Raw genomic sequence first — 57,671 nt, 5'->3', positions numbered from 1 at the left:
TGCAGAAGGTGCACCAGATGATTGGAAGGAAGTTGTGATATACGCTTGGTTTCCAGGATTCGCAACAAGGGTATCTCTTGCTACATTCAAGCCTTGTGCCGATCCATCGTATTGTGCTGCTGGTCTTGCATCGATAATTTGTTGCTTTGCTGTGATACCAAAAAGATTGGCATTCCCGCCTGATTTCGCAATTTCGTATATATCTTCTAGTCCCAAAGTAAGGACTGTGTTATCGACGCGAAGTTGTTTTACGGAGAATCCACCGTTTCGTTTCAAGTTAATATCGGAACGGCTTGCTGAAAGTGGGATTCCTGCACCTGTTGCTTTTTTGTTTAGGTTCCCATTGAGAATCGCTAGGTTTTTGATGTCTGCTCCCCAATACCGTAACCAATACACACCTCGAGTGATATCTTGGACAGCACCAGCCCCGACAGCTTTGCTTGGATAGGCACCACCTGAAATTCCATTTCCCGTACCTACCGCAAATACAACTAAATCTTTCGATAGATTGATACCAAATGTTTTGAGCCAATCATCCGCAAATTGACCATTTGCTTGGTAGCGAACTGAGTTTGAAAATAAACCTGTATCTCTTGTTTGGTTGAATCGAAAACCACCGCTTGGTAAACTCGCTGGTTTATAATCGTCAAGTAAGTAGACATAGACACCTTGGGCAGGGTTTTCTGCGATATAAGGGGAAGCCGCTCCTCCTGCAACGCGATCGGCCGCATCGGTTTGTAGGATGATCAAGTTTCCCGTGATATGATTTGGTTTGTTTGCGGGCCAATTCGTTACAAATCGAGCCAAGGTCTGCGGAGTGATCAGTCCCCAATTGTTTTGGTTGTAATCATCTGCTGATTCGTTCACCAGATCACTAGCGGTATTCACTTTGATTTGGTTGGCAGCAAGGAAAAGTAACCCCGCCAGTAATACATTATTGTCCTCTTTTTTATCAGCGCAAGATGCGAAAAAAGAAACGAGGAGGATTGTGGAAAGAGTTTTTGTCCATTTCTGAATCATGGAATTCTCCTAAAATTAAAATTCTTAAGAACGGTTTCATCAATTAGGAGCAAAAGGGGAAGCGGTATTCATTATAACGGATCTTAAATCTGTTAAAATGGATCAATCGATTGGAAATCGGCGTAAGATATTATCATTGTCTGAAATGGGAAACGGATTGGTTCTTTTTTGCAGGAAAGAAAGGAAGTCTTTTGGTATTAATAATTGTTAGGTGATGTTAGAACGATGTCAAAGGTTTCAAGAGGAAAATAATCTATTTAGACTTGCCAAAAATTCCGACAATTTCATTTTAAAAAAACGCTAGGCGTACATATATACCTGGCGGAAAACGATTTAACACTTGCCCCACTGTTCACAGTGGCCTGGAGGATATAAAATGGCAGATTTCGAAAAAATTAAGTCAATCATCGTAGAACAACTTGGTGTTGATGAATCAGAAGTTACACCTGAAGCTCACTTCATCAATGATCTTGGTGCTGACTCTCTTGACACAGTTGAACTAGTGATGGCTCTTGAAGAAGAGTTTGGTGTGGAAATTTCTGATGAAGACGCAGAAAAAATCCAAACCGTAGGCGATGTAATTAAATTCATCGATAAACTTAAGGGGTAATTCCCAATCCAAAAACCGGGTTCCCCGAATAGAGGAACCCGGATCTTTTTCCTTTGTCACAACCCATTCGCATCAAACTTTCTCCTGAAAGAATCAGTTCTCTAGAAGAACTACAATCCCTTACTCAAACAAATTTTAAGGATATTTCCCTCCTCCACCTAGCTTTTGTTCATAGGTCATTTGCCAACGAAGACTCGGATCGTTATCTTTCTGATAACGAACGACTGGAATTTTTAGGAGATTCAGTCCTTGGAATCCTTGCTGCAGAATACCTCTACAAATCACTTCCGAAAGGAAAAGAAGGGATCTTAGCCAAACTCAAGAGTAAAATGGTCTCAGCACCCGCCATTGCGAAATTGGCACGTTTATATCACTTCCCAGACTATCTTCTTCTAGGAAAAGGTGAAAAAGAAAAAGGGGAAGCCAATCTGAACTTACAAGCTGATTGTTTTGAAGCTTTTCTTGGTGCATTATATCTAGACCAAGGTTTAAACAGTTGTCGGATCTTTCTCACTCCCCATTTCCAAAGAATGGAAAAGGGAGTGGAAACGGCAGAAGAAACAAAAGATTATAAAACCATTTTACAAGAATATTGCCAAAAGAAATGGAAAAAATTGCCCGAATATGTTCTTTTGAAAGAAGAAGGTCCAGACCACGATAAAGAATTTTCTGTATCAGTATCTTGCGAAAATTACTTTCAATCGAATGGTGATGGAAAGAATAAACGTAGAGCAGAACAAATGGCTGCAAAGTCTGCCCTTCGAATTTTGAAATTATTATGATCGATTTTTTATTAAAATCAAAGTCTATGCGTGTCCGAGTGGCCGCTCTCATACAAGACCCTAAAGGGAAAATTTTACTTGTACAACAGCAAAAAAAACAATCAGGGTATTGGTTATTACCAGGTGGTGGAATTGAATTTGGAGAATCAGGTGAAGAGGCACTCAAACGAGAACTTAAAGAAGAATTGTCTCTCGAAGTCAGTCATTCTGAATTTTTGCTCCTCAATGAATCCATAGATCCAAATCAAAAAAGACATTTAATCCAAATTGTATTTTTGACTAAGGTAAAGGAATTATTACCAGTTATCAATGCTCAAGAAAAAGCAATCTCAGGTTTTGGTTATTTCACTCCTAAAGAGATTTTGGAGATGGATCTCAGGCCCGATATAAAACATTACTTTCGTGCTAAAAGTACAAATAAACCTCGATATATTTCAAGCCCATGGGTGAATGAACCATGAAGTTATCAGAACGAGAAGTTGTAGGCTCGGGTTTTGTTTATCCCGTTGAATTACATGAAGACTTTGTTGGTCTTTCTGAAAAACTTGGATCACTTAAAAAAATCTCACATGCCTTTGTTTTGACAAGTCGTGAAATTGCTGGCATTTACGAAAAATATTTAATCAAAGAACTAAAAGCAAGTTCCATTCCATTTTCCTTTATCTACCTAAAAGGTGGTGAAAAAAACAAACACATTGACCGCGTGAAAAAAGTATATCACCAACTGATCGAAGCCGATGCTGATCGGAATGCCGTGATCATTGCATTTGGTGGCGGAGTTGTTGGGGATTTTGCAGGTTTTATTGCCGCAACCTACCAAAGAGGAATACGATTCATCCAGGTGCCTACGACTTTACTTGCTTGTGTAGATTCATCGGTAGGTGGAAAGGTTGCTGTGAATGTAGATTCTGGAAAAAATATGGTAGGTGCATTTTACCAGCCTGAATTTGTATTTGCTCCACTTTTTACTCTTTCGACTTTACCAAAAAAAGAGTGGAGTTGTGGCCTTGCAGAAGTCGTCAAACATTCGTTTTTGGATGGTGGGTTATTTTTTGATTCAATATCAAAATCCAAACGTTCAGATTTTTCTGAAAAGTCAGATATTCTCCGTTATGTGATCGAAGAATCGATAAGAGTGAAATCATCCATTGTATCCCAAGATGAAAAAGAGTCTGGATTACGTGCAGTTCTAAATTTGGGACATACAACTGGTCATGCGATTGAGTCACTCACCCTTTACAAAAAATACTCTCATGGAGAGGCTGTTTCTGTAGGTCTTGTCACTGCTTTATTATTATCAAAAGAAGTATTAGGTTTTTCAGAATCCAATTTTCAAAAGGCAATCTCATTAATGAATCAGCTTGAATTGCCAACGGTTTTAGATGAAAAACCAGAATTAGTATTAAAACATATGGAACATGACAAAAAAAAGGATGGGAATACTTTGAAGTTTGTTCTATTGGAAGACTTCGGTAAACCAAAGTTTGGTGTATCGGTTGAACGAAAAACCATCCTTGATGTCTTAAAACGTCACAAAGGAATGAAACTCCATGGGTAGTGGAAGTATAAAAGAATTTTATTTAGACTTAAATCCATTAACACTCCTTAGAAGTTCTAACCGAGAGTTTGCAGAAACTCTTATACTCTTTGCCTACATGGTTGTTTTTGCAGTGATTTGTTATAAAATCACTATGTTTCTTGTGGAGCGAATCAAACCCGCTTTAGATCCAGTTCACGAATACAATCGTAGAAAAGTTGCAAGGATGGGTTTTTTACTCGTTTTTGCTATTGCTTATCTCCCCGTTATTTTTTCTAGTTTGTCGTTATTACCCACTGTACTCGGACTTGCTGGTGCTGGTATTGTCATTTCGCTCAAAGAAGTATGGCTCAATATGGTTGGGTGGTTTATGATCATGGGTGCCAATGGTTTTAAAGTTGGAGATCGAATTGAAATTGATTCCATCAAAGGTGATGTCGTCAATATCGGGTTCTTTAAATTTACATTACTTGAAATTGCGCAAGATCCAAGATTTGAACAATCCACAAATCGACTCATTCATTTTCCAAACTACAATATTGTATTATACCGATTTTTTATCGTTTCAGAAACAATGGATTTTGTCTGGGATGAATTCAAAGTTTATTTAGAATTAAAGTCCAATTGGGAAAAAGCTGAAAAAATTTGTACCCAAATCTTAAACGAAGAATTAGTTTTGGCTCCCGAACTTGTGGAATCGAAAATCAGAGAAATGTCAAAAAACTATTTAGTAAGACTTGGAAAAACCACACCAATCGTTTATACTTCTTTAGAGCCAGAAGGAACGATTTTAATGTGTTTGCGTTACTTAACACCAATTCGATCAAAACGTCTTAATCGTATTTTAATCTCAAAAGAAATTTTAACAAAATTCAAAGAAGAAAATGACATCTACATCTACACCCATTAAAGACAATTCCATTTGGATATTTATCTCACTCCTCGCATTTGTTATGTTAGCTGGGATAGTGTTTGGTCCGTGTAAAGGCAGTATAGAAAGACCAACATCAGTTCCCAAAGAAGCTAGTTTTGAGAAAAAAACCAATCATTACAAAATGATTGGAGAAGGATACCTACGTGAATGGTATGAAAATGGAAATCTTGTAACCATTGTTCCGATTAATTCTTTGGGTCAACCGGATGGGTATGGAAAAAAATTAAACTATCTTGTCGGAAATACCATCATGGAAGGGAAGATGGTGAATGGGGAACGAGATGGTTTGTGGAAATTTTATTTCTCAGATGGAAAGATTTATATAGAACAAAATTACAAAGTTGGGTATAGGAAAAAACAAATCTGGATCCATACTTCTGAGATTGGGAATGAAAACGGGGCATATCTTCGATACTTTCCTAATGGCCGCTTGAATGAGAAAGGATTCTATGATGGTGGGTTACGCACTGGTGATTGGGTGAGGTATTACCCAGATACAAAAGTGGAAGCAAAAGGTAGTTACATTGAGGACAAAAAAGTTGGGGAGTGGTTTTATTATTATCCTACCGGAGTGAAGGAAGCTTCAGAGTTGTATTCTGATGAAGGTGAGTTACTTTCGAGAAACACGTATTATCCGAATGGAACGAATTGGTGTGTTGTGAAAAAAAATAAAACACCTGATTGCCAATAAGATTTTATTAAATGAAATCATTTGTCTTAGAAAAAAGAGGTAAAGATTACCTCTTTTTGTATTAAAATTGTTTTAGAACTCGGTTGTTTTTCCAAACAAACCAAGATTGTTTTGGATTACATCTATGTTGAAAAGTAACAAACTGAACAAAAATGTAACAAACAAGATGATGAGAATGGTACTAAAAATAGATAAAAAACCATTTCTTAAGAATCGATATTGTAAATAAGCAAAGCTAACTGCAAGGTTTTGCCAATTTGCATTTTTTGACTCACCACCAACTTTTTTATAATTAAAAATATAAAAAACAGACAATAGTCCAATCAAAAAGAAAATAAAATAACTAAACTCACTTACGTAGTGCTTTTGGAGTAGGAAAAGGGGAATGTATACCAAATTTCCAATTAAAATTCCAATCAAAATGATCACTAAAATATGGAACACCGGTGCAAGATACGTTCCTGTTTTCGTATTACTAGGCGATCTTCCTTCTTCCTCTAATGAGGATGAAAATTGTAATGATTGGAAACCTTCAAATGGCTCTTTATCTTTGATGATGGTTCTATAGGATATGATCATAGTGATATATGTTAGAACCAAAAAAACAAAGTAGAAATACGATAAAGTATCCTTTTGTACCATCAAATTTAACTGGAAAAAAATCTTCGGCAATAAAACGATAAGAGATACTGGATACAAAACATGTGCCATTGATTTATGAAACCAAGCACGCAATGAGTATGTGACTGCTGTTGAAAAAGTAAGGAAGAGATAAAAAATTAATAATCCAAGCAAAAGTTTTTGTCCGATTAACACCCGCTTGACGCTATCTTTTGTCTCTTCCATTTCTGTGTCGATAGGAAGTTCTTTCGATTCTAACTCGACTAAAAATGATTCAAGATAAGATATTCTACCGATCACTCCATTTTCAGTGATCACTTGAGGTTTCATGGTTTCAATACTTGACTCCGAATTTTCATTAGTGACAAAGTCTGGAAACTGTACTGTGTAATCTACAAATAAAGAGTGTAAAACAACAAGTGCAATGAAGAGAGGGGAAAGGATAGGTAATTTTTGTTTGAATTTGGTCATTTTGGTTAGAGAATCACAAAGATTGTCATCATTCCAATGGCAAGAACCACAAGCATAATGATATAAGGCATCAAATGGAAACTTTCATCGGCAGCTAAATTAGGATTTTGTTTGGATTTCGAAATTTTTGCTGTTGGTGAAGCAACTGAGTTCATGATATTAGCAGCACCTTGGCTACTATCGGTCGTTTTGATTTTCACCGAATTTTCTTCTTCGATGATTTTTCCGTAGATTTGTTCATTGATTTTGATTACCACTTCCGAAAAATTTTTGTTATTCGAAATGTTCACTATCTTTGCAGGGATTTGTTTGATGGCACCAGAATCCTCTTTGAGTTCCAATGTATTGATAATGGAATCAGTGATCGAATCCCCAGGCACCAAACGAACATATACATTATCGCCTGCTTTTAGTTCTACGAGTGGTACACCATTCACTGGTGAAAGTTGGAATTTAAACTGAACAATTTGTTTGTCAGCAGGGATGAGAAATCCCGAAGCTTGTGGGACTGGGGTTACAGGTGGAGCTTCCTTCTTCGCAATCTCCTCCTCATCCACTGTGGTTTTGGTCATCTCATTTGGATCAATCAGTTCAAAGTGGATTTCTACTTTTGGTTCGGAATTCCCGGCAGTTCGTTTGTGGATTTCACTGAAAACAAAGTCGAGGCGGTCTGTGAGATTGTGGTCCATGTAGTGGAGGATCTCTTCTAAAAAACTTTCTGAACCAAATTTGGTTTTGAGGAGTTCTTGTAAGGACTTAGTGATGTTCTTTTGTTGTTCACCCTTATAAATGACCCTTTGCATCCGGTTGTAAAAGTCTTGAAAAGTGGACCTTACAGGCAAAAGGGAAAGGGGGCTTGTACAAGAAACTCCCTCAAATTTCACCGATTTGATTTCAACCGGGTCAATGATGGCGGAAACCATGGTGTACACCATATTGGCTTCGTCTCGTAGATTGACTTTGACAGAATAATAGTTTGGTGTTTCAGGCATAAGGTTCTTTTTTGACAGTATCCATCTTTCAAAGAAAGCTGTCAAAAAGATTAGGTCATCATGGGAATCGTCTCTTTAATCACAATTCGTTACATCCGAGGATCCCGCGTTCTGGGATTCCTCTCCATCAAATCCAGACTTTCGTTCATCGTGATGGCAGTGGGGGTGGGCCTACTTGTTGTGGTGCTCTCCATTTTTAATGGATTCCAAAAACAAGTGAAGGAATCTCTTTGGCAAGGTGGTCCACACATTACCATTGAAAATTCCTATGGATCCGGGGCCATTTATGATTTCGAAACCGTAATCGCACACTTAAAATCCGATCCAAAACTTGCCGAATCCTTTGTTTCAGTCGAAGGAAATATCACAAGCCACGGCCTCATCCAAAGTAATAATAATTTTAATCCAATTATGATCCGTGCCGTCCCCATTGATTCGATCGAAAAATTAGTCGAAAATGGACTTCCCAATTTTCCAAGAATTTTGCAATACAACCGGGATGAAATCCCGGCCATCAATACCAAAAAACTCGTGGTGGTGGGAAAAGAAATGAGTGCCATTTACGGGTATGGAATTGGGCGAGAGATCACAATGGCGGTGCCAGGGGGAAGGTTCACTGTGGAACGAGGGGTACAGGTAAACGTTCAATCCTTTCGTTTGGTTGGTCTTTTCAAAACCGGTTATTACAATTACGATTCTAAGTTTGTGTTTTTATCACTCCCACAAGCCCAAGAGTTTTTTAAAATGAAAGGAGCCGTAAACCAAATTGCAATTAAGGTTCGCTCACTCGATGATTTAAAACTCACCAAACATAGAATCTTATCTAGGTTAAACGAAGAGAATTGGAACCAAAAAATTCAAGATGATACATCTTGGTCGGTACGCACCATTGCAGAGGAACAAGAAAACTTCCTTGCGGCACTGCGTTTGGAAAAAACCATTATCTCCATCATTGTCTTTTTGTTCATTGTCCTTGCCGCCCTTGGAATGGTCGCAACTGTGCACTCTCTCATCCGTGCAAAACGTAGGTCGATAGGAACCTTAAAAGCACTAGGACTTGCATCGAATGATATCTTACTTATCTTCACACTCAATGCGATGATTGTGGGAATTTTGTCTTCTCTTGTGGGAGGGATGACGGGAATCTTTATCGCCACAAAATTGGAAGTCATCATCAATGCCATTTCAGAAATCATCAACGGAGTGGGAAGCATCCTAAATCCGGGTGATTGGGACCCTGTCGAACTCGTCCCCAAAGACATTTATTACTTTGATCATATCCCAGTGGATATTGATATATCCTTTATCTTTATGGTGACAACTGCTGCTACCATTCTCTCTGGCCTTGCTGGGTATTTCCCTGCTCGGATGGCCGCCAATCTAAACCCAGTGGATACGATTCGCAATGACTAATTCTGAACTCAAACCAACAGTCTCCGTACGAAAACTTGAAAAGTATTACCAAGTTGTCGACAAACGGTATCATATCATTTCTGGCCTCGACTTTGAAGTGTTACCTGGTGAAATTGTTTCTGTGGAAGGGGCTTCAGGTGTTGGAAAATCAACTCTCCTCAATATCCTAGGAGCTATGGACTCGTTTGACGATGGTGAGGTGGAGGTATGTGGTGTTTCACTCAAGAACCTAAACGAAAAACAAAGAGAGAATTTTCGTGCCGAAAAAATTTCTTTTATCTTCCAACAACATCTGCTCCTTCCTGATTTTACAGCTTTGGAAAATGTGATGATGCCACTTCTCATTGCAAGGATGAATCCAACCCAAGCAAAAACACAAGCTATTGACATTCTAAAAAAAGTAGGGCTTGGGGAACGAACGGAAAGTTTTCCGTCCCAATTATCAGGTGGTGAGAGCGCCCGTGTGGGAGTGGCACGTGCCCTTGTAGGAAGAAGGCAACTTATCCTCGCAGATGAACCAACGGGAAACCTTGACCGAGACAATTCACGGCATCTCATGGATCTGATCAAAGAACTTCAAAATGAATTTAAGTTTTCTCTCATACTTGTGACACATGATTTGGAGCTTGCATCGATGGCACATAAAAGAAATCGGATTGTGTCTGGTAAGTTAACGCCCGTAAGTTTGTGATGTTTTGCCGATTCTGTGGGACAACAGATTCACAGTTTCGGATCTCGGGAAAATTTGGGTGTGAACACTGTGCCTTACAATTTTCGTATCCAATAAAAAAAAATCAATCTCTCATTCCAAAATCTCTAATTGACGAGATCGAAAGAATTTTCACGAAATCGGATTCCAAAATTCGAATCCTTTCGGTTCGCACACGATTAACACGTAACCTAAGGCATAACCTCTTTCCTTTTTATGATGTTAAGGAGGAAGAAGTAAAACGGCTGTTAGATGAAAATCGGTTTCTCGAACTTTTAAATCTAGGTACGAATCCTATTTTGGAAAAAATAAATCCAATGGTTCGTTTGTATCTGGGAGGAGAAGACCATTTGCGTCTTGAAATCATTTGGACAGCTGAAACGGAAAACACTTTGCAAACGTTCCCCATACAACAAGTGTCAAAAGAAAGACACAAAAATATCAAATCGCTCCTACGGTTTTTTTTCCAAAAACAACATTGGGCGTTTGCAAATGGATTTGGTTATATTGCGTCTTGTCCAACGAATTTAGGACGGGGGAGGCGAGATTCCCTTTTGCTTGGGATAGAACCAGGGGTGGATCCTAGTTTCTTTTCACTTTTTGATAAACTTTCTGAATTTGGTATAGAATTTGCTCCTTCCACCGATCATAGAAGAGAGTCCCTGGGAAACTTCCGAGGGCTTGTCGTAAAAATCTCGTGGAAGAACGCATTCGCGGTCCAAAAACGTAAGTTTTACAAAATTCTTGGTTTACGAGGCTCCCTTTGACCCAGTACGGTCAAGATGGGAACAAGGACGTTCGTCTAATTACTAAAGGCAGGGTGCGGCATGTTGGAATTCACAAAAAGAGCAAAAAGAGTCATCAACGAAATCGCCCAAGATGAGGCTAAACGTTTGGGTTCCGATTTTATCGGTCCTGAACACATTCTACTTGGGCTTCTCCGGGAGGAGGACTCTGTCGCGATTAAGATTTTAACAAATCTAAATATCAATTTAAACGAACTCCGTAAGGAAGTAGAGAAACGTACCCGAGAGGGTTCAGGGGCTTTGTTACTCGATGTCAGCCAAGGGCAAGACAAGTACCAAAAAATGATCGAAGTTTCCAAAGAAGAGGCAAAACGCCTCAAACATAACTATGTGGGAACCGAACACATCTTACTCGCATTACTGCGTGATAATAATAATATCGCTGGAGGATCTTTATCTTCCTTTAGTGTGAATTATAATGTCATCAAATCGGAAATTTTACGCCTTCTCGGTGCTCCACCTTCAGGGGCAGTTGGAGGGAATACGGGAACACAGTCTGCAGGACAGAGCCAAACACAAACGGCAACACCGAGACAAGAAAAAAGTAAAACTCCAATCCTCGATGAGTTTGCACGTGACCTCACTCAACTGGCACGTGAGAAAAAATTGGATCCTGTCATTGGCCGTTCCAAAGAAATCGAACGTGTGATCCAAATTTTATCTCGTAAAACAAAAAATAACCCTGTTCTCGTTGGAGAATCAGGTGTAGGAAAAACGGCAATTGTGGAAGGCCTTGCGCAAGCTGTGGTCGAAAAATTAGTGCCTGATCTCCTTTTCGATAAACGAGTGTTATCGTTAGATTTAGCAAGCCTGATTGCAGGAACCAAATACCGTGGTGAGTTTGAAGAACGATTGAAAAAAATCATGAAAGAAATTGTCACTTCCCAAAACATCATCATTTTCATTGATGAGTTGCACACTCTCATTGGAGCAGGGGCTGCAGAAGGGGCCGTAGATGCCGCAAACATCTTAAAACCCGCACTTGCACGTGGGGAACTACAATGTATTGGTGCGACAACCAATAACGAATACCGTAAGTACATCGAAAAAGATTCTGCATTGGAACGTAGGTTCCAAATGGTGAAGGTTCTTGAACCTTCTGTTGACGATGCCGTTCTCATCTTAGATGGTTTGAAAAAAGCATATGAAGCTCACCATAAGGTGCGTTATTCGGAAAAAGCGATTGAACAAGCTGTGAAGTTATCTCACCGTTATATCAACGATAGGTTTTTACCAGACAAGGCGATCGACATCATCGATGAAGCAGGTGCAAAAGCTCGTCTTGCCAATTGCCAAAGACCTAATGAAATCAAAGAGATTGAAGAAGAGATTAAAGCACTTTCAGTCAAAAAAGAAGATTTGGTTCGTAGCCAAGAATACGAAAAAGCTGCAGCCGTTCGCGATGAAGTGAATCGTAAAAAAGGTGAATTGGAAGAAAAAACCAAACAATGGCAAGAACGTATGGAAGGTTATGCGGTTTCCATTGAAGAAGAAGATATTTTATCCGTTGTGAGCCTTTGGACTGGAATTCCTTTGAAAAAAATGGAACAATCCGAAAACACAAAACTTCTCAATCTGGAAGAAGATATCAAATCTCGTATCGTTGGTCAAACCGATGCCATTGAAAAAGTAGCACGTGCTGTCAGACGTTCTCGTACTGGTCTCAAGAGTGAAAAACGCCCTACGGGATCGTTTATCTTCCTTGGACCTACTGGTGTTGGTAAAACAGAACTCGCAAAAGCACTCGCCGAGCAGCTGTTTGGCTCCGAAGACAATATGTTACGTATAGATATGTCAGAATATATGGAACCACATGCAGTATCCAGACTGATCGGAGCGCCTCCGGGTTATGTTGGGTATGATGATGGTGGTCAACTCACTGAATTTGTGAGAAGAAAACCATATAGTTTGGTATTACTTGATGAGATTGAAAAGGCGCACCACGATTTGTTTAATATCCTACTCCAGATTATGGAAGAAGGAAATTTAACAGATACCAAGGGACGTAAGGTAAACTTCAGAGATACCATTATCATCATGACATCAAACATTGCTGCTAAGGAAATTTCCAAAGGTGGAAGATTGGGTTTTGAAGATTTTGCTGAAGAAAGAGAAACTTACAAGGCAGAACAAGCGAGAGAACAACTTAAAAAACACTTCAACCCTGAGTTTTTAAACCGCGTGGATGAAGTGGTTTACTTTGCTCCGCTCAAAAAAGAAGAAATCGTTAGCATTGTGGATATTATGTTAAAAGATTTTAACAAACGTTTGACGGAGAAAAAAGTTCTCGTGGAACTCACTTTAGGTGCAAAAGAACATTTTGCAACCATAGGATACGACCAAAACTACGGAGCTCGTCCACTCAGACGTGTATTCCAAAGAGAATTGGAAGATTATATGGCAATTCAGTCGCTCAAAGGTGTGTATGACAACCCTACTAAAATTTTGGTAGATTTGGTCGATGGAAAGCTAGTATACTCCGAAAATCCTTGGTCTGACTTCAAAGAAGTTCCTAAAAAAGATGATGGATCTTCGCCAAACACTGAGGAAAAAGACTTAGCTCTCGTTTAGAGAGCATTTGGGAAGGCGAAAGGTAATGGCAATTCTCATTCCACTCGTCTTCCTATTTTCCTACTTTTTCATTCGTAAAATTTGGTTCCAACTTCGGAAGATCCGAACCGTAGGAACCATTGAACGCATCGAACTCGGTTATATCCGACCCAATCTAATCCTTCCTGAAGTCAAAGTTCATTATAAATATTATTTCCAGTCCGGTTTGTATTTTGGGTCTGGGTATCTAGGTTTATCAGATTTTTTGCCAACAGAAGAATTCCACCTGCATTTAGGCCCAGGAGAAAATCCAATTCTCTATGTGGGGGATATGGAAATCATTACCGAGGAACATATCGAACATTACTTGCTTTCCAAAGGGGGAAGCGTTTTCCTATACCTGGACCCTATTGAACCTTACCATTCCAGGATCGATACGGTCAATTTGAACTCCATTACGGTTCCCTCGGATCTATTATGAAACATTTACTTCACATCATGGCTGTTATTTGCCTACTCGTATCCTCAGTTTTCGCACAAGATAAGGAACAGGTTGGTTCTGCATATTTCCAAGCAGTTGATGAATACAAAACAAAAAATTATACAAAGTCAATCGAACTTGTGAAAAGCCTACTTGTTGATGGAAAATCATCTTACGAATTTTATGCCTTACTTGCTTATAATTACGATAAGTTAAACGATTTTGATAATGCTTACAAAAACATGTTGGAAGCAAGAAAACGTAAACTCGATGATGAGGACCTCTTACAAGGGAGCCTTGCAATTCTAACACGTCATAAAAAGTGGAAACCTGCGATCGAACTTGCGGAAAAAACAATTCCTATGTATCCTCAGAATCCAGAGATACGGTATTTTTATGCATTGGCTCTATCTGAAAAAGGAGCTTCTAAAACAGCACTTTCCCAAATTGAAAAAGCAAAAGCGGGGAGTCCTAGTGATGCGCGTATGCTTGAGTTAGAAGGTAAAATTTATTACCAATTAAAAAATTACGACAAAGCTGATATGAGTTTACGTTGGGCAGCAAGCATCAACCAAAACTCAAGTGAAATTTGGAATAACCTAGCACTTGTTCAAGAATCACTATACAAATCCAATAAAAAATTGGGTAAAAAAAGTCAGGCGAATACTTATTTGGAAGAAGCGAAATCCTGTATAGAAAAAGCATCTTCTTTAAATGGGGAAAGTAATACGATCAAAGAAAATTCAAAAAGGATTTTGGCACTCACAGCCCTGTGAAAATAAAGTTTCATACACTCGGTTGCCGATTGAATTTTTTTGAGACAGACGGTATGTACTCTGTACTCAAAGACAAGGGGTTCACTCTTGCATCTTCAGAAGAAAATGCACAGTATATCGTTGTAAACACATGTACTGTGACAAACAAAGCGGACGTCAAAAACAGAAACATCATCCGTAATGCCATCAGGTCAAACCCAGGTGCGAAAGTATTTGTTACAGGTTGTTATGCGGAGACCGATAAAGAAGTATTACAAAATATCCCAGGTGTGTATGGAGTGTTTGGGAATACAGAAAAGAGTTCCTTACCTTACCAAATCTTAGCGGATTGGGAAGGAAAATCCTATTCAGAACCACAGAAATTAGATCGGTTTTCTTATTCGGATGTTTTGCCAGAAGGTCACACGAGGGCTTATTTAAAAATCCAAGACGGTTGCAATCGAAAATGTTCTTATTGTAAAATCCCTGCAGCTAGGGGGCTTGGAGTTAGCCGAAACTACGGAGATATTTTAGACCAAGTCAAATACTTACAAGATAATGGTGTTGGAGAAATCCAGTTAACGGGCGTTAATTTGGGTTGGTATCGTTTGGAAAATGGTGAAAAGGGTTTTTTAAATTTACTCGAAGATATCCTTAAAGTTTTGGAATACTCACGCATTCGTTTGTCTTCCATTGAACCTCCAGATGTTGGATCAGGATTACTTGATCTCATGTCACATCCAAGGTTTTGTAAATTTTTACATGTCCCAATCCAAAGTGGTAGCCGTAAGATTTTAAAAGAAATGAGACGAACTTACCACCCCGACGCTTTTCGTACCAGGATAGAACTTGCCAAATCAAAACTTCCCAATTTGTTTTTGGGTACGGATGTGATTGTAGGGTTCCCGTCTGAAACAGAAGTGGAGTTTAGTGAAACGAAACAATTGTTAATTGAACTTGGGTTTGCAAAATTGCATGTATTCCCTTATTCTGTGCGAAAGGGAACAACAGCTGAACTTTTAGGGGATCCAATCCCAGGCGATGAAAAAAAACGCCGCGTTTTGGATCTTATGGCACTAAGTTCCATATTACACCAATCTTATGCAAAAACAGCAATTGGGAAAACATTTGAAGCCATTTTGGAAAATGATGGAAGGCTTGTGACTGATAATTATTTAAAAGGACACCTCCCACAATCGTTCCCCATTGATACCTTACAAAATGGTCAGTTTGTCGATGTTAGGTGTGAAGAATATTTTCCCGCCAAAGACAAAGAAGGTGAATTTCTCTTCACGTTTGCCAGATAATCCATAAGAAAAAGTATTTCCAAATCCAACCAAATCTTCATGATAAGGTCATCATGAATCGAAATCAATTGTACGGATCAATCGCATCGATTGTAATCATTCTAATTTTAATTTTATTGTTTTTATTTCGAGGTTCGAAATCTGATCGTCTGACCATCCATAAAGGTTCACTTGTTGAAGCAGTATATGCTTTGGGTACAGTGAAACCAGTGGATAGTTTTGTTTTGAAGTTTGGAATTGCAGCCTCTGTCCGAGAAATCTTTGTTGAAGAAGGCCAATCTGTCAAAAAGGGGGAATCTCTCCTGATCAATGACTCAGGGATTACCTTTCGATCTCCTTTTGCTGGTACGATTACAAAACTAAGCATTGCAAAAAATGAAACTGCAATGCCAGGGTTACCCGTACTCGAAATTCAAAACCTAAAAGAAGTTTATATATCCGTATCCCTTGACCAAGAGTCTGCCTTGCGTGTAAAACCAGGCCAACATGCCCAACTAAGTTTTGAATCCATTCGCGGGAATGTTTACAAAGGTGAAGTGGAACGAATTTATCCATCGAACGGACAATTTTTGGTCAGGATCTTTCCTAATGAATTACCACAAGGGATTTTGCCTGATATGACAACCGATGTCGCAATCGAAGTTTCTTCCAAAGACAATGTAATCCTTGTTCCACTTGTTGCAGTAGAAAGGGGAAAACTCACACGTTATCGAAATGGAAAACGAGAAAAAATTGAAATCCGAATCGGTGCCATCAATTCAGAGTTTGGTGAACTGATCCAAGGCGATTTACTCGAAGGTGATGAGGTTCTCGTTAAAAATTAGATGTTATTCCTTGCCATTCGCCAAATTTTATCAAGACCACAACAATCAGTACTCACATTGATTGGGATTATTCTTGGGACAGCCGGATATATTGTTTTTTCTGGGATTATGTTAGGTTTTCAAGCGGTGATCACGGACCAACTGGTAAACTCTGACGGCCAAATTAAAATTTCACCTAAAGATGAGCTGATTACCGAACGTACATTTGATGATGTTTTTTTTCAAGGAAAAGAAGTGCGTTGGCTTTCACCACCTTCCGGCAGAACCGATAACTCTCGTTTAACTAACGTTCTCGGATGGATGGATAAATTATCGAATGACCATAGGGTTGTGTCTTTTGCACCGCAGCTCACAAAAGAAGTGATCTTTGTGAATGGGAAAGCAACTGCACCTGCAAGATTTGTAGGTGTGGATCCGAGTATCCAACCAAAGGTTACCAATCTGAGTGATTATATCGTTGAAGGAAAATTACAAGATCTTTCACGTGGGACATCACTTGCCATTGCCGGAGAAGGTGTTCTCAATAAATTGGGAGCAAAGCTTGATGATACAATTTTTGTTTATATCCCAGGGACTGATCTTATCCCCATCAAAATCGTTGGGATTTTAAGTACGGGTAATCGTCTTGTGGATGAGGTGACAGTTTATTCCTCTTTATCTTCAGTGCAAAGTATCACAAAGTCTAGTGGTGAAATTTCGCAAATCATTGTTAAAATTAAAGACATTCGATTGGCAAAAGATATTGCAGAAGATTGGCGATTTTTTAGCAAAGATAAAGTAGAAAGTTGGGATGAGGTAAACGCAAGTATTTTACAAGTTTTTCGAACACAAGACATTGTTCGGAATTCAACAACCTTTACGATCATACTCGTCGTCGCATTCGGAATCTATAATATTCTCAATATGGTGGTGAACCAGAAAAAAAAGGAAGTCGCTATCCTTCGTTCAATTGGTTTTGATGAAAAGGATACAATCCAATTGTTTATCTTCCAGGGTTTGTTTCTAGGGACTCTCGGTGCCATCATCGGGATCTTGGTGGGTATCCTTGGTTGTTATTATATTGATGGGATTCCCATCGGTGACCCAAAACAAAATTCAAAAGCATTGATGAAAACAATGATGATTTCCTGGGATGTGATGATTTATGTAAAAGGATTTTCTATAGCAGTCCTTAGTGCCTCCATTGCAAGTTATATCCCTGCACGAATGGCAAGTCGGCTTTCACCAGTTGATATCATCCGAGGTGCCACATGAATGTTGGAATTTTGGCAGAAAATATTTTTAAATCATTTGGGGAGCCAGCTCAAGTTGTGTTACAAGATGTTTCACTTTCCATCAAAGAAGGAGATTTTGTGGCTCTCACTGGTAAGTCCGGTTCTGGAAAATCAACTCTATTGTATATCGTGAGTGGGCTTGATTTTCCTTCAAGTGGTGATGTGAAACTCAGTGGGAAATCATTACAACAAATGGACAGTAAAGAACTCCATGCCTTACGAAACCATTCGATTGGATTTGTTTTCCAATTCCATTATCTATTACCTGAGTTAACGGGCTTAGAAAATATCACAATGCCAGCTCGTAAAACAGGGAACCATAAACAAGTAGAAGAGTATGCTTTGCATCTGATGGAAAGTTTTTCTGTTTCCCATTGTAAGGATAAGTTTCCAAGTCAAATGTCTGGAGGGGAAGGGCAAAGGGTAGCCATTGCTCGTGCCCTTGTTCAAAAACCTAAGTTTTTGTTTGCTGATGAACCTACTGGTAATTTAGATACAGCTAACGGTGACAAGGTGATGGAAATCTTTAAAAGGATCAATTCGGAAGATGGAACAACAATCCTTTTTGTAACGCATGACCCTGATTATGCGGCGACTGCCCACCAAAGGATCCATATGATTGATGGAAAAATTGCTGAAATTTCATAAAAATTCTGTTATAGTGGTCTAAATCCGATTCTATAGCAGATTTATTCCAAAAAAAATGATGAATTCGTATGCTCTTCACCAAATTTGGTAACAGACATGTTTGAACATTTTGAAACCGAAGCCATCCGCATCCAAACCAAACGTACCGGGGAAAAAGAACACTCCACCCCGTTATTTTTAACATCCAGTTTTGTTTTTGATGATGCCGAACATGCAAGGGCACTTTTTGCGGAAGAGGTTACGGGAAACCAATACACTCGATTTTCTAATCCCAACACAACAGAACTCATCGAAAAATTATGCGCGCTAGAAAATACAGAAGATGGGATTGCAACTGCTTCCGGAATGTCTGCTGTTTTTACTTCTATCTTTGGGCTTGTGAAATCAGGTGATCATATTGTGTCTGCTAGAGCGATCTTTGGTTCTACTCATCAAATTTTTGCGAACATCTTACCACGGTTTGGCGTGACAACAACTTATGTTGACATTGATAAACCACAGGATTGGGAAGCCGCCATTCAGGAAAATACAAAAATAGTTTATATTGAAACACCTTCGAATCCAGGTCTTGATATTGTAGATTTGGAATGGGTGTCTGCTTTATGCAAAAAAAAGAATGCGATCCTCATCGTTGATAATTGTTTTTGTTCTCCATATATCCAACGTCCAGCAGACTTTGGTGCAGACATTGTAATCCACTCTGCAACCAAATATTTAGATGGCCAAGGGAGAGTGATTGCTGGTATAATTTTAGGGAAAAAAGAATTCATTCAACCCATTCGTTATATGGCAAGGAATACAGGTCCTGCCCTTTCACCTATGAATGCTTGGATCATCTCGAAAAGTTTAGAAACTTTAGCAGTCCGTATGGACCGTCATGCTGAGAATGCCTTTAAATTAGCAACCTTCCTAGAAGAATCAGCAGATGTAGAGTTGGTTAGGTATCCTTTTTTACCGAATGATCCTGGTTATACGATAGCAAAAAAACAAATGCGATCTGGTGGTGGAATAGTTTCGTTTGTGATCAAAGGGGGAGTGGAACGAGCAAAGAAATTTTTAGATGCTCTTAAATGGTTTTCTTTGACTGCGAACTTAGGAGATACAAGAACCACTGTAACTCACCCTACAACGACCACACATTCTAAACTCACTGAACCAGAACGATTAGCGGTTGGCATTTTACCGGGTCTGATTCGCATTTCAGTAGGTTTGGAACATATCGACGACATTATTTCGGAAGTGAAACAGGCACTGGCAAACTCGAAGTAAACAATATATAACGGCTTTCTCTTTTTTCTGAAAGAGAAAGTTGTAGTAACTTTTTTGTCGTTTCAGATATAGAATTACTTTTTTCTCTCAGACTTTCTTCAAAACTGCGGATGTAGTGTTCGTCCGGATCTACTTCAATCACCCAATCTATTGTTTTGATTTCTTTCTCTTTGTCGGCAATACGAACTGATACAACATGCGAATTTCCTGGTGTAATCCTTGTATCAAAGTATTCTTCTGTTAGGTTCGTGTTGACAAGCCTACCCACGATTGATTCTTCTATCAATTTACGTTGTCCAATTCGGTTAGTAACAAAAAACCGTAAGTAAACTTTTGGGATGAGATAAGTTGGAAATTTATGTCCAATTGCGATTGATTTGAGTTCCGCATTGATTTGGATTTCGCCATTCAGAGTTCTCGTCAAACTCCATATAGGTTGTAGTCCGCCCCGAACAAACTCTGGATCATGGATGCCTTTCCAAGTATGTTCTCTATTTGGCATATGGCAATTTTGACATTGAATTCCATTTTTGGAATAAGATGATTCTTCCCATTCTTTATAAACTTCCATCAGATTTTTGCCATTTAGTTTTTGCCCAGATTTTGGGCTTTCATGACAAGATTTACAAAATGAAGAGGATTCAAACTCCATCTGCACCTTGTATCCGTTATGTGGCATTCTTATACCTAATGATTCAATTTGATTGTTTGATTGTTTAGTAGAAGGTGGTCCATACCAAATTTGATTCCGGATATGACAACTCGCACACTGGATAGACGGATTTGAAATTCCCTCTGGGAAATGTTTGTTTTTTGATCCTAAGATCTCTTTGTTTTGGTAGGTATCAGAGACTTCTGATTTAGTTTCAGGTAAGGGAGAGTGGCAGTGTAAACAACTGTTCAATTCATCTTTTGATAAAATTGCTTTTTGCCATAAAAGACCATTGCCAATTGACTTAGCATGGAAACTCGTCTTCCAGCCTTTGTACTGATTCATATGGCAGTTGGCACATTGATCCGGATTATAGTTAGATTCACTCTCCGTAATGTAAACATCTGGATTTGTTTGGATAGGAAGAGGATGATTCCAATGTTCTGATAAAAATGAGTTTTCTTTACAACTAACACTCTGAAATACAAAATATATCCAAAATGTTAGCTGTAAAAATTGAGATCTCATTTCATACAAATCATTTCAATTTCATCATCCACCACAAGCATTTCCTCCACCCCCTGTTGGTCCGCCGCCACCGCCGGAACCAGCGCTGGAAGTACTTCCCCTTAAAAAAGATTTATCTTCAGTCCTAATCTTATTGGAAGATTTGATAAACTGCCTAGATAAATCGAGTTGGTAATTGGGAACATTTGCATCTGCATTGGAGGTAATGGCATCAGCCAATTGTGAGGTATCAGTCCGCCAATAGGAAGCAGGTTGTGTGATAGCGCTTGGGCTTGAACCGGAGGAGGGTGACCTTAAACCTAAAGCACCATATTGTTTCCAACCTGCTTCATAGAATCTTGTAGGTTTTCCAAGGATTTGGTGTAGTGCAAACCAAACAACTGAAGTCCGAATACCTTCTTCTCCATATAAATAAATCAATTTTTGGTTAGGATAACCAGTGTTATTTAAAACTGTCGAGAGTTGTGTAAATGATCTGAATTGGAAACTAGTTCCATCATAAAGATCTGTCGGAATTAGATTCGAAGCCGATTTGACTCTTCCTTCATACGTTGTGACACAGGTATTTGATACAAAACTGGCATTGGTTTTAGTAGTACAATTCGAATACTTAGAACCAGAAGCGGTAGAGTTTGTTGTTCCTGAATATGCAGCATTCGGTCTTCCATCAATGAGAAAATACCCCTCAACGGGAAGTGGGTCGACTTCTTCTAAATTGCTCGTACCATTTTTTATCGAATGGATCAAGTCACCAATTGTTAGGTGCAAGGAAGTATGGTCACGAAATAAAGTTTTTATGGAACCTGCACGATTGCTGTTGGCATAAGTGTAGGAAGGAGTTGTAAACAGAGTGTTTGCCGTTGTTAGATCTGCAATCGAACCATTTAAAACGGCAAGCCTTTCCTTTGGGAAACCCCAATAGAGTAAGGAATAATAAGCAAATGTAGCTGATGATAGATTTGCTAAGTTTGATGAGTCTCCCGCAAACACAACGTAGTCGATTGCAGGATCAATACCGTAAATCGCAAAAAAATCAGAAATCTTTTTACCTTTTCCAACAATGCCATCTGTTGCTAAAACACCATCATCCCTTGTTTCTGATAACAATTCGTTCAGATTGGTGACAGGATATGCAAAAGATTGTTTACCGTCAAAAAATACATACCTCCCACTAGCACCTGATGTTTGGATTTGGAATACAATCAAATTTCCAAAAACATAACTAGGTTTACTTGTGTTCCAATTCGACAAATACCTTGAGAGTTTTGTGCCAGTGATGAGTCCACTTTCATTTTGATTATAATCTGAATTCGATAACGTTGCTAATTCTAAGGGAGTATAATTTCTAAATAAAAATGGAGTTAGATCAAACTTTAGGCTTTGAGGTAAAAAAGCATACTCTGGTTGGCCTTTGCAACTGAGTAATGCGATAAAAATGTTGGCGAATAATAAATATTTTTTGAGCTTCATAAGATCCTCTTATAAATTGTACGGAAGTGTGACTGCAAAACCGACTGTTTTTAGTCTTGCGGTATTGTAACCTGCTAAGGTTTCCGAATAAAACAACGTGTAGAAATTACCAAAACTATCAACATAACTAAATCCAACTTCTGCATTATGAAATATTTCTTTTCTACCCCATGCAGGTCGTTCATTTTGTACGTACACATCATATGGATTAATTCCATAAATAGATGGTTGTGGGTAACGAACTAAATTCCAAGGGGGTTCTTGTCTTGGGTCTGCATATGCATAACCACCTTGTCCAATTTGCCCTCGCATACCAACTGTTAAAAACAACGATTCAAAGAATCGTTTGTATAGTGCTCCGTAATATAATATATCATCTGGTACTGGATTTTCGCGTTTACGATAAGAAAATTCGCCAAGACCACCAAGTCCCCACACACCAAAATCTTTAGCTAAGTACAAATTGACTTCGCCTCCACTTGCACCATCACCTAATGATTGAGGATTACGATCATAATCACCTCGTTTGATTCCACCGACTCGCAAGGAAATTGTTGGCATCCAGCGGTATTTTGAATCAAATTCATCAACGAGTTTATAACGTAGTCCAAAGCGAGTGTCCATAAACCCATATTTATCTGGCACTTCCGGTGTTTGTTGTAATCCGAAATAACGATTGAATACTCTATGTCTTCCCAGTTTTCCAAAACCTATCGTTAAGTCAGCTGTTAGTCGGTCGGTAATTCCGTATTCCAATGCCAGGTTTGCGACTGAAATCCTAACATTATCATCATACTTCGCTTTTTGACCTGCCAAGAAGGCACTATCATACTCTGAAAGAATGAATACGGGGCGAACCCAAAGTTGTCTTTCATACGGTGCCCATGCCTGTTGAGAATATAAGTTTGTCGCAACGATTGAAAAAAGTAAAAAAGCGTATTTTATAGAATTAAAGTTTAATTTCATTATTTGTCCTTCTTCTTCTCAGGGAGTTTGATATTGAATCGAACTTGTATGAAATATTCTAATGCTTGCAGTTGTTCTTCCGTGAGTTTGCCTGACAAATCAGGTAAATTTACTCTTCGTTTTTCCGTATTAGGCAAACTCCCTTGGAGGTATTCTAGTCTTTCATCTTGGTCATTTATATTGATATTTGGTTGTTTCTCTAAAGTTATTTCTTGGTTGAAGACTGCTTTTCCAAGGTGGTATTTTTCTCGGTCTTGGCCTTGCTGAATGTTTGCGATTCCGCCTCCACTTATGCCTCCCGAGGCAAATAATATATTAGTAAAAAGTAGACTAACTAATAATAATCGAATAAAAGTTTTCATAATATTTTCCCTGTTTGTATATATGTTTTAATATCCCAGAGAATAAGATTTATATCTTACTCTCTGAGATTAATAATAGTTAACGTTTGTAAGCTTTATCTTCTTCGATGATTTTTCGAGACGTAGTCGCAAACGAATTCAAGTTTGTAGGAAGATATGGATCCACATCTCCCGCCACATTATATGTAATCACTTCCGACAACTCAGGAACATCCGTTCTAAATGGAGAATCAGAAGGAAGTTTTGGTGCAGGTCCTCCCCCGGTCAAACTACCCCATTCGATCCAACTTCCATCATAATAAGTGGAAGGGTATCCAAGGATGGCAATGTAGGAAAAGCCTGTCACCTGAGAACGGTTATTTGTTCTACAAAGTTGGATTGCAGTTTGACCTGATTGGTAACCACGAACATCATAATATGCTTTTAGATCCGATTTGGGTTTAAATCGATGTTCGGAATCAAGGAGACCTGTCCAAGGTACATCCTTAGCACCTTTGATACGACCTTCGAAACCAACATACTTACCTGATACTTCGGAAGTTGTGCTCCTGACAACGCCATTATATTCATTGCTGCTACCAGAGGAAGATCTTGCGTCAGAGATAAAAACACTGGAGGTTAGTCCTGAAATGTTTACATTGTTTGGATCTTTTACCGCTTTAATCACATCTTCGACTGGCAACATTAAAATTGTATTGTCTACCCGCAGACTTTTCACAGTGTAACGGTTGCTTAGATTAGGAGGAGTGTCTGTTGTTGAACGAAATGGAACAAAATTTCCATCAGTATTGACAAGTCGTGGTAGTGTGCCATTTAAGAATGCCAAATTTTTATGATCGAAACCCCAATACCTAAACGAATAAAAACCACGTAATGTTCCTTGGACATGGTTTGCAGCATTGGCAGAAGAAACAAAGACAACTAAGTCATTCACAGGATCAATTCCAAATCGATTCAGAATTGTATCTATTTTTGGACCATTTGCGATGATCGAAACAGTATCACTAAGTCCACTATTTCGTTTTTGACTAAAACCATCTCCACCGTCTAACGCATTGGCTCCGTCGGAGAAAGTAAATGAATATACAACAACATCATTTCCATTCCCTGCGATGTATTCCTTCCCAACAGTAGCGCTTGGTCCATTTTGTAGAATGACCAATTTTCCGTTGATCCCACTTGGTTTAGTTCCTGCCCAATTGTTCACCCATTTCCCTAGTGTTTGGGGTGTGATGAGTCCGTATTCATTGAGGTTGTAATCGTCGTTAGACTCTTTTGCTAGTTCCACTGCTGTGTTCACTTTTATCCCATTGGAAAGTGCTAAAGCAGCGAGAATTAAGCTGTTGTTATTGTTTTGTTTGTTCCCACCGCAGGCTCCGAGAAACCCCGCGGTAAAAACTCCGATCAACAGTTGTTGAAGACTTGTTTTCATATTGTTTCCTTACTTTTTTTTCCATTCCTTTCTCTGTAGGGGTTGCACCAGAGAATGAGGAGGTTGGTAAATGTTAGGCTAAAAATCGGTGTTCTGGGAAAAAGTTTGAATTTAATTTAACGGACGAAAACTCTGTAATAACGTATACTATATTGGAGAAATCTCCAATCAACTTTACAGAGCACAAAATGGGATTGATTGGAAAGTTTTTTAAAATTTGTTTACCGAAATTTTTTTGAAGAGATCCATAAAAATTTGGAAGGCCCATCGGATTCATTTTCAATTGAATCAAGTTCGGAAATTGGGAAAAAAACACTTTCTCCAACTTCCAAAAGATAAGTTTTATTTTTTAATTTTATCTTAGATGATCCTAACACTTGGTATATTTTAATATCATGTGCTTGTGGTAAATGTTGGAATTGGTTTAGTTTTCCGAGCTCTAATGTCCATTCGACTAAGTTCAATCTTTCCCTTTCTTCTTGGAATAAAACCCTTGATTTTATTGAGTTTTTTGAATTCGTCCAAATTTTACCTTCGTTTGATGGAATGAATCTTGGAGACTGTGAAAATAAATCAGGGATCATTTCGGCAATTGGTATGCGTAAAGTTTTGGACAATTTCCACAAAATTCCAATGCTCGGTGTGGTTTTTCCCGATTCTATCAGGCCAAGCATTCCTCGGCTGACTGTGGATAACTGAGAAAGTTTTTCCATAGACAAGCCCAGTTCTAATCTTCTACGTTTAAGTGTTTCTCCAAGTACAACGGTTAGGACTTCATCTACATTTTGGTCCGTTTCGTTTTGTCCAATTGATTCGTCTTTTTGTACATCCATACCATCATCCTTTGGAGCCAATGTTCGATATATTGGATATTTTGTAAAGTAAAATGAATATTTGGCGGAAATATAGGAAGATGCAAATTATCGAAATGAAGGCTTCGCTGAGAAGAATTGGGTTGGGTATTTCATAAAAATATTGGAAAGGTATGTGTAGTCTAACATTAGTTAAATAGGATAATTGCAGGATTGAAATGAGTATCCAAGGTAAAATTGAAAGGGACCTTGAGATAGTGATGAGAGGGACTAATGTGAGAAAATACCACGGATTATAAACTGGAAGCATCGTGAGTGTAAAATACCCAAAATAAAATGGAAAATGCTGGTTCTTACAAATAACCAAAAATCGTTTAGTTCGATTCTTCTTTGGAAGGAGTAAGTAAAGATAGGTGAATAATAATAGAAATTGAAAGAAAAAAGGGAAACTTCTCAGATTGTTTGAAAAAAAATAATTCCAAATAGGTTCATAAAATTGATTGAATGTGAATGTTCCACCAAATCTTTGTAAGTTGATAATTCCGAAATCTGATGTGTTTGGGAAAATGATTAGATAAATGATATAGAATAGAAACAAACCAATTGTAAAAGATAATATAAATGAAAGGTAATGATGTTTTTTTTGATTTTGAAAGTTAAGGAATGGAAAAAGTAGAATTCCGTATATAAAAGTGATCAATTTTGTATGGATTAGCAAACCAAAAATGATACCACTCCTATTGAATTGTTTAACTTTTAAAGTATAGAAAAAAATCCAAAATAAAGCGACTATAATGACTTCAAAATGAAAATTGAGATATACTTCTTTGATGAGAACAGGGTAAACCCAATATAGAATTATGGGAAATTTATTTTCTCTATATCGCCAATGAAGAACAGTTAGTATCTCAATTACCAAATAACTGCATTTTAGTAAAATTGCAGAAAAACCATATGAAAATAGTGCGAAATACAATAAAATGAAGGGACTATATATTGTGGTCCATTCTGGATGATTGATTTTGGAGAGTAACTCAATTGATTTTGTATCCAAAGAATTGTCAGAAAAAAAATGGATAGGTGCTATTTCATAAGGTGATACCGAATTTCGGATTAGGTTTCCTTCCCATATATACCTTGCCCAATCATCTTCCCAAACGGGTGACAAAAATATACAGATGATTCTAAGAAGTAGTCCAACGAAAAAGAAGGTTTTGAAATGAAGCTGAAAATAATTTTTGGGAAGTGTTACTACTTTCAGAAAGAAAATAGTAACAAGGAGAGTCGTAGAAAATAAAATCCATTCAACCAAATGAATGTTTCTATTTAGTAAAATTCAAATTGTTGCAACGTTCGCAAATTTCTTCTGGGATCACTCCAATTTTCATTAATAATCCAAACATAAAACAACCTGCACACCATCCAAGAAATGATTCAAGTGATGCAAAGAATACTAGTGTTGCCAGAGTGATTTGGTAGGCCAAAGTGAATTCATTTACATAAAACAAGATCGCTGCTAAACTAAAAGAAAATCCAATGAGTTGTGCAAAACGTTTTGGAGGTCCTGCAGATGGAACAAATGAAATTCCAAGCCAAGGAACCAAATACTTTGAGGTAATGAATGCAACTGGTTCGAATTTCGGACCATAACTCACTCGTAAAGTAAACCCCAAAAGTAATAAACCTAAAACAATCAAGTTTGGAAATAATAATGAAAAAACACCGAGAATGACAACTGTGGATGCCACTATCCGAGTGACATTTTCATTGACTACGTCTGGATAAAACCCAAGTTTCATTTGATTCCTCCGATCCCTTCCCATTTTAGAATGGAGTTTAAAAATGCAAGAAAAATTCGTTTTCTTGGAGGAAATGTTTATTTTATTGACGGAAATTTCATCTTAAAAGAGAAAATATATCAATAAGGGAGGGTATTTAAGTGAAAATCCAAAAAACATACGGCATTTCCTTGTTTGTAATCTCTATGTTTTGGGCTCTTTGGTTACAACTGATCGCAGGACCCAGAAAAGATAGTTTCGGTCCAATTCCGAAAACTTGGTTCCTTTCCTCAGAAGAGACACTTAGATTACCTGAATTCAAAACCATCGATACACGTTCTTTCACATCCCGCATCCAGGAAAAACTTCCCAATGTAATTGTCCTTGGTTGGGAAGACATCTCGCAAAAGGAATCTCCTTTTCGAGGCAAATTACAAAAAGATGAGTTGATCAGGAAAAAACTTTTAAGTTTGGGAATGACAAAAGATGATCTTATCATTGTGTTAGGTGATGGTAAAAATGGTTGGGGTGAAGAGGGGAGAATCGTTTGGAGTCTACGTGAAGTTGGCTATCCAAATGTGTATTGGTACCAAGGGAGTTTTGAATCGTATAAAAAAATGATTGAAACACGAAAACAAAACAAGGTTACCATTGATCAGAAAAATAAATTCTATATTCTTTCTAAAAAGGAATCTGTTGTGAAAACAGACATCTCTAAAGAAGAAATCACCAAACAATTGAAAACGAATACCTATCAAATTTTAGATACAAGAGAATCTAGGGAATATACCGGAGCTACTCCTTATGGAGAATTTAGAGGAGGGCATATCCCTGGTGCAAAATCATTTTATTACCAAAATGTATTTGATGATCAGGGAAATATCAAATCCAAAGAAGAAGTAGAAAAAATTCTAACCCAAATGGGAATCATAAAAACAAAACCAATCATTGCTTATTGTACGGGAGGAGTTCGGTCTGCCTTTGTTGTTGGTATCTTAAGATCTTATGGTTACCAAGCATATAATTATTCTGGTTCGATGTGGGAATGGTCTTACGATAAAGAACTTCCCTTGGAAAAATAAATTTGAAACGTAAACTTTCGATCTCTCTTATATTGGTTTTAACGATTTTCATTGGTTATTATCTATATCATAAACAAAGACCTGTTCCAATCGAAGATGTTTTCCCTGGGAAAATTTGGGCAAAACCAATCGAAACACTTTCCGATGTAAAAGGAGTTGGGGCACCTACTGCTAAAAATTGTGGAACTTGTCATGTTGAAATTTATGAAGAATGGAAGTTATCAACACACGCGAATGCACTCAGTGATATTCAATTCCAATCGGAATTGGCAAAACCAACATCTCCTAAATGGATTTGCCTGAATTGCCATATCCCAATCCAAAACCAAAGGGAAACGATTATCACAGGCTTAAGAGGGGGGGATTATTTTGAACCAATTCAAATTCCGAATCCTCAGTTCCAGAAAGATATGCAGGAGGAAGCTATTACTTGTGCAACTTGCCATGTTAGGATGGATCATGATTCAAATGAAAGTTATGTGATCGGTGCAACGGGAGGGACGTCACCCCCACATCCAATTAAAATCAATCGTGAATTTCTACAAAATCGATGTAATGATTGTCACAATGAAATGTATACTCTCAACCAGTCTTTGGTTTGTTCCTTCCAAACAGGTACAGAACTACAATCTACTCAATCGAAAGATACTTGTGTGACATGCCATCTTCCGGAGGTTAGTCGATCTTTTGTTAAACCTTCGTTACACCGCCCAATACGAAAATCGCATAAACATGGATTTATTGGGGGAGGAGTTCCAAAACAATTTTCTTTGTACAAAGAACAAATACGTTTGGGATATAAATCTGGTTTGGTTCTTTCAGATATCAAACAAGATAAAAATAAGATGGAAATTCGATTTTTAAATAAAAATGCGAACCATCACGTCACAACTGGAGATCCAGAAAGATTCTATTCATTGAATATAAAAGGTTTCGATATATCTGGCAAAACTATTTACAATTCAGAAGTTAAAATTGGGCAAGAATGGGAATGGTACCCAGAAGCAAAAAAAACAATAGACAATCGTATCTCATCAGGTGGTGAATACATTTGGAAATTAGATCTAACGAGTGTAAGTGAAACTATCGTTACCTTTCAGATACAAGCAATCCATGTTCGATTGAAAGGTATAACATCTGATTATATGAGCAAAACAGCAGATCAGGTTCCATATCCTTATCGGGATAAAGTAAAGCAGATCAAACAATTTTATCCTCACAGTTCTATTGTATTGGAAACTATCTATGAACCTAAACGGAATCTGAGAAGAGATACTCCCCTTAAGGAATTATTCAAACGTAATGAAAATCGAAGAGGGGAATGAGATCATTTGTATCATTCCTGCTAGGGATGAAGAAAAAAGTATCAAGCAGGCGTTAGATGGACTTTTGGTTGGTTCTGGCCTTAAGAAATCTAGTTTTCTTGTAATAAATAATGCATCCAAGGATAGTACCAAAACCATTGTAGAACAATTAGGTATTATCGTCCTAGATTGTCCCGCAATAGGATATGGGAATGCGTGTCTTGTGGCTTTAGATCGGATTGTTAATTTAAAAACCAAACCAAAATATATTTTGTTTTGTGATGCCGATGGTTCAGATGACCCAAAAGATATACAATCTTTAGTTCAAACAATAAAAAAGACAAATGCAGATTTAGTCATTGGTTCTCGTACATTAGGTGTTGCTGAATCTGGTTCTTTATCACCCATTCAGATATTTGGAAATGCACTCACATGTTTTCTCATTCGAATTTTCTTTCAAAAAAGATTCACTGATATGGGACCTCTTAGGATCATTCGATATGAATCTCTCAGAAGTTTAAATATGAATGATAGGACTTGGGGTTGGAATATTGAAATGCATGTCAAAACATTGCAACATCAAATGAAAGTGATTGAAATACCTGTGAATTATCGAAAACGGATTGCTGGTGTTTCGAAAATATCGGGAACTCTTTCCATGTCGCTTAGAGTTGGTTCGAAAATATTGTATACATTTTTTAAATTACTTTTTTTAGGTAAGTGAAACAGTAGGGACAAAATGGTTCCATTTTTAATTTACCCATTCCTTTTATTTTTTGTTGTGAATGGATTCAATCGTCAGGATTCTTTATCAATTTTCATTTCTACATTTGTTTTGGTAATTTATTTCTATTTTTTAGAAAATAAATTAGAGATTTTTAAAAATCGATTTTCGATCTTTATATCCTATCAATTTATTTTACGATTTTTTGTTCTTGGGTCAAATCCAAGTCTTAGTGATGACATTTATCGTTATCTATTTGATGCTCAGTTGTTGTTAAACGGGTTTTCTCCGTATGGTTTGACACCGAATGATTGGGTAATCAAACATCCAGAATATGTTTCTGAACTCAATGATTTGGTTACAAATATGAATAGTCCGGATTATGTTTCTGTATATCCTTTGTTGCTGCTTGCGGTGTTTATGATGGGATCGATTCTTAATTCTGTTTTGCACACGACTTATTTAGGCATACAAATCATATTTTTAATCATTGATGGAGTGAATCTTTATCTTGTCCGCAAATTTTATCCGAAAGAGAGCTTCCGGTTTTATTGGGTATATTTTGCAAATCCTATTGTTTTGATTGAAGGATTATCCCAATTGCACCCTGAGATACTCATTGTTCCTTGGATTCTTATCATCATCCATACAAGTCAAGTTTGGAAACAAGGGATATCATTTTTGGTATTGTCACAACTTAAAATTAATACCATTATATTTATACTAGGTTTTTCTAAAAAATGGAGAAAGGTTTTACTTCCTACATTTGTAGTATTAACCGTTTTCGTTTTATGGAAGTTAACAGTTTTTTCAAATTTACAGACCCAAACAAATCGAGGAATAGGTTTGTTTTTTCATTCGTTTCGATTTTCTGGGATAGTTGAGCCATTTTTTTATTTCCCATTAGAAATGATAGGATATGGATACTTGTCTGGATTTTTTTCTCTAAGTATATTTGCGTCTATTATTTTATTTCTTATATTTCAGACTTCGTTTATGACTCTACCTATAGAGAAACGTTTGTTTCTTATATATTTTTTATTCCTTATGTTTTCGCCGGTAATACATTCCTGGTACTGGATTTTATTTGTAGTTCTTGGGATGTGTTGTTATATAAGTATGTTTTTGCAAACACTTGTTGTTTTCATTGCCATGTTGTCATATCTCAATTATGTTTCGGAATCTTATTTTTATTTGAATTGGGTTATATCATTAATAGGTTTTGGTATTTATGGAATTAAAGAAATTGATTATCTTCGCAAAACAACCACGGCAGGGGAATGTAAAAACACGATTAGCAAAATCCATTGGTGAAAAGAAAACTTTAGAAGTGTATTTGGAATTATTATCCCTTACGAATGTTATCACAAACAAATTGGATGTAACAAAAATAGTGTATTGGGATGAAATTCCTGAAAATCCAAATTTATATTTTGGCGAAGGGTTCCAACATAAATTGCAATCTTCTGGTGATTTAGGTAAAAAGATGGAATCGGCATTCCAATTGGAGTTAAGAGAAAATCCATGTAAAACTTTGATCATCGGAACCGATTGTCCATATCTTAGTTTGTCAACTTTTGAAAAGGCATATACACAATTAGAAAATAAAGAAATTGTTTTAGGACCTGCTATGGATGGTGGATATTATTTACTTGGAATGAATGAGCTTTTTACAAAAATTTTTTCTGATATCCCTTGGAGTACAGAATCTGTTTTATCAATGACGATACAGAGAATTCAGGAAAACAATAAATCCTATGCTTTGTTAGAAACTTTAAATGATATAGATACTATTGATGATTGGAATCAATGGAAACTTGGAGTTTAATTCATTGGTTGTACGTTAATTTCAACTCTTCTATTAAGTGCTTCATGTTCTTTGGTAAGGTTTGGTGTTTTTGAATTACCATAGAATAATCGCCTAATTTGGTTAGGTTCCACAAAGTGGATCAATAAAAAACGTTCCACTTCTAAAGATCGTTTTTCACTCAGTAAAATATTTTCTTTATTTGTTTTCCCTTCGACCGCATGCCCTTCAATCCGAATTTCATAATTACGATTTTGATTTAAAAAATCGGCCACGGATTGTAATTTTATTAAATCTGCTTTAGGTATTTGGTTTGATTTTTTAGCAAAATAGATTTTAAAAAAAGTAACATCTGTTTGTTTTTCGGTTTTTTGATATGGATTTTCAAAAACTACTCCTTCCTCCGCCATTAAACTTTGATTGGTGTTGAAAAAATATTGAACAGTGTAAGTTAACAAAATGCAGAGTAGTACTTTATTACTATCTTTAAGTGGCATACCATAATCATCGGTTTGTTTTTAAATTTTCCGAAGTGGGGGATTCAAAATTATGATTGAAATATGTCCCTTCTCATATTTTTCTCATTAAAGGTGTCAAAATGAAACTAAGAGAATTAGCTGAACAACTAAAGGCAAATTTCACAGGGAATGGAGACTTAGAAGTGAATGGTATCAAAGACTTGGAACATCACTCGTTAGTTGACCCAAATAGCATCTATTATGTGGCCTCAAAAAAATATTTAAATAAACATAAGAAGGCAACTGAAGTAAAAATAGCACTGACCATCGAATCTCTTTCATCACATTTTCCCAATGCCATCATCATACCGGAAGAAGGCTCTAAAGTAAAATTTATCCAAGTAATTTCTTTATTCGAAAAGAAACCAAAACATCCCCCTTCAATTTCTGCGAAAGCAAGTATCCATCCGACGGCAAAAATTGGTGATGGTGTCACCATTATGGACTTCGTAGTGATTCAGGAAAACGTTACAATTGGTAATCATGTTGTTTTATACCCAAATGTTGTTATTGAATCCAATGTCGAAATTGGTGAAGATACTGTTATTAAATCCGGTGTAGTTGTATACTATGACTGCAAAATTGGAAAAAGAAACTTAATCCATTCAAATACTGTGATCGGAGCAGATGGTTTTGGATTTTATGATTATGGTGGAGTGCGATACAAAGTACCACAAATAGGAAATGTTGTGATTGGTGATGATGTGGAAATGGGTGCACATTGTACGGTAGATCGTGCGGCGCTAGAATCTACAACCATTGGAAATTTTACTAAATTTGATGATCACGTCCATGTGGGTCATAATTGCCGAGTTGGTAGTTATGTTTATATAGCTGGTGCTACAGTACTTGCAGGTTCAGTCACGATTGAAGATGGTTGTTTTTTGGCAGGACAGTCTGCTGTGGCAGAACACCTAACAATGAAAAAAGGTTCGATTCTTTTGGGACTTTCAGGTCTAACGGAAGACTCAAAAGAAAAAACTGTGTATTTTGGTATTCCTGCAAGACCGGCATTGGAAATGCATCGTATTCACAGTTCCTTACCCATGTTGCCTGAGATTGTGAAGGAATATTCAAAACGAAAAAATTCTGGAAGCTAATTTGAATTAAATTTTAGTTTCTAGAATTTTTTTTAAAGAATGGAGATTTTCCTTCATTTGTGATTTGAGATTCATTTTGACTAGACCTTCACTGAGTTGGAACAATCCTTTCAATTCCATTTTATCTAGTATGGTAAGTTGGCAATCCTTTCCAGTTTCTAAAAACTCATATCGATCTGTAAATTTCATTCCATTTGCCGTACAACTTGCAATGATCAGTTTGTTTTCTACAGCTTCATTGATTTTATAAATTTCATTCAATTTGAAAATGCCTAAATCAATTTGAATTTTATATTCCGTTGCTTCTTTGTTTATGGCTTCAACTGCAAGTATACTTTGGTTGTATGAAGTTTGATTTAACATATTACGGACATATGCATAAACTTCCGTTATTGGTTTGTGTATAATCGTTTCGACTTTTGTTTCGATCATTTATTTTTTGGAATCACTAATCCATTGTTTCCAAATATCTGGAACAAATCCAATTGTGGCTTTTTTGCCATCTCGTACGATAGGTGTTTTGAAAAGTAAAGGATTTGCCAAAAGTGTTTCTTCTTTATCGTATAACATGTATTTTAGATTTTTGTCTTCGTATACTTTTGATTCTGTATCAATCAAATCATCTAACTTTACGCTTCCAAGAATTGATCTGAGTTCCCCTTTGCTCATTTCTTTTTCTTGTAAGTTGATGAATTGGAATGGTATACGTCTTTCTTGGAAAAAAAGTTGTGCCTTTTTAGAATCTTTGCACTTTTTGGTTCCGAAGATCTGGAGATTCATCCAAATATTGACTTTTTAAATTCTTCAAGTAAAGGTTCAGATCCAGATAACATCAATTCAATTTGATCCTTATCTAAATCATACATAACATGTGCTTGTAAGTACAAGGTAAACTCTTCAGCAGAAACTTTTTTTGCATCGAAGTTTTCTTTTAGAAAGTTATACCAAGCAGCTAGGATGACCTTCTGATGGGCCAATTCTTTGATACCGATGGTAATGATTTTTGGGGATTTCATGTAATTTTCTTAAAGAATTTCATCGAATCTTTTGGATCGTCAATCTAAAAACCTTTGGAAGGCTGAAAAATACAAAATCCATGCGCCAGAATTCATATCTAACCTTCTGAACGATTGTGCAGTGCTCACAGTTGCATCAATGATCCTTGTGTCATCAATCACACCCACACGTCCATCAGCACGAATGTAAAAACTTGAAGTTTCGCCATTGTAATTTCCACTGAATTTATCGATCGCAATATGATGATAGCCGATTCCGATTTGGAAAAATGTATTTTCGTATAACCTATGATTGATGGCGGTTTCAGCTCGGTATACAAGTCCGCTCCCTCTTAATCTTCCTCTTTGGTTGAAATATTGTGTATTGGGAAGAGGTTCCCCGATAGAATATCCTCGTATATTCCAATCGGCTGATGTGAAACCCATTCCCAAACCATTTTCCCACTCCCAATTTTTCCAAATTGGCATTGAAAAATGATACATCCCAAGGATGTGGTAGGAATAAATTTCTGAATTTAGTTTTGTATAGTATAAGTCACTTGTAACTTCAGTTAGTTGGAGAATTTGCCAGTCATTCCTTCCCACATAAAAACCCACACGATTTCTGGAATCCAAAAGGAACCGAAGGAATCCTTCATAAAGATAAGTTGTTTTTCCTCCTTTGAGGTTCACATCAGAGAAAACGAGAGGATTAAATGTGGATGCAAATTGTTTTAAGTCACCATCAAACCTTCCTGGTACCCTTTCTCCCGATCCGTATCTCATACCCACTTCAATCCCTGATGCTTCGGCGGAAAGGTCCATTGTTGGAAGAAAACAAATCAGAAAAACGAGGAACGAAAGGATTACAATACATCTTGACATAACAATTTCATCCAATTTCGTGAGGAAGAACCTATATGGAAACACTCTTTCAAAACGGATCTAAGTTTAATCTCATTTTAGGATCAGATATCCTAAGCCCATATTTTTACCTCATTCTCATCGCTTCGCTTTATTTAAGCATACGATTGGGATTCCCGCAGATCCGATTCCTTTTCTTATCTTTGAAAATTTTGACTGGGAATATGGATTTTAAGGGTTCCAAGGGACAACTGGTCCATTCCCAAGCATTTTTTGCCGGGATAGGTTCCTCATTACTTGCGGGTTCGGTCATTGGAACCGCTCTTGCCATCGCCTATGGTGGGATTGGCGTTCTTTTTTGGATTTGGGTGATGAGTTTATTTGTAATGCCAATCCGGTTTGTTTCCTCAACTCTTGCCGTAAAATTTCGAAACCAACTCCCTAGCGGGCGTTACCTTTCAGGTCCCATGTACTTTATCGAAAAAGCACTTCGAGCGAAGTGGCTTGCCGTTGCGTTCTCTTTGGCAAGTCTTGTGACCGTTCTTGTTTTTGGTGGGATTTTCCCTTTTGTTGGATTAACCTATCTTACGAAGGAAGGACTTAGTTTGTCTGGTTTGTCGGGTCCCATTTCCATTTCTGTCATTTTATTATTTATTGTAGTCGGGGGTGTTAGGCGAGTTGGTAGAGCAGCTAGTATCCTCGCACCCATTGGAATTATTCTTTTTATCTTTGGTTACTTCTCTATATTTTCAAATGGTATGATTTCCTTTTTTGGATTTTTATCCGATGTCACAAAAGAAGCGTTTTCCATTAAAGCTCTGCAAGGTGGTGGAGCCTTTGGGATTTTACGCGGACTTTCTGTTTCGCTCAGTACGTTCTTTTTGTCCACAGAAACTGCAGTGGGTAAATCTTCTGGGATAGCAGGTGTTGTGAGAACGGATTATGCCGCAAAACAAGGTTTGGTGAGTATGCTTGCTTCCTTTTTTGAAGGATTTATCATGGCAACTCTTGTTGGGTATGTGTTGTATTCCTATGGTGCCGTTAATTTAGAAACCATCCTAACATTTCCCAATCGGATTTTAGAACAAAAGGATTCCCTGCCGGTGATCCTATTTGTTGTATCTTTTTTATGTTTTGGGATTTTAAGCCTTGCTGGTTGGTTTTATAGCGGGGAACAAAATGCATTTTATGTGTTTGGTGAAAAGTTTTCCAATTTTTTTAGAATGTTATTCATTGGATCGACACTTGGCTTCTCATACTTATATGTAAAATATGGAATCGAAGTTTTAACTTTTGTAATGCATTGGGGTTATGTTGCTGCAGTCATCACAAGTGTACCTCTACTTGTTTCCCTTATGTTACTAGGTAAATCTGCCAATTTAGAATTAAAAAAATATCTTTCTGAATCCGGAGCAAGGTATGAAATTTTTAAGGACATCTATTTACTGTTTTTAACCTTACTTCCAAAAAACTTAATCTCCAAAATCTTTGGTTACTTTTCTACATTGAAACTTCCACGATTTATGATGATTCCAATCCTAAAGGCATTTGCTAAGGCTTATAAAATCAATTTAAGTGAAGCGGAATTGGAAATCAAAGAGTATGCCTCTCTCAATCAGTTTTTTACAAGAGCACTTCGTGCAGAGGCTCGGATCATTGATTCAGCAGCCAATGCTGTTGTTTCACCCACAGATTCCAAAATTACAAGTTTTGGGAATATCAATCAATCTACCATCATTCAAGCCAAAGGAATTGATTATTCCGTAAAAGAATTGTTAGGTTCCGAGAAATTTTACCCACACTTTACGAATGGGAAATACATCACCTTTTACTTATCCCCACAAGACTACCATAGGATCCATAGTCCATTTGCAGGTCAGATTTTGGGATATTATTATGAACCAGGAAAACTATTCCCAGTTAATGATTTGGCAGTCTTGAATATCCGTGGGTTATTCCCAAAAAACGAAAGGCTTATCACCTTCTTACAAACAGAATATGGGAAAATTGCCGTGATCAAAGTAGGAGCTTCCAATGTGGGAAAAATCCGAGTGACATACGATAATAAAATCGTCACAAACAACTGGATCCGTTTTGCCAAGGAACACCACTACAAAGATGTCTCCATTATGATCGATAAAGGTTCTGAAATGGGACGTTTTGAAATGGGATCCACAGTCATCCTGGTGTTTGAAAATGATACAATCGATTTGACAAACATCCAACTGGGAGATAAAATCCAATACGGAACCACAGTGGGTCATTTTAAATCCAAAAAAACAAGTTTACCGGTCAAATTTTAAGATGATGAATTCTCAACTTGCGACTTTCCCGAAAGAAATTTCCTTTGATGACGAGTTTCTCTATATCGATTGGAAGGATGGGCATGGTAGCAAATACTCATTGTTAGACCTTCGTAAAAAATGCCCATGCGCCACTTGTCGGGGTGGGCATGGTGGAAAAGTCGGCCAAGCCACAGGCCATATCGAGTCCATCAAACTGATTTCTTGGACCAAAGTAGGCCGGTATGCCATCTCCATTGTTTGGAGTGACTATCATAATACAGGAATTTATTCGTATGACCATTTACGGGCCTATGCCGACGGAAATTCCGGCGCCTTTGACTAGAGTTTGGTCACTTTTTGTCAATTCGGAAAAAAACTGAGTGACAAAAACATTCATATTATGTCTCATTATCCTAAGTTTTTCCGGAGATAAAAGGGCATGGGTGAAGGTTCACTCTCACAAGACGAGATAGACGCATTACTACAAGGCGCGGATGATACATTCGACCTCTCTTCCTTAAGTGGCGCATCCAGTTCGTCATCGGACAACCTATCTCCAATTGACCGCGACATTATTTCAGATGTGATCGGCTCTGCATTCCAGGTGGCGGGGAACACACTTGGCACGATCTTGGCAAAAAACACTCGTTTTATGAACCCTGCCACGGAATCGAGCTCTTCTGCGGACATCCAAAAAGAATTAGGCACAAAATCAGTCAGTTTATATTCAACGATTAGCGGTAGTTTGGCGGGAAGAGTTTGTCTCGTCATGGCCCAAGAAAACGCTGCTAAAATTGCAGGTGTGATGATGGGGGGAATGGCTCCTCCAGGACAACTCGACAATGCCCAACTCCAAACACTAAAAGACTCACTTGCCCCAATCCTTGGTACAGTAACAGCGCAAATTGGGATGAAATTGGGTGGCACCATGTCTGGTAGCCCACCTGAAATTTCCCTTGTCAATTCAGGAAGAGACTTACAGCTTCCGGATGACGCTAGTTTGGTGAAGACTTCTCTCAGTTTGAACATTGATGGAGTTGGATCTTTTAAGGTATACTATGTAATCGCTTTATCTATGGCAAATTCCATCCTTGACATCCAAAAGGGTGGTGGACAAAAACAACAACAACAGTCCGGCGGAATGAATGTCAACATGCAACCTAACATGGGTATGGGTGGTGGACAAAGTTCTGTTGGTATCAAAGGTGTAAACTTTCCTTCGCTGGCAACTGCTGGTGGTGGGCCCGGGCAAACCAACCTCAATCTACTGATGGATGTGCAGATGGCACTCACAGTGGAACTTGGACGAACCAAAATGTACATCAAAGACATTTTAGGTTTGGGGGAAGGTTCCATCATCGAGCTAGATAAGTTAGCTGGTGAACCAGTAGATTTACTCGTGAACGGAAAACTCATCGCCAAAGGTGAGGTTGTGGTGATCGATGAAAACTTTGGTGTTCGTGTCACTGATATCGTAAGTCCTACAGACAGACTCAAAGGCGAAAAATGATCCAAAAAACTAAGACAGGAAAAGAAGTGAATAGGAAAGTTATGTACTTTTCCATCCTCTTCTTTTTTTTCTTTTCTCCCTTATTTTCTCAAAACGCAGATACTAAGGAATTGGATCAAATTTTACGCCAAGAATTGGGAGAGTCAAAATCCAAACCAACTGGGTCTGAAAGTGGATCCAATGGGAATTCAGGATCGAATGTAAGTTCAGATTCCAACGTTAAATCTCAGATTGGTAATGGTTCTAATTCATCCACTAATAATGGTCAGTCGGAATCTTCGAATGGAAATAAAGAAGAACCCAATTTAATCCAAGAGCGATATTCCGAAAACCAAGATGATTCTCCTTCCGCTACTTGGATTTTACTAAAGATTTTATTTGTTTTGGCAATCCTTGTCGGAGCAGGGTATTATTTGATTTTACAAATGCAAAAATCAAAATCAGCCAAGTATCCTGTGAAAGGGTTTATGAAGGTTTTGTCAAGTTTGCCTTTGTCTGCCACCCAATCAGTTCAAATCATAGAAGTTGGTGGTCGTACACTTGTGTTAGGTGTCGCGGATGGATCCGTGAGTTTACTAACAGAAGTAACAGCCCCTGAGGAAAAAAGCCAAATCCAAAAAATGAAAGAAGAGGCAGATCCTTACGTGCCTAATTTTTTGGAAACCGTTCTCGAAAGTTTACAATCCAAAGCACAACGAAAAATCCGAATCAATCCAAACCAAATGGAAACTTTGGAAATGGATGGGGCAGCCGAAATCCAACGAAAAGCAAAGGAAGGTTTGGAACGGCTTCGCAAACATAGAAAACTTTTAGAGGGAGGAGAAACATGAGACTTCGTTTTTTTTCCTTTATAAAGAGACATAAATCCATTATTTTTCTCATTAGCATATTGTTTTTGGTCTCAGCAAGTGGATTTGCTGGTTTGCTTGCGCAGGACAAAGGTTCACGAATCCCGATTCCGAATTTGTCGTTTAACGTCAATGAGGCGAGGGGACCAAAAGAAACCAGTTTGTCCCTCATGATACTTTTTCTTGTCACAATTTTATCGCTAGCACCAGCGATTGTGATGAGTGTGACATCTTTTACCAAAGTAGTCATTGTATTTGATTTTGTGAGAAGGGCGTTATCTCTCCAAAACCTACCACCGAACCAAGTGATGATGGGACTTGCACTCTTCGTTACATTTTTTATTATGGCGCCTACCATCGGTAAGGTGAATGACGAAGCCCTCCAGCCGTACTTAAATGGGAAAATTGACCAATCTGCTTTTATGGAAGGTTCCATGAAACACTTACGTCAATTTATGATTAGACAACTTGGAAAAGACGGCACCAAGGATGTAGCTCTCTTTTTAAAAATTGGTAAAGTGCAAAATGTAAAATCTTTTGATGATGTCCCTTCTTATGTGCTTGTGCCTGCGTTTATGTTAAGCGAAATAAAAAAAGCATTTATCATTGGTATTTATATTTTCATTCCATTCATCGTGATTGATCTCATTGTAGCTTCTGCCCTTCTTGCAATGGGTTTTATGATGTTACCTCCGGTGATGATCTCTCTTCCTTTGAAATTGATTCTTTTTATCCTCATTGATGGTTGGAACTTACTCGTTCTGGAACTTGTAAGGAGTTATAAATGACAGAAGTCGATGTTGTCAATATGATGCGAGAAGCCTTCATTGTGACCTTAAAAATTTCAAGTCCCATTTTGATTACTGCACTTGTAGTTGGACTCATCGTCGGTATTTTACAAACAACAACTTCTATTCAAGAGCCAACAATTGCTTTTGTTCCGAAACTTGTGTCCATTTTTGCTGTCATTGTGTTTTTTTCAGCTTGGATGGTGCGAGTGATGACTGACTATACAAGAGAAATTTTTTTTATGATCGAAAAGATATGATATGGAAGCATTCATCTTACACTTTCAATCCTTTCTTTTTGTTTTAGTTCGAATCCTCGGACTCTTCCTTGTTGCACCATTTTTCTCTTCTGAATCTATTAACTTCTCGTTACGAATGATCTTTTCATTTATGGTATCACTCATTGTGTATCCAGTTGTAGCAAACTATATGCCTCCTGTGCCTGGCCATATGATCAATTTTGGGATTATGATTTTATCTGAGATGCTTATTGGAGTCTTTATTGGATTTCTCGTCTCACTCGTGTTTAGTGCCTTCCAAATGGCTGGTGAATTTTTTAATAACCAAATTGGATTCGGATACACGGAAATTCTCGATCCTGTTACCCAAAACTCACTCCCTGCAATTGGAACCATGAAAAACCTAATGGCAACGGCACTTTTTCTTGTGATTGGGGCCCACCGTTTCCTCATTGAAACTCTTGCATATTCCTTTGAAAAGATACGCATCATATCCTTTACAGGGAAAGTCAATAGTGGCCTGTACCGTTTGGTTGAAGATGCGATAGGGGCCATGTTTGTAGTATCGTTTAAAATTGCGCTCCCTGTCATGGGTATTCTCTTTTTGGTTTCTCTTGCAGAGGGACTGATGGGAAAGGCAGCACAACAAATGAATGTGATGTCTATGTCCTTCCCATTGAAAGTATTCATTGGAACATTAACCTTAATCGCAACGTTAACATTTATCGCCACCCAAATGGTGCAAGGGATTCAAATCTCTATGGACAAGGCAAGTTTACTTGTTCGGGAGTGGCCTAGTTTATGAAAGAAAAGGACTCTTTGTATACTGAAAGGCTTCGGTTTCGAAATACCGTTTTATGTTTGTTAAGTGAAGTGCGATTTGCTTTCGATTTTGAGGTAATTCTTAAAAAATTGTTCACTTGGGTTTTATTCCGTCCGTCTTGGTTATACCCTTTTATGTTGGAAGAAAATAAGCAGGCCAATTCTTTAGAAAGTTTACCGGAATTAGAAAGTAAACTTCCATTCGCTTATGTAACAGGTCATTATGAAATCCAACTGCAGCTATTTGCCGCGGCCGATGAAGGGAGAACGGAACCTCCGAGTGAAAGGCGAAGGAGGGAGGAAAAGGAAAAAGGGAATGTTCCCAAATCCAACGAAGTAGCTTCAACTTTAGTCCTCCTTGGAGGAACCGGTGTTTTGTTTTTGCTTGGTGATACCTTTATCAAAAATACAGCTCTCTTTATAAAAAAATACTTACCGATGGGGATGCACCACGAACGTTTCGGTGCAGAAGAGTTCCGAGTGATCCTATCTGGTGTTTCCAAAGATTTTTTTAACCTTCTATGGCCAGTACTTGCTATTACACTAGTGTTTGCGATTGTGGGAAATGTTGTGCAAGTGGGGTTTATGTTCTCTCCGAGAGCATTGTCCTTTCGGTTTGACCGAATTTCTCCCAATTTTAAGCGGGTATTGCCAAACCGCCAAACATTATTTAATCTTGTGAAGTCACTCGCAAAAGTTGTGTTAATCGGAGTGATTAGTTATATTTTGATTTCTGGAGATTTTTTAAAAGTTTTACTAACAGGCAACATGGGTATGATGCAAGCCATCACACTTGTGACGTATTCTGGATTTAAGATCATGATGGCGGCAGGACTATTATTACTTGGGATTGCGGTGGCCGATTTCTTTTTCCAAAAATCTGAATTTGAAGAATCATTAAAACAAACTCCTTCAGAAGCGAAACGAGAGATGAAGGAAGACTCTGGGGACCCTGTGATGAAAAACCGCAGGATGCAACTTGCTCGTGACATGATGCAAGGAAATATGTTACGCGAAGTTCCCAAAGCCGATGTTGTCATCACAAATCCAACACATTATTCAGTGGCTCTTTCCTATGAAATGGGAAGGGATTCTGCACCTCGAGTGATTGCAAAAGGGGAAAACCGCCTAGCACTTGAAATACGAAGAATCGCCCGCGAAAACGATGTTCCGATCGTGGAAAGTCCCAAACAAGCAAGACTTTTATATGCACAAGTAGAAGTGGGAGAAGAGATTCCACAAGAGTTTTTCCAAGCTGTGGTACAAATCCTCATCACACTTGAGAAGTTCAAAAAAAAGGTAGGAATGGCATAACCATATGAACTTTAGAGATATCTTAAAACAATCCGATGTAGTGTTAGGTGTGGGAACCTTAATGATCCTTGGGATGTTAATTGTCCCTCTCCCTGGATTTGTTTTAGATATCCTCATTGTTGTTAGTATAGGACTTGGCCTCCTTATCCTTATGACGGCACTCTCTGTGACGGAACCGAGTGAGTTTTCGATTTTCCCAAGTTTACTGCTCATCACCACACTCTTTCGTTTGGCGTTAAACGTATCGACAACAAGACAGATCCTTTCCAAAGGGCCTGCCATGAATTCAAGTGTGATTGAAGCGTTTGGTACCTTTGTGGTAGGTGGTGAATCAGGATTAGGAAAGTATGTGGTAGGGTTAATTATCTTTATCATCCTTACCATTGTACAGGTGTTAGTGATCACCAAAGGTGCTACAAGGATCTCGGAAGTGGCTGCAAGGTTTACACTCGATGGATTACCACAAAAACAAATGTCCATTGATATGGAACTGAATAGTGGTGCCATTACAGAAGCAGAAGCCAAGGTGAAACGTAAAAAAGTCCAACGAGAAGTGGATTTTTATGGGGCCATGGATGGAGCTTCCAAATTTGTACAAGGGGACGTAAGAGCAGGTCTTATTATCACAGCTATCAATTTACTCGGTGGAATACTCATTGGTTCTACGATTCGAGGGGAATCGTTCCTTGCATCCATTGAAACTTATGGTAAGTTTACGATTGGGGATGGACTGGTTTCACAAATCCCGGGTCTACTTTCTACAACTGCAACAGGTATCATTGTCACTCGTTCCAGTTCAGAAAAAAAACTTACAGTAGAGATCAAAGATCAACTCTTTGGAAATGCGAAAACCTTATACGTAGTGGCAGGGGCTCTTGGGATGGCAAGTCTCATACCAGGGTTACCTTTTTTCTCACTTCTATTTTTGTCTGGTGCCATTGGATACTTGGGGTATTCGATCGAACAAGTAGCAAAAGAAGAGATTAAAAAAATCGAAACAGTTTCACAAGAAAAAGTCCAAGAAAAAAAACCAGAAAACTATATCAAAGAAATTTCAGTGGAAGCAATTCAGGTAGAACTTGGTCGCGATTTACTTCCGTTAGTGGATGCATCTTCTGGTGGGCATCTTCTAGAACAGATTGCCAATACTCGTAAAAAATTTGCGATTGATTTTGGGCTTGTAATCCCTGCGATTCGCATCATTGACAATTTAGAAATCCCACATGATAATTATAGCATTCGTATCAATGGGGTTGTCGTGGGCCAATCTGCTGTAAGGGCAGACAGACTGATGGCGATGAACAATACGTCTCGAAACTTAGAGCCAATTGTTGGGGAACCTTTCACCGAACCTGCGTTTGGTTTGAAAGCTACCTGGATTGACCCAAATGATAAAATCGAAGTGGAAAACAAAGGGTATTCTGTTGTGGATCCTTCGACCGTCATCATCACACATTTAAAAGAACTGATTTCCAATTATGCTTCACAACTACTGGGTAGAGAAGAAGTGAAAGCACTTCTCGAACATTTACGTCAAACCCATCCTACGCTTGTGGGCGAATTGGATTACGACAAACAAGGAAGGCTTGGGATCATCCAACAGACATTACAAAATCTTTTGGCTGAAGGATTGTCCATTAAGAACCTTCCGAAAATTATGGATGCGATTGCAAACCACCTACCACGCACAAACAATCCATTCGATTTAGCTGAACATGTAAGACAAGCCTTATCGCGACAAATCATTAATGATTTCCTTTCTCCTGATGGTAAGTTGCATGTGGTGACAATTGATCCAAGAATCATTGATCGTATGAACAAAAGTATCACACTTGATGAAACGGATGGAAGTAAACTCATCATCCTTCCACATGATGTCCGTGTTCGAATTCTGGAATCGGTTTACAATGAATTACAAAAGGCTTTGGACGAGAACAGGTTCCTTATTTTTGTAGTTTCTAGGTACTTAAGACAAGCCTTTGCATTCTTTTTGACAAAGGAACTACCCCCAAGGAACTTTGCAGTAATTGCTTCTGAAGAAATCCATAGAGGGGTTCCGACAGAAATTTCCTCGGTACTAAGCCTTCCATCAAGAGAGGAACACCCACAAGAAGCATAGGAGATTTTTTTGCCAAGTCCTGTCCCATCGCACCGCGTATCTGTTGCTCCGATGATGGACTGGACGGACAGGCATTTTCGCTTTTTTTTAAGGTTAATCTCCAAACATACGTTACTATATACAGAAATGGTGACCACGGGCGCCATCCTTCGTGGGAAAGATAACCACCGTCACTTAGATTTTTCTAAAGAAGAACATCCCGTTGCACTTCAATTAGGTGGTGATTCACCGAAAGCTCTAGCCGAATGTGCCAACATTGGCGAAAACTACGGCTATGATGAAATCAATTTGAATGTTGGATGCCCTTCCGACAAAGTCCAAAGTGGAAGTTTTGGGGCTTGTCTCATGAAAGAACCTGAACTTGTAGCAGAAATGGTTTCTTCCTGCAAAACCAAAGTCAAAATTCCTGTGACCGTTAAACACCGGATTGGTGTGAATGGAAAAGAATCTTACGAAGACCTATATCATTTCGTTTCTAAAATCAATGAAGCTGGTGTGGACCATATCATTGTCCATGCAAGGATTGCGATATTAGAAGGACTTTCTCCCAAGGAAAATCGAACAATTCCACCATTACGATATGACGATGTATACCGATTAAAAAATGATTTTCCGAATTTGCCGATCACCATCAATGGTGGAATCAAAACCCATTCAGAAATTGATAACCACCTAACAAAAGTAAATGGAGTGATGATTGGAAGGGCAGCTTACGACAATCCGTTTTTATTTGCCGATGTCGATTCCCTTTATTTTGGATCAAAAGAAATACTACCCACAAGAGAAAGAGTTTTAAAAGAGATGATACCCTATCTAAAGTCCTTTCGATTGGGTGGGGGAAAAGTCCACCATGTGCTCCGGCATATTTTAGGATTGTATCATGGTGAAAAAGGAGCAAAAGAATTTCGAAAGTTTCTCACTGACCGTATGCATTTACCCGGAGCAAATGAATCTATATTAGAAGATTATTTAGCGCGTTAAGGATCCGTAGGGCTTTAGATCAGCGACTCGACTAACGGCGAGTTGCTGACGGAAGCGTAAGCGCACCCCGGAGGAGCCTGACCTTTCATCCAAGAAATTGACAAATCAAAAAATATTGGAACGCCCATCCGATACAATCCTGCTAAAGTGTAGAGATTTTGATTTTCGAAACTGATTCGATTATTTGATTCAGTAAAAGGATATAGAATAACTTGAATTAGACGGTCTGATCCATGTTTTCGTTCTTATTTTTTTGGTTTTGCCCTAAAAAACATGGGAAAACTCATCCAAAATCTCTTAAAATCAAATGAGTTGACAGGGCAGTTTCTCTCCACAGCCTGGTTAAATTGAGAGGGAATACCATGACCAAGCCACTCACCGTACAAAGTGACAAAACAATGCTTCTTGAGGTGGATAACCCAGAATTTGAAGCGTGTCGGGACCTCGTTTCCAAGTTTGCCGAGCTTGAAAAAAGCCCGGAATATATGCATACCTATCGCATATCTCCCCTTTCTTTGTGGAATGCCGCTTCGATTAAAATGACAGCGGATGAAATCATCGAAGGCTTAACAAAATTTGCTCGTTATTCCGTTCCGAAAAACGTAATGAATGAAGTGAGAGAACAAATTTCTCGTTATGGTAAAGTAAAACTCGTAAAAGAAGAGTCGGGGGAGTTGTACATCATCTCCAACGAAAAAGGTTTTATCACAGAAATCGCCAACAACCGCGCTGTCCAACCTTTTGTGGATGGAATGGAAGGTGATAAAATTCGTATCAAAAAAGAATACCGTGGTCACATCAAACAAGCGTTAATTAAAATTGGTTTTCCTGTAGAAGACCTTGCTGGATACGATGAAGGGAATAAATACCCGTTTAACTTACGTCCTACGACAAAAGGTGGGATTAAGTTTGGTATGCGAGATTACCAAAGAGCATCAGTGGAAGCATTCCATGCGGGAGGGCGAAATGAAGGTGGATCTGGAGTTGTGGTCCTTCCTTGTGGTGCGGGTAAAACCATCGTGGGTATGGGGGTTATGCAAATTGTTGGAGCAGAGACTCTGATCCTAGTTACGAACACTTTGTCCATACGCCAGTGGCGAAATGAAATTCTAGACAAAACGGATATCCCGGAGTCGGACATCGGTGAATATTCAGGTGAAATGAAAGAAATCAAACCGATCACTATTGCAACTTACAATATCTTAACACATAGAAAGAAAAAAGGTGGGGACTTCACTCACTTTCATATTTTCAGTGCAAACAATTGGGGACTCATTGTATATGATGAGGTGCATTTATTGCCAGCTCCAGTGTTTCGTATGACTTCTGAATTGCAAGCCAAACGTAGGTTAGGTCTTACTGCGACACTCGTAAGGGAGGATGGTTTGGAAGAAGATGTATTCTCTCTAATCGGTCCTAAAAAATATGATGTGCCTTGGAAGGAACTCGAAGCCAAGTCTTGGATTGCGGAGGCCAATTGTGTGGAGATTCGTGTTCCGATGGAAGACGATCTTCGAATGAAGTACTCTGTTGCGGATGATCGTGAGAAATTTCGATTAGCTTCAGAAAACCCAGAAAAACTTCGTGCGATCAGTTATATTTTGAAAAAACACTCCACTAACAATATTTTGGTGATTGGACAGTATATCAATCAGTTAGAAGAGATTTCCAACACGTTCAAAATCCCTTTGATTACAGGTAAAACTCCACTCCCTGAAAGACAAGAACTCTACCAAGCGTTCCGAACTGGTCAAATCAAACAACTTGTCGTATCGAAGGTGGCAAACTTTTCGATCGACTTACCAGATGCAAATATTGCGATCCAGGTTTCGGGAACTTTTGGTTCCAGACAGGAAGAAGCACAACGTTTGGGTCGGATCCTACGTCCAAAATCCCAAGACAATACTGCGATTTTTTACTCACTCATTTCGCGTGATACAAACGAAGAAAGGTTTGGGCAAAACAGACAGCTCTTCCTCACCGAACAAGGGTATGAATATGAAATTTATACTTTGGACCAGTTCAAAGAAACAGTTCCAGAAGAATCACTCACAAACTAGAGGACAAAATGAAACTTGTAGCAAAACGACTTGATGTCGTAGAACCTTCTCCCACTCTCGCGATCACAGCGAAAGCCAATCAATTGAAAGCGAGTGGACTTGATGTAGTTGGATTTGGAGCAGGGGAACCTGACTTTGATACGCCAACTCATATCAAAGAAGCTGCTAAAAAAGCAATGGACCAAGGGAAAACAAAGTACACTCCCGTAAGTGGAACTGTCTCTCTTAAAGAAGCCATCATCAAAAAGTTTGAAACAGAAAATGGACTCAAGTATGAGAAAAATCAAATTATTGTAGGGACTGGAGGAAAACAAGTACTCTATAATTTTTTTATGGCTACGCTCAACCCTGGTGATGAAGTGATTATCCCTGCACCGTATTGGGTAAGTTATGCGGACATCGTTCGATTAGCAGAAGGGACACCTGTCATTGTGGCAACAGACATTTCGAGTGGATTTAAAATCACTCCGGAACAATTGGAAAAAGCAATTACTCCAAAAACAAAAGTGTTTATCTTTAATTCACCTTCTAACCCTACAGGAGCAGCTTACACTCGTTCGGATGTGGAAGCTCTCGTAAAGGTTTTGGAGCCAAAAGATATCATCACTGTTTCGGATGATATCTATGAAAAAATTATTTATGATGGATTGGAATTTGTAAACCCTGCCATGATCTCGGAAAAGATGAAGGAAAAAACCTTTGTGATAAATGGGGTATCGAAAGCATACTCTATGACAGGATGGAGGATTGGATACGGGGCTGGTAATCCAGAGATTGTCAAAAACATGGACACTATGCAAGGCCAATCAACAAGTAATGCTTCTTCTATTTCGCAAGCGGCGGCAGAGGCAGCTCTTTCAGGTGACCAAACTCCAGTGGCAGAAATGTTAAAGGCCTTTGACACACGTCGCAAACTCATCGTAGGACTCCTTCGTGAGATCCCTGGTGTGGAATGCCGTATGCCAGAAGGAGCTTTTTATGCATTCCCTTACATGACTGGTGTTTATGAAATGCCTGGTTTCAAACGACTTCTAGCAGAGAAAAAAGAAACTTCGTATTCTAAATTATTTTGTGATGTCCTTCTCGACAAATACAATGTGGCAGCTGTACCAGGAATTGCTTTTGGAGATGACAAAGCCATACGTTTGTCTTATGCGTTAGGTGAAAAAGACATCGAAAAAGGTGTCGCACGTATCAAACAAATGGTTTTGGATTTACAAAAATAAGATGAAACCTGTCCCTTTACTAAAAAATCTTGGTAGAGGGACAAAGTTTGATCGATTGTTATCAAAAATGAATTTCAAACTTCTGAAATCATTTGGTGAATCCCATCATATTTCAATGAAGGGAAATTTTATGATTTATGATTCCTTTCGACGTTCCTTGTTATTTTTTCGATCCTTTTTAATTTTCATTGTATTTGTATCTCCTCTTCTTTCTGAACCTAAGTTTCAAACCAAACCAAAACAATCCAAACCATCAGAAATATTAAAACGAGATTTACAATCTGAAATTGTGATCCCTGTAATTGGGCTTAATTTGCATTTGTTTGCAGATGAGAAAAGTGATGTTTTGCGAAAATTGAAATTTGGGGAACCTGTTCGTTTTGACAAAGATTCCCTCGAAAGTCCAAAAGAAGATTGGATACCAATCAAATTGATAGACGGACTATCCGGGTTTATCAAACGTTCTGTTGTACGTTCTGTACCTCCCAAACAATACTTGTCAACTTTACTCTTCGAAGCAGAGAGAATGATCCTTGCAAAACATGTTGATTTTTTGACAAAACAAGAGATTACAGATACGATATTTTCCATTTCTTCAACTGGAAAATATACTGGTGATGAGTTTATCTTCATTCGTGCCAAGGCTGGTTTTTTCTTAAAAAAAACTGTTGATCTAATGAATGAAAAAGGCGTCAAACCAGACAATGATCCAAACACATTAGAATTTCTAAAACGCCACCAAACAAAGTTATTATATGATTATACGTCTGGGAAATATTATGTAGATTCTAATTATTTCTGGAAGTTACTTGAATCTTATCCGAAAACAAAACACTCAGATTACGCAGGATATCTTGCAACAGAGAGTATGCCTTCTCTTGATTGTGGTGTGGAATTACGTTGCCGTCTAGAAGAGCTAAGAAAAGGGAAATTACGTTATTTGTATCTTTTTCCCACTGGAAATTATGTAACTCTATATACTAAGGATTTAGTAAAAGAATTAAGTGTTATGACAAAGGATCCAGATTCTATCCCTTGTTTTCAACCTGTTAGTGATGGGATTAAATCAGAAATCAACCAAATGATTCGATATACATCAGAAATTGGTCCAAGAGAAAAAAAACAAATCTTACCACATTTACAAATTCTTAAAAAAGAATGTTTTCGTTAGTTAAATAGCAACACTGACTCTATAGGAAGGATTTGTGAAACTAAACTACAAACTCTATCCATTTCAAAATCCAAATCCGAATCAACAGTCCATTGGGGATATGATTATCTTACATGGGTTGTTTGGATCCTTAAAAAACTGGGTTACCGTCGCAAAATTTTTGTCTGAATTTGGAAACGTATATACGCTTGATGCAAGAAACCATGGTGATTCACCACATAGCGATGAACATTCTATCCCATTAATGTCCCAGGATCTAGAAGAATTCATTCTTCAGAATCATATCAAATCTCCATTACTATTAGGACACTCAATGGGTGGTCTTGTAGGGATGTACTTTGATTTAACTCATCCTGGAATTCTAAAAAAACTTATCATCCAAGATATATCACCTAGATCTTATCCATTTGCTTACGATAACGAAATTAATTCGATGTCATTCCCTTTGGATGGATTTTCTTCCCGAAATCAAATCGATTCTGAAATGGCAAAATTTGTTCCCGATACATTCATTAGACAATTTTTGCAAATGAGTTTAGAACGAAATGAAAATGGTTTGTATCGATGGAAATTAAATGTAACTGGATTAAACCATGCAAGGCGAGTCTTCGATGATGTGTTTGATTTAAATCAAACATCTGAAGCGAAAGTTTTGTTTTTGTTAGGTGGAAATTCAGAATACATAAAAAACACAGATTTTGATATTATGGATCGAATGTTCCCAAATAACCAAAAGATTACGATTCAAGGAGGTGGGCACTATATACATTTTACCCACCAAGAAGAATATTTGAAAATTTTAAAAAATTGGTTAGATAAAAATTAATCTGGTGAACGTTATAAACTAAAGTTAAGTTCGCGCTTTCATTTATTTCGATTTCTTGTTTTATGAACAGTAACCTAGAATCGGTTACTGTTCTAAGTAGAATTTTTTTTATTCCTCGAGTAAGGAACGTAACATCCAAGCTGTTTTTTCATGGATATCTAATCTTTGCGTTAATAGATCAAGTGTTGCTTGGTCATTGCCTTTTTCGGATGGTGCATAAGCAGCACGTGCAGTTCGTATGACCGCTTCATTCCCTTCTACCAAATTTTTGATCATATCTTTTGCTTTGGGTACTTCTTTGTCTTCGGAGATGCTGGAATACTTTGCAAATTCCCAACCACCCATAGGAGCATAGTATCCAAGGGATCGAATTCTTTCTGCAATTGGATCAATCGCATTCCAGAGTTCAGTATATTGTGTCATAAAAAGTAAGTGTAAAGTTTGGAACATAGGTCCAGTGACATTCCAATGGTAACTATGCGTTTTTTGATACAAGGTATATGTATCTGCTAATAGTTTCTTTAAAGACTCGGAAATAGCACTTCGTTCTTCTTCGGGAATTCCAATGTTAATTTTCATTCATGACTCCTTATGATTGAAATAATGTTTTTGAGATTTGCCAACTTGAAGCATATCTACTCTTTTATTTATTTAGCTCACTTACAATTCGATCAACCAAACTTTCTGCTACAAAGTCATATTGACTAGTTGCAATTAAAATATCATCGCGACTCCAAATAAATCCAAAACCAAGACTATATTGGAGGATACGAGCCATAGTCCAATCGGCTCCTGGTTTTTTTCTCGCATTGACAATCACTTGTCCAGATTCGATGTGAACAATTTTTAAAGAGACAGTATCAACTAGGTTGGGAATAAGTTTCCCTTTCTCATCAAATTTTTTTAAAGCGGAGCCCCTTCCGAAAACAAGTGCATCAACACCCAATACTTTCCCAAGTCTAACGGCAGTTTGTGTATCGATAATGCCGGTTTTTGAAAAACTTTGTTCGTTTACTACTTTTGAAAGTTGTTCCCTTTCTATGACTTTAAAGGGAAGAGATTTTGCGATTTGTAAAGAAACTGCATCTGTAAATTCGTCTCCCCATTTTGCTTCTTCTATGTCGAAAATGAGCACAGCCACCTTGGTGATCCCTAAATTGGATTTCCCAGATTCTGGGTATTGGATGGCGGCATCCATGGTCCGGCAGTTTGCCGAAAACACTGATAAAATGAGGGAGATAAACGTTAAATAATGTTTCATAGACTTTCTAAAGATGAAAGTAAAGTTGATAAGAGAGCAATTCTTTTTCGGTTTAAATTAAGAGATTTTGAAAAATTCGCTTTCCACTATCCAGGATTCCTAGATTTTCCTCCTAGGCACTCGTTCATGAAAAAATCACTTTCTTTGTTCTTTTTAATTACCGCCTTATTAATGCTAGTTGCTTCATATTTTTTATCTGCACAAATCTTGACTCCTTCCATACCTTCTTTAGTAGACGAAGGTGATTTTAAAAAACAACTTACGTTTTCAGATTTTAGTTTGCCCAAACCTGAATCGATTCGGTTTCAAAATGGAACAATACGTTTAAGGGGTTGGTATTTTAAACATTCTAAAAAACAAAATTGTGGTATTATCCTGTTACATGGAATTTCAGAATCAAAATACCAAATGTTACCATATGCACCCATATTTTGGAAACGGGGTTGTAGTCTCTTCGTGTATGATGCACGCGCACATGGCGAAAGTGATGGAAAATATTCTACTTATGGTTTCCATGAAAAAATGGATTTGGAGAGGGCAGTAGAATACTTTTCAGAAATTGACAATACACCCGAAGATCAGATCGGTATCTTTGGGGTGAATTTAGGTGCTGCGACTGCCTTACAGTTTGCTGACGGTCAGTATGAATATGGATTCATCATTGCTGACTCACCTTTTAAAGATATGCGTTCCTATGTGGAACAGAAGTATTCAATTTCCTATTCTCGTTTGATTCGGTTTTTAACACCACTCAGTTTGTCCTTTGCAGAGTTACGAGGGGATTTACTTGTGAATGAAGTATCACCAGAGAATACAGCAAAACTAATCTCAAAACCGGTTTTACTTTTGTATGACAAAAAAGAGAAAACTATTTCTCCAAACGGATCGGATTCTATCTTTCAAAATCTGAAAACACCTTCTAAAAAGATTTTTTATTTTGAGAATTCATTCTTCAAACTAAACCAAAGGAATGCTGTATCTGAAGAATATGATTTGTTAATAGGTAACTTTCTTAAAGAATTCAAATTAGTGGGTAGATCAACTTCTATTTCCGATTGAGTCATGAAGAAATAAAATCATGTTTCAAACTAGATAGACCTTAAAAATCTTATCACTAATCTTGCTTCATATATTAATTCATCGCAAAATGATTATTTTGTTTTATCTAATTTTGATGAGTTTTGGTAGATCTTCCCAAGACCCGTCGCCTTTTGTGAAGCGAGTGAGATAAACTGGAAAAGAGCCGACATTATTGGAGGTTGAAATTGCATAACTATAATTTAATAAACCATTGAAGGATTGTAATTGTTCTGCATTGGTGATAATTGTGCTATACTCACTAACATTTGTTGGAATCGTCGGAATCTGAATGACACTGCCAAGACTATCCGTACTGCGGAAGATTTCAACGGTCGGTGCCGCAAAAGTTGGATTATTTGATAAGATAAAATAATCAGCGTTTGCAGAGCTTTTAACAGTCCTTAGGATGGAACTTGTATTGCCATTGTTAATGGCCGAATTGAACCCGGAAATCAGTGTTCCATTTCTAGTGATAGTTGGTGATGGAAGTAAATAATCGGAATCATTGGTAAAAGTAAATCCGATTGGAGCTGTTGTAAAAGTAGCCACAAACTTACCCCTTACGAAATAAGGAAACGTTTCGAAATTTGTGCCAGAACCACTGAAACTCACTTGGCGATTGTTTAAAGTATTTGCTTCGATACTTCTTACAGTAATCGTTGCCGATGGTAATGTAGAACTTGGACATTGTAAATATTCTATGCCACCAATATTGACGATTTGAAATCCTACTGCATTAAAATTGGAATCTGCTAGATTGCAACTGAATGCACTCACCATATTTTGGTTTACTGTGAAATCTGCATTTAATAGGATTGGAGTTATTTCTACCGCAGGATACAATGTTGGTGTGATCATGTATCTTCCATTTCCAAAATATAACACCGGATACATCCAAGGTAAGTTATCTTGTCGAAATAAAAATAGATTAGAATCTAAAGATAAATTAGTGGCAGTTGCGGCACTGGGTGTAAAGAAAGCAGGGATACTTAAGACCAAATTGAAGTTTGATTGAAAGGTATTGGGAGGGGAATAATTTCTTTTTTCTTCCGAAAGGAAAAAAACATAAGCTGATCCATTGAAAACTGGTTTAGAAATTTTTAGGATTTTTTCGTAACTAATGTTTTTTTCAATCGTGACTCCATCAATTCGAGTCACCAAGTCATAATTTTCTCCATCGGCACTCGAAGCAATGTATCCGATGGAAGTGTTTTGGTCTGGAGCTATATAATTCGTTTGTACTTCTAAATAAATAAACTGTCTCCCGTTTGCAGAACCAAGTGGTGTGAAGGTGAAATTGGTAGCCAATCGGTTGCGATAATTGGCCAAATCTTCTAATATGAATTGAGCATTACCAACTTGACTTATGACAGAAAATGATTGTTTGGTGATGCCATTATAAATTCTAAAGTTGATGGAGCCAATTAAGTTGTTCCCTACATCCTTAAGGGTAACATTCGCAATTCCTCTTTCGCTAAAAAATAGAAATGCCCTTCCAATGGAATCAGGAGTCGATATATAAGTCTGAACATTTCCAGTTGATCCAAAAGGAGATACCGGGATTCCATTTTCATCGGCTTCATTAAATACGGAGTATTCAATATTGCCAGTAGTATAAGGAGTCCCGTTAGCATCCGTAAATTTCATAAATATAACGGTTTGACTTTGTGTATTAAAAGCATCGGCCAATGCTAAAAATCGTAGTAAGGCTTGCAACGATCCTAAATCTTCCGTTGGATCTAGGCTCGAAGGTTTAAATATTCGGCATTGGAATAATGAACTAGATAGGATTATCAATAAAATGATTCTTTTCATAAAATCTCCTTAAAAAAGAATAGAATAACGAAGTTCTGCATAAACAGAATTCATCGGTGGTCGGTATGATGTAATGGTTTGTGGTTTGTCCCAGCTGGTTTCAAAATCCCAACCTTCTTTAAATTGTTTTCCACCAGATTTTACGATTGGTCTTTCTGGGTATTGGTCACGACCAATCATATATGCGTGAATGACATTTGTGATATAGATAATTCCTACAGTACCTAGTCCGACTAAATATTTTGCATTCGCTTCTTTTGCATTGTCTTTACTTTTTACAATCAAATCATCTGCGATTGATGTTTCCAAAAATCCAAAGATAAACTCTGATGGTAAACTGATATTCTGTGCATTGAATCTTGTACCTGGCCCCGCAATTTGGTTGAATAAAACCATGTTATCATAATGTGATTTCGCATTTTTTTCCTCAGTATGAAGAGGACCAAGAGTGTAAAGGAGAGTTCCAAAAAACAATACTCCATAAGTAGCTGCTGAAGTTGTATTACCTCCGCAGTAATGACCCCATCCCGGTAAAACGGCAGATCGCCAAATCAAAGCTAAGCGACCTCCGCACTTTGTTGCTGCCGGTGATGGACCAAGTTGCCTTGTTGCCAACCATTCCGCTTCTGCTTTTGCTTCTTTTTCCGCTTGAGATTCTTTGATAGATTCCTCGGCTAATCTTTGTTTTTCAGCTAGCTTTGCTTCTTCTTCTAAGCGTTTTTGTTCCTTTGCTTCCGCGATTAATTTTTCTTTCTCGAGTTTAGCCCTTTCTTTTTCTTCTTTGTCTTTTAGTTTTTTTTCTTCCGCGAGTCTAATTTTTTCTGCTTCTTGGTCGCTTACATCTTTATAAATGACTTTTAGGATTTGTGATTTGGAAATGTTTTGCGAACCTTCACTTGTTTGGACAGTGAGTCCTTTCTCATTTTGATCTGTTACTTTTCCTTTGATTGTTTTTCCATTTTTTAAAATGACAGTGTTGATTGCAAATAAGGGAGATGTGAGTGATAAAAAGACAATAAATAAGATTAGATTTTTCATAACGGAATTCCTATTCGGAATTCTGAAATTTTTACATTCATTCAAGAAATTGCAAGTGAAATTTATTATGATTTTGGCAGTTGATTGCCCTGTAGTATTATCAATTGCTTATATTTGAAATTTTTGCAACCGAATGGTGACAGTGATGGGGAGGGAGTTGGGCTAGTAAGAAGGTATAGATCCCCGCCCAAATCGAACTG

At 37.9% G+C, this 57,671-nt stretch carries 57 protein-coding genes (1 of these 57 running past the window's edge); 38 read left to right on the top strand and 19 right to left on the bottom strand.

What is annotated here, in order from left to right:
- Nucleotides 1-1,020, bottom strand: partial view of a sulfurtransferase gene (locus tag EHQ43_RS08525; protein ID WP_135770780.1) — the 5' portion only. 471 nt of this gene lie to the left of the window's left edge; 1,020 of the gene's 1,491 nt are visible here — the first part of the coding sequence; the start codon lies at nucleotides 1,018-1,020; its stop codon lies beyond the left edge, outside the window.
- A gap of 376 nt (nucleotides 1,021-1,396) precedes the next feature.
- On the opposite strand from EHQ43_RS08525, the gene acpP reads away from it, so the two are divergent.
- From acpP to EHQ43_RS08495, 6 genes are read left to right on the top strand one after another with little or no spacing between them, the layout of a single operon-like run.
- The gene (gene acpP / locus EHQ43_RS08520; RefSeq protein ID WP_002974954.1) at nucleotides 1,397-1,630 is read left to right on the top strand and encodes an acyl carrier protein; all 234 of its coding nucleotides are present in this window, start codon (nucleotides 1,397-1,399) and stop codon (nucleotides 1,628-1,630) included.
- A gap of 53 nt (nucleotides 1,631-1,683) precedes the next feature.
- Complete coding sequence (gene rnc / locus EHQ43_RS08515; RefSeq protein ID WP_135740702.1) at nucleotides 1,684-2,412, top strand: ribonuclease III; 729 nt, start codon at nucleotides 1,684-1,686, stop codon at nucleotides 2,410-2,412.
- A complete protein-coding gene (locus tag EHQ43_RS08510; RefSeq protein ID WP_135740703.1) occupies nucleotides 2,409-2,873 on the top strand; it encodes an NUDIX hydrolase in 465 nt (154 codons plus the stop codon). Before rnc ends, EHQ43_RS08510 begins: the two co-directional genes overlap by 4 nt.
- Entirely contained in the window at nucleotides 2,870-3,970 is a 1,101-nt protein-coding gene (gene aroB, locus EHQ43_RS08505) for a 3-dehydroquinate synthase (RefSeq protein WP_135770778.1), read from the top strand. Before EHQ43_RS08510 ends, aroB begins: the two co-directional genes overlap by 4 nt.
- Entirely contained in the window at nucleotides 3,963-4,859 is an 897-nt protein-coding gene (locus EHQ43_RS08500; protein ID WP_135740705.1) for a mechanosensitive ion channel family protein, read from the top strand. The genes aroB and EHQ43_RS08500 overlap by 8 nt, the downstream gene beginning before the upstream one ends.
- The gene (locus EHQ43_RS08495) at nucleotides 4,834-5,574 is read left to right on the top strand and encodes a toxin-antitoxin system YwqK family antitoxin (RefSeq protein WP_135740706.1); all 741 of its coding nucleotides are present in this window, start codon (nucleotides 4,834-4,836) and stop codon (nucleotides 5,572-5,574) included. Before EHQ43_RS08500 ends, EHQ43_RS08495 begins: the two co-directional genes overlap by 26 nt.
- Before the next feature lie 72 nt (nucleotides 5,575-5,646).
- Here the strand turns inward: EHQ43_RS08495 and EHQ43_RS08490 are convergent, their stop codons facing one another.
- Nucleotides 5,647-6,666: an LIC_10230 family protein gene (locus EHQ43_RS08490; protein WP_135770776.1), complete on the bottom strand. Its 1,020-nt coding sequence runs from the start codon at nucleotides 6,664-6,666 to the stop codon at nucleotides 5,647-5,649.
- 5 nt (nucleotides 6,667-6,671) lie between these two features.
- Entirely contained in the window at nucleotides 6,672-7,658 is a 987-nt protein-coding gene (locus tag EHQ43_RS08485) for a hypothetical protein (RefSeq protein ID WP_135770774.1), read from the bottom strand.
- Between the two features lie 60 nt (nucleotides 7,659-7,718).
- On the opposite strand from EHQ43_RS08485, the gene EHQ43_RS08480 reads away from it, so the two are divergent.
- From EHQ43_RS08480 to EHQ43_RS08430, 11 genes are all read left to right on the top strand, one after another.
- Entirely contained in the window at nucleotides 7,719-9,071 is a 1,353-nt protein-coding gene (locus EHQ43_RS08480; protein ID WP_208730991.1) for an ABC transporter permease, read from the top strand.
- Nucleotides 9,064-9,762: an ABC transporter ATP-binding protein gene (locus EHQ43_RS08475; protein ID WP_135740709.1), complete on the top strand. Its 699-nt coding sequence runs from the start codon at nucleotides 9,064-9,066 to the stop codon at nucleotides 9,760-9,762. Before EHQ43_RS08480 ends, EHQ43_RS08475 begins: the two co-directional genes overlap by 8 nt.
- On the top strand, nucleotides 9,759-10,547 hold the full coding sequence (locus EHQ43_RS08470) for an ATP--guanido phosphotransferase (RefSeq protein WP_135753083.1): 789 nt from the start codon (nucleotides 9,759-9,761) through the stop codon (nucleotides 10,545-10,547). Before EHQ43_RS08475 ends, EHQ43_RS08470 begins: the two co-directional genes overlap by 4 nt.
- 60 nt (nucleotides 10,548-10,607) lie before the next feature.
- Nucleotides 10,608-13,157, top strand: coding sequence for an ATP-dependent Clp protease ATP-binding subunit (locus tag EHQ43_RS08465; protein WP_135740711.1), 2,550 nt, complete (start codon nucleotides 10,608-10,610; stop codon nucleotides 13,155-13,157).
- Nucleotides 13,158-13,182: 25 nt separating this feature from the next.
- Entirely contained in the window at nucleotides 13,183-13,617 is a 435-nt protein-coding gene (locus tag EHQ43_RS08460; RefSeq protein ID WP_135740712.1) for a hypothetical protein, read from the top strand.
- Nucleotides 13,614-14,393: a tetratricopeptide repeat protein gene (locus tag EHQ43_RS08455; RefSeq protein ID WP_135770772.1), complete on the top strand. Its 780-nt coding sequence runs from the start codon at nucleotides 13,614-13,616 to the stop codon at nucleotides 14,391-14,393. Before EHQ43_RS08460 ends, EHQ43_RS08455 begins: the two co-directional genes overlap by 4 nt.
- The gene (gene mtaB / locus EHQ43_RS08450; RefSeq protein ID WP_135770771.1) at nucleotides 14,390-15,679 is read left to right on the top strand and encodes a tRNA (N(6)-L-threonylcarbamoyladenosine(37)-C(2))-methylthiotransferase MtaB; all 1,290 of its coding nucleotides are present in this window, start codon (nucleotides 14,390-14,392) and stop codon (nucleotides 15,677-15,679) included. The genes EHQ43_RS08455 and mtaB overlap by 4 nt, the downstream gene beginning before the upstream one ends.
- 53 nt (nucleotides 15,680-15,732) lie before the next feature.
- Entirely contained in the window at nucleotides 15,733-16,503 is a 771-nt protein-coding gene (locus tag EHQ43_RS08445) for an efflux RND transporter periplasmic adaptor subunit (protein WP_135740715.1), read from the top strand.
- The gene (locus tag EHQ43_RS08440) at nucleotides 16,504-17,757 is read left to right on the top strand and encodes an ABC transporter permease (RefSeq protein WP_135740716.1); all 1,254 of its coding nucleotides are present in this window, start codon (nucleotides 16,504-16,506) and stop codon (nucleotides 17,755-17,757) included.
- Complete coding sequence (locus EHQ43_RS08435; RefSeq protein WP_135740717.1) at nucleotides 17,754-18,425, top strand: ABC transporter ATP-binding protein; 672 nt, start codon at nucleotides 17,754-17,756, stop codon at nucleotides 18,423-18,425. The genes EHQ43_RS08440 and EHQ43_RS08435 overlap by 4 nt, the downstream gene beginning before the upstream one ends.
- Nucleotides 18,426-18,521: 96 nt before the next feature.
- Nucleotides 18,522-19,694, top strand: coding sequence for a trans-sulfuration enzyme family protein (locus tag EHQ43_RS08430; RefSeq protein WP_135770769.1), 1,173 nt, complete (start codon nucleotides 18,522-18,524; stop codon nucleotides 19,692-19,694).
- Here EHQ43_RS08430 and EHQ43_RS08425 read toward each other — a convergent pair.
- The 7 genes from EHQ43_RS08425 to EHQ43_RS08390 all read right to left on the bottom strand — a co-directional run bounded on the left by EHQ43_RS08425 (nucleotide 19,654) and on the right by EHQ43_RS08390 (nucleotide 27,715).
- Nucleotides 19,654-20,874 (bottom strand): multiheme c-type cytochrome, encoded by a 1,221-nt coding sequence (locus tag EHQ43_RS08425; RefSeq protein ID WP_135770767.1) that lies wholly within the window; start codon nucleotides 20,872-20,874, stop codon nucleotides 19,654-19,656. The genes EHQ43_RS08430 and EHQ43_RS08425 overlap by 41 nt on opposite strands.
- A gap of 24 nt (nucleotides 20,875-20,898) precedes the next feature.
- Nucleotides 20,899-22,344 (bottom strand): rhodanese, encoded by a 1,446-nt coding sequence (locus EHQ43_RS08420; RefSeq protein ID WP_135770765.1) that lies wholly within the window; start codon nucleotides 22,342-22,344, stop codon nucleotides 20,899-20,901.
- A 9-nt stretch (nucleotides 22,345-22,353) separates the two neighbouring features.
- Nucleotides 22,354-23,310, bottom strand: a complete 957-nt coding sequence (locus tag EHQ43_RS08415; protein ID WP_135770763.1) for a hypothetical protein — start codon at nucleotides 23,308-23,310, stop codon at nucleotides 22,354-22,356.
- A complete protein-coding gene (locus EHQ43_RS08410) occupies nucleotides 23,310-23,672 on the bottom strand; it encodes a hypothetical protein (RefSeq protein WP_135770761.1) in 363 nt (120 codons plus the stop codon). Before EHQ43_RS08410 ends, EHQ43_RS08415 begins: the two co-directional genes overlap by 1 nt.
- Nucleotides 23,673-23,751: 79 nt before the next feature.
- Entirely contained in the window at nucleotides 23,752-25,104 is a 1,353-nt protein-coding gene (locus tag EHQ43_RS08405) for a rhodanese (protein WP_135770759.1), read from the bottom strand.
- A 221-nt stretch (nucleotides 25,105-25,325) separates the two neighbouring features.
- The gene (locus EHQ43_RS08400) at nucleotides 25,326-25,937 is read right to left on the bottom strand and encodes an XRE family transcriptional regulator (protein ID WP_135753074.1); all 612 of its coding nucleotides are present in this window, start codon (nucleotides 25,935-25,937) and stop codon (nucleotides 25,326-25,328) included.
- A gap of 1,301 nt (nucleotides 25,938-27,238) precedes the next feature.
- A complete protein-coding gene (locus EHQ43_RS08390) occupies nucleotides 27,239-27,715 on the bottom strand; it encodes a DUF4395 domain-containing protein (protein ID WP_135770757.1) in 477 nt (158 codons plus the stop codon).
- Nucleotides 27,716-27,855: 140 nt separating this feature from the next.
- On the opposite strand from EHQ43_RS08390, the gene EHQ43_RS08385 reads away from it, so the two are divergent.
- From EHQ43_RS08385 to EHQ43_RS08365, 5 genes are read left to right on the top strand one after another with little or no spacing between them, the layout of a single operon-like run.
- Nucleotides 27,856-28,776 carry a sulfurtransferase gene (locus tag EHQ43_RS08385; protein ID WP_135770755.1) on the top strand — a complete coding sequence of 307 codons (921 nt, stop codon included), beginning with the start codon at nucleotides 27,856-27,858 and terminating at the stop codon, nucleotides 28,774-28,776.
- Nucleotides 28,777-28,778: 2 nt separating this feature from the next.
- Complete coding sequence (locus tag EHQ43_RS08380) at nucleotides 28,779-30,101, top strand: multiheme c-type cytochrome (protein WP_135770753.1); 1,323 nt, start codon at nucleotides 28,779-28,781, stop codon at nucleotides 30,099-30,101.
- A complete protein-coding gene (locus tag EHQ43_RS08375; protein WP_135770752.1) occupies nucleotides 30,079-30,804 on the top strand; it encodes a glycosyltransferase family 2 protein in 726 nt (241 codons plus the stop codon). Before EHQ43_RS08380 ends, EHQ43_RS08375 begins: the two co-directional genes overlap by 23 nt.
- Nucleotides 30,805-30,819: 15 nt before the next feature.
- Complete coding sequence (locus tag EHQ43_RS08370) at nucleotides 30,820-32,118, top strand: hypothetical protein (RefSeq protein ID WP_135770750.1); 1,299 nt, start codon at nucleotides 30,820-30,822, stop codon at nucleotides 32,116-32,118.
- Entirely contained in the window at nucleotides 32,036-32,632 is a 597-nt protein-coding gene (locus tag EHQ43_RS08365) for a TIGR04282 family arsenosugar biosynthesis glycosyltransferase (protein ID WP_135770748.1), read from the top strand. The genes EHQ43_RS08370 and EHQ43_RS08365 overlap by 83 nt, the downstream gene beginning before the upstream one ends.
- On the opposite strand, the gene EHQ43_RS08360 is transcribed toward EHQ43_RS08365, so the two are convergent.
- Nucleotides 32,629-33,108 carry an OmpA family protein gene (locus tag EHQ43_RS08360; RefSeq protein ID WP_135740731.1) on the bottom strand — a complete coding sequence of 160 codons (480 nt, stop codon included), beginning with the start codon at nucleotides 33,106-33,108 and terminating at the stop codon, nucleotides 32,629-32,631. The two genes, EHQ43_RS08365 and EHQ43_RS08360, sit on opposite strands and share 4 nt — an antisense overlap.
- 101 nt (nucleotides 33,109-33,209) lie before the next feature.
- Here EHQ43_RS08360 and lpxD point away from each other — a divergent pair, with 101 nt between their 5' ends.
- Nucleotides 33,210-34,229: a UDP-3-O-(3-hydroxymyristoyl)glucosamine N-acyltransferase gene (lpxD, locus tag EHQ43_RS08355; RefSeq protein ID WP_135740732.1), complete on the top strand. Its 1,020-nt coding sequence runs from the start codon at nucleotides 33,210-33,212 to the stop codon at nucleotides 34,227-34,229.
- Between the two features lie 6 nt (nucleotides 34,230-34,235).
- Here the strand turns inward: lpxD and EHQ43_RS08350 are convergent, their stop codons facing one another.
- Genes EHQ43_RS08350 through EHQ43_RS08335 form a run of 4 tightly spaced genes read right to left on the bottom strand, consistent with a single transcriptional unit; the run spans nucleotide 34,236 to nucleotide 36,109 of the window.
- A complete protein-coding gene (locus EHQ43_RS08350; RefSeq protein WP_135740733.1) occupies nucleotides 34,236-34,661 on the bottom strand; it encodes an SRPBCC family protein in 426 nt (141 codons plus the stop codon).
- Complete coding sequence (locus EHQ43_RS08345; protein WP_135740734.1) at nucleotides 34,662-35,009, bottom strand: arsenate reductase family protein; 348 nt, start codon at nucleotides 35,007-35,009, stop codon at nucleotides 34,662-34,664.
- The gene (locus EHQ43_RS08340; protein ID WP_135740735.1) at nucleotides 35,006-35,245 is read right to left on the bottom strand and encodes a hypothetical protein; all 240 of its coding nucleotides are present in this window, start codon (nucleotides 35,243-35,245) and stop codon (nucleotides 35,006-35,008) included. Before EHQ43_RS08340 ends, EHQ43_RS08345 begins: the two co-directional genes overlap by 4 nt.
- 39 nt (nucleotides 35,246-35,284) lie before the next feature.
- Nucleotides 35,285-36,109, bottom strand: a complete 825-nt coding sequence (locus tag EHQ43_RS08335; protein ID WP_135770746.1) for an LIC_11366 family protein — start codon at nucleotides 36,107-36,109, stop codon at nucleotides 35,285-35,287.
- A gap of 35 nt (nucleotides 36,110-36,144) precedes the next feature.
- Here EHQ43_RS08335 and asd point away from each other — a divergent pair, with 35 nt between their 5' ends.
- From asd to EHQ43_RS08265, 14 genes are all read left to right on the top strand, one after another.
- Nucleotides 36,145-38,391, top strand: coding sequence for an archaetidylserine decarboxylase (asd, locus tag EHQ43_RS08330; RefSeq protein WP_135740737.1), 2,247 nt, complete (start codon nucleotides 36,145-36,147; stop codon nucleotides 38,389-38,391).
- A gap of 1 nt (nucleotide 38,392) precedes the next feature.
- Nucleotides 38,393-38,716 carry a DUF971 domain-containing protein gene (locus EHQ43_RS08325; protein WP_135770744.1) on the top strand — a complete coding sequence of 108 codons (324 nt, stop codon included), beginning with the start codon at nucleotides 38,393-38,395 and terminating at the stop codon, nucleotides 38,714-38,716.
- Nucleotides 38,717-38,812: 96 nt separating this feature from the next.
- Nucleotides 38,813-39,883: a flagellar motor switch protein FliN gene (fliN, locus tag EHQ43_RS08320; RefSeq protein ID WP_135770743.1), complete on the top strand. Its 1,071-nt coding sequence runs from the start codon at nucleotides 38,813-38,815 to the stop codon at nucleotides 39,881-39,883.
- 41 nt (nucleotides 39,884-39,924) lie between these two features.
- Nucleotides 39,925-40,713, top strand: a complete 789-nt coding sequence (locus EHQ43_RS08315; protein ID WP_135771088.1) for a FliO/MopB family protein — start codon at nucleotides 39,925-39,927, stop codon at nucleotides 40,711-40,713.
- Nucleotides 40,710-41,519 carry a flagellar type III secretion system pore protein FliP gene (gene fliP, locus EHQ43_RS08310; protein ID WP_135740741.1) on the top strand — a complete coding sequence of 270 codons (810 nt, stop codon included), beginning with the start codon at nucleotides 40,710-40,712 and terminating at the stop codon, nucleotides 41,517-41,519. Before EHQ43_RS08315 ends, fliP begins: the two co-directional genes overlap by 4 nt.
- Nucleotides 41,516-41,779, top strand: a complete 264-nt coding sequence (gene fliQ, locus EHQ43_RS08305) for a flagellar biosynthesis protein FliQ (RefSeq protein WP_012389491.1) — start codon at nucleotides 41,516-41,518, stop codon at nucleotides 41,777-41,779. The genes fliP and fliQ overlap by 4 nt, the downstream gene beginning before the upstream one ends.
- Before the next feature lies 1 nt (nucleotide 41,780).
- On the top strand, nucleotides 41,781-42,563 hold the full coding sequence (gene fliR / locus EHQ43_RS08300; protein ID WP_012389490.1) for a flagellar biosynthetic protein FliR: 783 nt from the start codon (nucleotides 41,781-41,783) through the stop codon (nucleotides 42,561-42,563).
- Nucleotides 42,560-43,894, top strand: a complete 1,335-nt coding sequence (locus EHQ43_RS08295) for an EscU/YscU/HrcU family type III secretion system export apparatus switch protein (RefSeq protein ID WP_135740742.1) — start codon at nucleotides 42,560-42,562, stop codon at nucleotides 43,892-43,894. Before fliR ends, EHQ43_RS08295 begins: the two co-directional genes overlap by 4 nt.
- A gap of 4 nt (nucleotides 43,895-43,898) precedes the next feature.
- A complete protein-coding gene (locus EHQ43_RS08290; RefSeq protein WP_135770742.1) occupies nucleotides 43,899-46,013 on the top strand; it encodes a flagellar biosynthesis protein FlhA in 2,115 nt (704 codons plus the stop codon).
- 9 nt (nucleotides 46,014-46,022) lie between these two features.
- Complete coding sequence (gene dusA / locus EHQ43_RS08285; protein ID WP_135770741.1) at nucleotides 46,023-46,994, top strand: tRNA dihydrouridine(20/20a) synthase DusA; 972 nt, start codon at nucleotides 46,023-46,025, stop codon at nucleotides 46,992-46,994.
- A gap of 362 nt (nucleotides 46,995-47,356) precedes the next feature.
- A complete protein-coding gene (locus tag EHQ43_RS08280; protein WP_135740744.1) occupies nucleotides 47,357-49,054 on the top strand; it encodes a DNA repair helicase XPB in 1,698 nt (565 codons plus the stop codon).
- A gap of 8 nt (nucleotides 49,055-49,062) precedes the next feature.
- The gene (locus tag EHQ43_RS08275; protein WP_135770740.1) at nucleotides 49,063-50,280 is read left to right on the top strand and encodes a pyridoxal phosphate-dependent aminotransferase; all 1,218 of its coding nucleotides are present in this window, start codon (nucleotides 49,063-49,065) and stop codon (nucleotides 50,278-50,280) included.
- 130 nt (nucleotides 50,281-50,410) lie between these two features.
- Entirely contained in the window at nucleotides 50,411-51,451 is a 1,041-nt protein-coding gene (locus EHQ43_RS08270; RefSeq protein WP_244242744.1) for an SH3 domain-containing protein, read from the top strand.
- A gap of 34 nt (nucleotides 51,452-51,485) precedes the next feature.
- Nucleotides 51,486-52,277, top strand: coding sequence for an alpha/beta fold hydrolase (locus EHQ43_RS08265; protein WP_135770738.1), 792 nt, complete (start codon nucleotides 51,486-51,488; stop codon nucleotides 52,275-52,277).
- A 108-nt stretch (nucleotides 52,278-52,385) separates the two neighbouring features.
- Here the strand turns inward: EHQ43_RS08265 and EHQ43_RS08260 are convergent, their stop codons facing one another.
- Nucleotides 52,386-52,856 (bottom strand): Dps family protein, encoded by a 471-nt coding sequence (locus EHQ43_RS08260; protein WP_135740747.1) that lies wholly within the window; start codon nucleotides 52,854-52,856, stop codon nucleotides 52,386-52,388.
- A gap of 64 nt (nucleotides 52,857-52,920) precedes the next feature.
- The gene (locus EHQ43_RS08255; protein WP_244242713.1) at nucleotides 52,921-53,538 is read right to left on the bottom strand and encodes a CsgG/HfaB family protein; all 618 of its coding nucleotides are present in this window, start codon (nucleotides 53,536-53,538) and stop codon (nucleotides 52,921-52,923) included.
- A gap of 126 nt (nucleotides 53,539-53,664) precedes the next feature.
- Between EHQ43_RS08255 and EHQ43_RS08250 the strand changes: the two genes are divergently transcribed.
- Nucleotides 53,665-54,597 carry an alpha/beta hydrolase gene (locus EHQ43_RS08250; RefSeq protein WP_135770736.1) on the top strand — a complete coding sequence of 311 codons (933 nt, stop codon included), beginning with the start codon at nucleotides 53,665-53,667 and terminating at the stop codon, nucleotides 54,595-54,597.
- 102 nt (nucleotides 54,598-54,699) lie between these two features.
- Here EHQ43_RS08250 and EHQ43_RS08245 read toward each other — a convergent pair whose 3' ends face one another.
- The gene (locus EHQ43_RS08245) at nucleotides 54,700-56,433 is read right to left on the bottom strand and encodes a hypothetical protein (RefSeq protein WP_135770734.1); all 1,734 of its coding nucleotides are present in this window, start codon (nucleotides 56,431-56,433) and stop codon (nucleotides 54,700-54,702) included.
- A 9-nt stretch (nucleotides 56,434-56,442) separates the two neighbouring features.
- Complete coding sequence (locus tag EHQ43_RS08240) at nucleotides 56,443-57,471, bottom strand: LA_0442/LA_0875 N-terminal domain-containing protein (RefSeq protein ID WP_135770732.1); 1,029 nt, start codon at nucleotides 57,469-57,471, stop codon at nucleotides 56,443-56,445.
- Between the last annotated feature and the right edge of the window lie 200 nt (nucleotides 57,472-57,671).

The sequence above is a fragment of the Leptospira bouyouniensis genome, from assembly GCF_004769525.1.
GTDB lineage: Bacteria > Spirochaetota > Leptospiria > Leptospirales > Leptospiraceae > Leptospira_A > Leptospira_A bouyouniensis.
The sequence above is the reverse complement of the archived record's forward strand: the minus strand, read 5'-3'. Positions and strand labels throughout refer to the sequence as shown.

Excerpts from the sequence above, each read along its gene's own strand:
- acpP (WP_002974954.1), top strand. The coding sequence starts at position 1,397 with ATGGCAGATTTCGAAAAAATTAAGTCAATCATCGTAGAACAACTTGGT.
- EHQ43_RS08510 (WP_135740703.1), top strand. The coding sequence starts at position 2,409 with ATGATCGATTTTTTATTAAAATCAAAGTCTATGCGTGTCCGAGTGGCC.
- aroB (WP_135770778.1), top strand. The coding sequence starts at position 2,870 with ATGAAGTTATCAGAACGAGAAGTTGTAGGCTCGGGTTTTGTTTATCCC.
- EHQ43_RS08500 (WP_135740705.1), top strand. The coding sequence starts at position 3,963 with ATGGGTAGTGGAAGTATAAAAGAATTTTATTTAGACTTAAATCCATTA.
- EHQ43_RS08495 (WP_135740706.1), top strand. The coding sequence starts at position 4,834 with ATGACATCTACATCTACACCCATTAAAGACAATTCCATTTGGATATTT.
- EHQ43_RS08490 (WP_135770776.1), bottom strand. The coding sequence starts at position 6,666 with ATGACCAAATTCAAACAAAAATTACCTATCCTTTCCCCTCTCTTCATT.
- EHQ43_RS08485 (WP_135770774.1), bottom strand. The coding sequence starts at position 7,658 with ATGCCTGAAACACCAAACTATTATTCTGTCAAAGTCAATCTACGAGAC.
- EHQ43_RS08480 (WP_208730991.1), top strand. The coding sequence starts at position 7,719 with ATGGGAATCGTCTCTTTAATCACAATTCGTTACATCCGAGGATCCCGC.
- EHQ43_RS08475 (WP_135740709.1), top strand. The coding sequence starts at position 9,064 with ATGACTAATTCTGAACTCAAACCAACAGTCTCCGTACGAAAACTTGAA.
- EHQ43_RS08465 (WP_135740711.1), top strand. The coding sequence starts at position 10,608 with ATGTTGGAATTCACAAAAAGAGCAAAAAGAGTCATCAACGAAATCGCC.
- EHQ43_RS08460 (WP_135740712.1), top strand. The coding sequence starts at position 13,183 with ATGGCAATTCTCATTCCACTCGTCTTCCTATTTTCCTACTTTTTCATT.
- EHQ43_RS08455 (WP_135770772.1), top strand. The coding sequence starts at position 13,614 with ATGAAACATTTACTTCACATCATGGCTGTTATTTGCCTACTCGTATCC.
- EHQ43_RS08445 (WP_135740715.1), top strand. The coding sequence starts at position 15,733 with ATGAATCGAAATCAATTGTACGGATCAATCGCATCGATTGTAATCATT.
- EHQ43_RS08440 (WP_135740716.1), top strand. The coding sequence starts at position 16,504 with ATGTTATTCCTTGCCATTCGCCAAATTTTATCAAGACCACAACAATCA.
- EHQ43_RS08435 (WP_135740717.1), top strand. The coding sequence starts at position 17,754 with ATGAATGTTGGAATTTTGGCAGAAAATATTTTTAAATCATTTGGGGAG.
- EHQ43_RS08430 (WP_135770769.1), top strand. The coding sequence starts at position 18,522 with ATGTTTGAACATTTTGAAACCGAAGCCATCCGCATCCAAACCAAACGT.
- EHQ43_RS08425 (WP_135770767.1), bottom strand. The coding sequence starts at position 20,874 with ATGAGATCTCAATTTTTACAGCTAACATTTTGGATATATTTTGTATTT.
- EHQ43_RS08420 (WP_135770765.1), bottom strand. The coding sequence starts at position 22,344 with ATGAAGCTCAAAAAATATTTATTATTCGCCAACATTTTTATCGCATTA.
- EHQ43_RS08415 (WP_135770763.1), bottom strand. The coding sequence starts at position 23,310 with ATGAAATTAAACTTTAATTCTATAAAATACGCTTTTTTACTTTTTTCA.
- EHQ43_RS08410 (WP_135770761.1), bottom strand. The coding sequence starts at position 23,672 with ATGAAAACTTTTATTCGATTATTATTAGTTAGTCTACTTTTTACTAAT.
- EHQ43_RS08405 (WP_135770759.1), bottom strand. The coding sequence starts at position 25,104 with ATGAAAACAAGTCTTCAACAACTGTTGATCGGAGTTTTTACCGCGGGG.
- EHQ43_RS08400 (WP_135753074.1), bottom strand. The coding sequence starts at position 25,937 with ATGGATGTACAAAAAGACGAATCAATTGGACAAAACGAAACGGACCAA.
- EHQ43_RS08390 (WP_135770757.1), bottom strand. The coding sequence starts at position 27,715 with ATGAAACTTGGGTTTTATCCAGACGTAGTCAATGAAAATGTCACTCGG.
- EHQ43_RS08375 (WP_135770752.1), top strand. The coding sequence starts at position 30,079 with ATGAAAATCGAAGAGGGGAATGAGATCATTTGTATCATTCCTGCTAGG.
- EHQ43_RS08370 (WP_135770750.1), top strand. The coding sequence starts at position 30,820 with ATGGTTCCATTTTTAATTTACCCATTCCTTTTATTTTTTGTTGTGAAT.
- EHQ43_RS08365 (WP_135770748.1), top strand. The coding sequence starts at position 32,036 with ATGGAATTAAAGAAATTGATTATCTTCGCAAAACAACCACGGCAGGGG.
- EHQ43_RS08360 (WP_135740731.1), bottom strand. The coding sequence starts at position 33,108 with ATGCCACTTAAAGATAGTAATAAAGTACTACTCTGCATTTTGTTAACT.
- lpxD (WP_135740732.1), top strand. The coding sequence starts at position 33,210 with ATGAAACTAAGAGAATTAGCTGAACAACTAAAGGCAAATTTCACAGGG.
- EHQ43_RS08350 (WP_135740733.1), bottom strand. The coding sequence starts at position 34,661 with ATGATCGAAACAAAAGTCGAAACGATTATACACAAACCAATAACGGAA.
- EHQ43_RS08345 (WP_135740734.1), bottom strand. The coding sequence starts at position 35,009 with ATGAATCTCCAGATCTTCGGAACCAAAAAGTGCAAAGATTCTAAAAAG.
- EHQ43_RS08340 (WP_135740735.1), bottom strand. The coding sequence starts at position 35,245 with ATGAAATCCCCAAAAATCATTACCATCGGTATCAAAGAATTGGCCCAT.
- EHQ43_RS08335 (WP_135770746.1), bottom strand. The coding sequence starts at position 36,109 with ATGTCAAGATGTATTGTAATCCTTTCGTTCCTCGTTTTTCTGATTTGT.
- asd (WP_135740737.1), top strand. The coding sequence starts at position 36,145 with ATGGAAACACTCTTTCAAAACGGATCTAAGTTTAATCTCATTTTAGGA.
- EHQ43_RS08325 (WP_135770744.1), top strand. The coding sequence starts at position 38,393 with ATGATGAATTCTCAACTTGCGACTTTCCCGAAAGAAATTTCCTTTGAT.
- fliN (WP_135770743.1), top strand. The coding sequence starts at position 38,813 with ATGGGTGAAGGTTCACTCTCACAAGACGAGATAGACGCATTACTACAA.
- EHQ43_RS08315 (WP_135771088.1), top strand. The coding sequence starts at position 39,925 with ATGTACTTTTCCATCCTCTTCTTTTTTTTCTTTTCTCCCTTATTTTCT.
- fliP (WP_135740741.1), top strand. The coding sequence starts at position 40,710 with ATGAGACTTCGTTTTTTTTCCTTTATAAAGAGACATAAATCCATTATT.
- fliQ (WP_012389491.1), top strand. The coding sequence starts at position 41,516 with ATGACAGAAGTCGATGTTGTCAATATGATGCGAGAAGCCTTCATTGTG.
- fliR (WP_012389490.1), top strand. The coding sequence starts at position 41,781 with ATGGAAGCATTCATCTTACACTTTCAATCCTTTCTTTTTGTTTTAGTT.
- EHQ43_RS08295 (WP_135740742.1), top strand. The coding sequence starts at position 42,560 with ATGAAAGAAAAGGACTCTTTGTATACTGAAAGGCTTCGGTTTCGAAAT.
- EHQ43_RS08290 (WP_135770742.1), top strand. The coding sequence starts at position 43,899 with ATGAACTTTAGAGATATCTTAAAACAATCCGATGTAGTGTTAGGTGTG.
- EHQ43_RS08280 (WP_135740744.1), top strand. The coding sequence starts at position 47,357 with ATGACCAAGCCACTCACCGTACAAAGTGACAAAACAATGCTTCTTGAG.
- EHQ43_RS08275 (WP_135770740.1), top strand. The coding sequence starts at position 49,063 with ATGAAACTTGTAGCAAAACGACTTGATGTCGTAGAACCTTCTCCCACT.
- EHQ43_RS08270 (WP_244242744.1), top strand. The coding sequence starts at position 50,411 with ATGATTTATGATTCCTTTCGACGTTCCTTGTTATTTTTTCGATCCTTT.
- EHQ43_RS08260 (WP_135740747.1), bottom strand. The coding sequence starts at position 52,856 with ATGAAAATTAACATTGGAATTCCCGAAGAAGAACGAAGTGCTATTTCC.
- EHQ43_RS08255 (WP_244242713.1), bottom strand. The coding sequence starts at position 53,538 with ATGAAACATTATTTAACGTTTATCTCCCTCATTTTATCAGTGTTTTCG.
- EHQ43_RS08250 (WP_135770736.1), top strand. The coding sequence starts at position 53,665 with ATGAAAAAATCACTTTCTTTGTTCTTTTTAATTACCGCCTTATTAATG.
- EHQ43_RS08245 (WP_135770734.1), bottom strand. The coding sequence starts at position 56,433 with ATGAAAAGAATCATTTTATTGATAATCCTATCTAGTTCATTATTCCAA.
- EHQ43_RS08240 (WP_135770732.1), bottom strand. The coding sequence starts at position 57,471 with ATGAAAAATCTAATCTTATTTATTGTCTTTTTATCACTCACATCTCCC.